The sequence below is a fragment of the Tsukamurella sp. M9C genome, from assembly GCF_020169415.1.
GTDB lineage: Bacteria > Actinomycetota > Actinomycetes > Mycobacteriales > Mycobacteriaceae > Tsukamurella.
The window spans coordinates 1-56161 of record NZ_JAIULG010000023.1 but is presented as its reverse complement, the minus strand read 5'-3'; the positions used below and the strand labels follow the sequence as shown (position 1 = coordinate 56161).

Annotated in this window: 53 protein-coding genes, 1 tRNA gene, 1 other RNA gene and 1 pseudogene (1 of these 56 cut by a window edge); 30 read left to right on the top strand and 26 right to left on the bottom strand. The window is 71.4% G+C overall.

Going from position 1 to position 56161, the window contains the following annotated elements; genetic code table 11:
- Positions 1–1637, bottom strand: partial view of a hypothetical protein gene (locus LB823_RS12995; RefSeq protein ID WP_224647657.1) — the 5' portion only. Its footprint begins 373 nt before the window's first position; the window shows 1637 of its 2010 coding nt (coding positions 1–1637); the start codon lies at positions 1635–1637; the stop codon falls past the left edge of the window.
- A gap of 208 nt (positions 1638–1845) precedes the next feature.
- On the opposite strand from LB823_RS12995, the gene LB823_RS12990 reads away from it, so the two are divergent.
- From LB823_RS12990 to LB823_RS24060, 3 genes and pseudogenes are all read left to right on the top strand, one after another.
- Complete coding sequence (locus LB823_RS12990) at positions 1846–2667, top strand: serine hydrolase (RefSeq protein ID WP_224647656.1); 822 nt, start codon at positions 1846–1848, stop codon at positions 2665–2667.
- Positions 2668–2802: 135 nt separating this feature from the next.
- A complete protein-coding gene (locus LB823_RS12985; RefSeq protein WP_068521214.1) occupies positions 2803–3318 on the top strand; it encodes a DUF3145 domain-containing protein in 516 nt (171 codons plus the stop codon).
- Between the two features lie 140 nt (positions 3319–3458).
- Positions 3459–3701: pseudogene (locus LB823_RS24060) on the top strand (pyridoxamine 5'-phosphate oxidase family protein); the annotation flags it as partial.
- A gap of 216 nt (positions 3702–3917) precedes the next feature.
- On the opposite strand, the gene LB823_RS12975 reads toward LB823_RS24060, so the two are convergent.
- The 6 genes from LB823_RS12975 to aceE all read right to left on the bottom strand — a co-directional run bounded on the left by LB823_RS12975 (position 3918) and on the right by aceE (position 11353).
- Positions 3918–4280 carry a hypothetical protein gene (locus tag LB823_RS12975; RefSeq protein WP_224647671.1) on the bottom strand — a complete coding sequence of 121 codons (363 nt, stop codon included), beginning with the start codon at positions 4278–4280 and terminating at the stop codon, positions 3918–3920.
- Positions 4281–4468: 188 nt separating this feature from the next.
- Complete coding sequence (locus LB823_RS12970; RefSeq protein ID WP_374201317.1) at positions 4469–5776, bottom strand: KasA/KasB family beta-ketoacyl-ACP synthase; 1308 nt, start codon at positions 5774–5776, stop codon at positions 4469–4471.
- A gap of 4 nt (positions 5777–5780) precedes the next feature.
- A complete protein-coding gene (gene acpM, locus LB823_RS12965) occupies positions 5781–6086 on the bottom strand; it encodes a meromycolate extension acyl carrier protein AcpM (protein ID WP_068530048.1) in 306 nt (101 codons plus the stop codon).
- 120 nt (positions 6087–6206) lie between these two features.
- Positions 6207–7109 (bottom strand): ACP S-malonyltransferase, encoded by a 903-nt coding sequence (locus LB823_RS12960; protein ID WP_224647655.1) that lies wholly within the window; start codon positions 7107–7109, stop codon positions 6207–6209.
- Positions 7110–7246: 137 nt separating this feature from the next.
- Positions 7247–8536: a CdaR family transcriptional regulator gene (locus LB823_RS12955; RefSeq protein ID WP_224647654.1), complete on the bottom strand. Its 1290-nt coding sequence runs from the start codon at positions 8534–8536 to the stop codon at positions 7247–7249.
- Between the two features lie 6 nt (positions 8537–8542).
- A complete protein-coding gene (gene aceE / locus LB823_RS12950; protein WP_224647653.1) occupies positions 8543–11353 on the bottom strand; it encodes a pyruvate dehydrogenase (acetyl-transferring), homodimeric type in 2811 nt (936 codons plus the stop codon).
- A gap of 268 nt (positions 11354–11621) precedes the next feature.
- Here aceE and LB823_RS12945 point away from each other — a divergent pair, with 268 nt between their 5' ends.
- From LB823_RS12945 to LB823_RS12935, 3 genes are all read left to right on the top strand, one after another.
- A complete protein-coding gene (locus tag LB823_RS12945) occupies positions 11622–12008 on the top strand; it encodes a DUF3052 domain-containing protein (RefSeq protein WP_224647669.1) in 387 nt (128 codons plus the stop codon).
- Entirely contained in the window at positions 12005–12505 is a 501-nt protein-coding gene (locus tag LB823_RS12940; protein ID WP_224647652.1) for a peroxiredoxin, read from the top strand. The genes LB823_RS12945 and LB823_RS12940 overlap by 4 nt, the downstream gene beginning before the upstream one ends.
- Positions 12496–12572, top strand: a tRNA-Val gene (locus LB823_RS12935). Before LB823_RS12940 ends, LB823_RS12935 begins: the two co-directional genes overlap by 10 nt.
- Positions 12573–12577: 5 nt before the next feature.
- On the opposite strand, the gene LB823_RS12930 is transcribed toward LB823_RS12935, so the two are convergent.
- On the bottom strand, positions 12578–13987 hold the full coding sequence (locus LB823_RS12930) for an NAD(P)/FAD-dependent oxidoreductase (RefSeq protein ID WP_224647651.1): 1410 nt from the start codon (positions 13985–13987) through the stop codon (positions 12578–12580).
- A 223-nt stretch (positions 13988–14210) separates the two neighbouring features.
- Here LB823_RS12930 and LB823_RS12925 point away from each other — a divergent pair, with 223 nt between their 5' ends.
- The 4 genes from LB823_RS12925 to LB823_RS12910 all read left to right on the top strand — a co-directional run bounded on the left by LB823_RS12925 (position 14211) and on the right by LB823_RS12910 (position 16543).
- Complete coding sequence (locus tag LB823_RS12925) at positions 14211–14669, top strand: hypothetical protein (protein WP_224647650.1); 459 nt, start codon at positions 14211–14213, stop codon at positions 14667–14669.
- Positions 14666–14890: a translation initiation factor IF-1 gene (gene infA / locus LB823_RS12920; protein ID WP_224647649.1), complete on the top strand. Its 225-nt coding sequence runs from the start codon at positions 14666–14668 to the stop codon at positions 14888–14890. The genes LB823_RS12925 and infA overlap by 4 nt, the downstream gene beginning before the upstream one ends.
- A 65-nt stretch (positions 14891–14955) precedes the next feature.
- Complete coding sequence (locus LB823_RS12915) at positions 14956–15573, top strand: glyoxalase (RefSeq protein ID WP_224647648.1); 618 nt, start codon at positions 14956–14958, stop codon at positions 15571–15573.
- 37 nt (positions 15574–15610) lie between these two features.
- Positions 15611–16543, top strand: a complete 933-nt coding sequence (locus tag LB823_RS12910; protein WP_224647647.1) for a cobalamin biosynthesis protein — start codon at positions 15611–15613, stop codon at positions 16541–16543.
- On the opposite strand, the gene LB823_RS12905 is transcribed toward LB823_RS12910, so the two are convergent.
- Positions 16482–17351 (bottom strand): SURF1 family protein, encoded by an 870-nt coding sequence (locus tag LB823_RS12905; protein WP_224647646.1) that lies wholly within the window; start codon positions 17349–17351, stop codon positions 16482–16484. The genes LB823_RS12910 and LB823_RS12905 overlap by 62 nt on opposite strands.
- Entirely contained in the window at positions 17344–17814 is a 471-nt protein-coding gene (locus LB823_RS12900; RefSeq protein ID WP_224647645.1) for a low molecular weight protein-tyrosine-phosphatase, read from the bottom strand. Before LB823_RS12900 ends, LB823_RS12905 begins: the two co-directional genes overlap by 8 nt.
- Positions 17815–17984: 170 nt before the next feature.
- Between LB823_RS12900 and LB823_RS12895 the strand changes: the two genes are divergently transcribed.
- The 11 genes from LB823_RS12895 (at position 17985) to LB823_RS12845 (ending at position 27021) form a co-directional block, all read left to right on the top strand.
- Entirely contained in the window at positions 17985–19100 is a 1116-nt protein-coding gene (locus LB823_RS12895) for a Nif3-like dinuclear metal center hexameric protein (protein ID WP_224647644.1), read from the top strand.
- 10 nt (positions 19101–19110) lie between these two features.
- On the top strand, positions 19111–19869 hold the full coding sequence (locus tag LB823_RS12890; protein ID WP_224647643.1) for a zinc ribbon domain-containing protein: 759 nt from the start codon (positions 19111–19113) through the stop codon (positions 19867–19869).
- Entirely contained in the window at positions 19866–20513 is a 648-nt protein-coding gene (locus LB823_RS12885; protein WP_374201316.1) for a histidine phosphatase family protein, read from the top strand. Before LB823_RS12890 ends, LB823_RS12885 begins: the two co-directional genes overlap by 4 nt.
- Before the next feature lie 26 nt (positions 20514–20539).
- An RNA gene (gene rnpB, locus LB823_RS12880) (RNase P RNA component class A) lies at positions 20540–20952 on the top strand.
- A 38-nt stretch (positions 20953–20990) separates the two neighbouring features.
- On the top strand, positions 20991–21728 hold the full coding sequence (locus LB823_RS12875) for a DUF2127 domain-containing protein (RefSeq protein WP_224647642.1): 738 nt from the start codon (positions 20991–20993) through the stop codon (positions 21726–21728).
- A 9-nt stretch (positions 21729–21737) separates the two neighbouring features.
- Complete coding sequence (locus LB823_RS12870; RefSeq protein WP_224647641.1) at positions 21738–22211, top strand: DUF6194 family protein; 474 nt, start codon at positions 21738–21740, stop codon at positions 22209–22211.
- A 34-nt stretch (positions 22212–22245) separates the two neighbouring features.
- On the top strand, positions 22246–23232 hold the full coding sequence (locus LB823_RS12865; RefSeq protein ID WP_224647640.1) for an ATP-binding cassette domain-containing protein: 987 nt from the start codon (positions 22246–22248) through the stop codon (positions 23230–23232).
- The gene (locus tag LB823_RS12860; protein ID WP_224647639.1) at positions 23229–24068 is read left to right on the top strand and encodes an ABC transporter permease; all 840 of its coding nucleotides are present in this window, start codon (positions 23229–23231) and stop codon (positions 24066–24068) included. The genes LB823_RS12865 and LB823_RS12860 overlap by 4 nt, the downstream gene beginning before the upstream one ends.
- Before the next feature lie 10 nt (positions 24069–24078).
- Entirely contained in the window at positions 24079–24861 is a 783-nt protein-coding gene (locus LB823_RS12855; protein ID WP_224647638.1) for an acyl-[acyl-carrier-protein] thioesterase, read from the top strand.
- 17 nt (positions 24862–24878) lie between these two features.
- The gene (locus LB823_RS12850; protein WP_224647668.1) at positions 24879–26285 is read left to right on the top strand and encodes an RNB domain-containing ribonuclease; all 1407 of its coding nucleotides are present in this window, start codon (positions 24879–24881) and stop codon (positions 26283–26285) included.
- A gap of 4 nt (positions 26286–26289) precedes the next feature.
- Positions 26290–27021 carry a cutinase family protein gene (locus tag LB823_RS12845; protein ID WP_224647637.1) on the top strand — a complete coding sequence of 244 codons (732 nt, stop codon included), beginning with the start codon at positions 26290–26292 and terminating at the stop codon, positions 27019–27021.
- Positions 27022–27042: 21 nt separating this feature from the next.
- Here the strand turns inward: LB823_RS12845 and LB823_RS12840 are convergent, their stop codons facing one another.
- Genes LB823_RS12840 through LB823_RS12825 form a run of 4 tightly spaced genes read right to left on the bottom strand, consistent with a single transcriptional unit; the run spans position 27043 to position 32198 of the window.
- Positions 27043–28539, bottom strand: coding sequence for a CYTH and CHAD domain-containing protein (locus LB823_RS12840; protein ID WP_224647636.1), 1497 nt, complete (start codon positions 28537–28539; stop codon positions 27043–27045).
- Between the two features lie 2 nt (positions 28540–28541).
- Complete coding sequence (pip, locus tag LB823_RS12835; RefSeq protein WP_224647635.1) at positions 28542–29534, bottom strand: prolyl aminopeptidase; 993 nt, start codon at positions 29532–29534, stop codon at positions 28542–28544.
- Positions 29534–30397 (bottom strand): 3-methyl-2-oxobutanoate hydroxymethyltransferase, encoded by an 864-nt coding sequence (gene panB, locus LB823_RS12830; protein WP_224647634.1) that lies wholly within the window; start codon positions 30395–30397, stop codon positions 29534–29536. Before panB ends, pip begins: the two co-directional genes overlap by 1 nt.
- Positions 30398–30449: 52 nt before the next feature.
- Positions 30450–32198, bottom strand: coding sequence for an NAD+ synthase (locus tag LB823_RS12825; RefSeq protein WP_224647633.1), 1749 nt, complete (start codon positions 32196–32198; stop codon positions 30450–30452).
- A 54-nt stretch (positions 32199–32252) separates the two neighbouring features.
- Here LB823_RS12825 and LB823_RS12820 point away from each other — a divergent pair, with 54 nt between their 5' ends.
- Complete coding sequence (locus LB823_RS12820) at positions 32253–33860, top strand: alpha/beta hydrolase (RefSeq protein ID WP_224647632.1); 1608 nt, start codon at positions 32253–32255, stop codon at positions 33858–33860.
- Here LB823_RS12820 and LB823_RS12815 read toward each other — a convergent pair whose 3' ends face one another.
- A complete protein-coding gene (locus tag LB823_RS12815) occupies positions 33861–34433 on the bottom strand; it encodes an FKBP-type peptidyl-prolyl cis-trans isomerase (RefSeq protein ID WP_224647631.1) in 573 nt (190 codons plus the stop codon).
- 128 nt (positions 34434–34561) lie between these two features.
- Between LB823_RS12815 and glnA (LB823_RS12810) the strand changes: the two genes are divergently transcribed.
- Genes glnA (LB823_RS12810) through LB823_RS12800 form a run of 3 tightly spaced genes read left to right on the top strand, consistent with a single transcriptional unit; the run spans position 34562 to position 39908 of the window.
- Complete coding sequence (gene glnA / locus LB823_RS12810) at positions 34562–35902, top strand: type I glutamate--ammonia ligase (protein ID WP_224647630.1); 1341 nt, start codon at positions 34562–34564, stop codon at positions 35900–35902.
- 13 nt (positions 35903–35915) lie between these two features.
- Positions 35916–38945: a bifunctional [glutamine synthetase] adenylyltransferase/[glutamine synthetase]-adenylyl-L-tyrosine phosphorylase gene (locus LB823_RS12805; RefSeq protein WP_224647629.1), complete on the top strand. Its 3030-nt coding sequence runs from the start codon at positions 35916–35918 to the stop codon at positions 38943–38945.
- Between the two features lie 24 nt (positions 38946–38969).
- Positions 38970–39908 (top strand): endonuclease/exonuclease/phosphatase family protein, encoded by a 939-nt coding sequence (locus tag LB823_RS12800; RefSeq protein WP_224647628.1) that lies wholly within the window; start codon positions 38970–38972, stop codon positions 39906–39908.
- A gap of 15 nt (positions 39909–39923) precedes the next feature.
- Here LB823_RS12800 and LB823_RS12795 read toward each other — a convergent pair whose 3' ends face one another.
- From LB823_RS12795 to LB823_RS12785, 3 genes are all read right to left on the bottom strand, one after another.
- Positions 39924–40400 carry a nitroreductase family deazaflavin-dependent oxidoreductase gene (locus LB823_RS12795; RefSeq protein ID WP_224647627.1) on the bottom strand — a complete coding sequence of 159 codons (477 nt, stop codon included), beginning with the start codon at positions 40398–40400 and terminating at the stop codon, positions 39924–39926.
- 77 nt (positions 40401–40477) lie between these two features.
- On the bottom strand, positions 40478–41131 hold the full coding sequence (locus LB823_RS12790; RefSeq protein ID WP_224647626.1) for a bifunctional 2-polyprenyl-6-hydroxyphenol methylase/3-demethylubiquinol 3-O-methyltransferase UbiG: 654 nt from the start codon (positions 41129–41131) through the stop codon (positions 40478–40480).
- Between the two features lie 3 nt (positions 41132–41134).
- Positions 41135–41683 (bottom strand): FKBP-type peptidyl-prolyl cis-trans isomerase, encoded by a 549-nt coding sequence (locus tag LB823_RS12785; protein ID WP_224647625.1) that lies wholly within the window; start codon positions 41681–41683, stop codon positions 41135–41137.
- Positions 41684–41773: 90 nt separating this feature from the next.
- Between LB823_RS12785 and LB823_RS12780 the strand changes: the two genes are divergently transcribed.
- Together LB823_RS12780 and LB823_RS12775 are read left to right on the top strand one after the other, a co-directional pair.
- On the top strand, positions 41774–43078 hold the full coding sequence (locus LB823_RS12780) for a polysaccharide pyruvyl transferase family protein (protein WP_224647624.1): 1305 nt from the start codon (positions 41774–41776) through the stop codon (positions 43076–43078).
- 39 nt (positions 43079–43117) lie between these two features.
- Positions 43118–43636 carry an AAA family ATPase gene (locus LB823_RS12775; protein WP_224647623.1) on the top strand — a complete coding sequence of 173 codons (519 nt, stop codon included), beginning with the start codon at positions 43118–43120 and terminating at the stop codon, positions 43634–43636.
- 270 nt (positions 43637–43906) lie between these two features.
- On the opposite strand, the gene LB823_RS12770 is transcribed toward LB823_RS12775, so the two are convergent.
- Entirely contained in the window at positions 43907–44197 is a 291-nt protein-coding gene (locus LB823_RS12770; RefSeq protein WP_224647622.1) for a putative quinol monooxygenase, read from the bottom strand.
- Between the two features lie 92 nt (positions 44198–44289).
- Complete coding sequence (glnA, locus tag LB823_RS12765; RefSeq protein WP_224647621.1) at positions 44290–45723, bottom strand: type I glutamate--ammonia ligase; 1434 nt, start codon at positions 45721–45723, stop codon at positions 44290–44292.
- 187 nt (positions 45724–45910) lie between these two features.
- Here glnA (LB823_RS12765) and LB823_RS12760 point away from each other — a divergent pair, with 187 nt between their 5' ends.
- Positions 45911–46393, top strand: coding sequence for an RDD family protein (locus tag LB823_RS12760; RefSeq protein WP_224647620.1), 483 nt, complete (start codon positions 45911–45913; stop codon positions 46391–46393).
- 55 nt (positions 46394–46448) lie between these two features.
- On the opposite strand, the gene LB823_RS12755 is transcribed toward LB823_RS12760, so the two are convergent.
- Both LB823_RS12755 and lipA read right to left on the bottom strand, forming a co-directional pair.
- Positions 46449–47213: a DUF4191 domain-containing protein gene (locus LB823_RS12755; protein ID WP_224647619.1), complete on the bottom strand. Its 765-nt coding sequence runs from the start codon at positions 47211–47213 to the stop codon at positions 46449–46451.
- 18 nt (positions 47214–47231) lie between these two features.
- The gene (gene lipA, locus LB823_RS12750; protein ID WP_224647618.1) at positions 47232–48260 is read right to left on the bottom strand and encodes a lipoyl synthase; all 1029 of its coding nucleotides are present in this window, start codon (positions 48258–48260) and stop codon (positions 47232–47234) included.
- 97 nt (positions 48261–48357) lie between these two features.
- Between lipA and LB823_RS12745 the strand changes: the two genes are divergently transcribed.
- Positions 48358–49539, top strand: coding sequence for an MFS transporter (locus LB823_RS12745; protein WP_224647617.1), 1182 nt, complete (start codon positions 48358–48360; stop codon positions 49537–49539).
- Between the two features lie 19 nt (positions 49540–49558).
- Here the strand turns inward: LB823_RS12745 and LB823_RS12740 are convergent, their stop codons facing one another.
- The gene (locus LB823_RS12740) at positions 49559–52609 is read right to left on the bottom strand and encodes an MMPL family transporter (protein ID WP_224647616.1); all 3051 of its coding nucleotides are present in this window, start codon (positions 52607–52609) and stop codon (positions 49559–49561) included.
- Positions 52610–52747: 138 nt separating this feature from the next.
- Here LB823_RS12740 and LB823_RS12735 point away from each other — a divergent pair, with 138 nt between their 5' ends.
- Positions 52748–53131, top strand: a complete 384-nt coding sequence (locus tag LB823_RS12735; RefSeq protein ID WP_224647615.1) for a helix-turn-helix domain-containing protein — start codon at positions 52748–52750, stop codon at positions 53129–53131.
- Here LB823_RS12735 and lipB read toward each other — a convergent pair.
- The 3 genes from lipB to sucB all read right to left on the bottom strand — a co-directional run.
- On the bottom strand, positions 53122–53823 hold the full coding sequence (lipB, locus tag LB823_RS12730) for a lipoyl(octanoyl) transferase LipB (RefSeq protein ID WP_224647614.1): 702 nt from the start codon (positions 53821–53823) through the stop codon (positions 53122–53124). The genes LB823_RS12735 and lipB overlap by 10 nt on opposite strands.
- 10 nt (positions 53824–53833) lie before the next feature.
- Positions 53834–54742 (bottom strand): TIGR01777 family oxidoreductase, encoded by a 909-nt coding sequence (locus LB823_RS12725; protein WP_224647613.1) that lies wholly within the window; start codon positions 54740–54742, stop codon positions 53834–53836.
- A 17-nt stretch (positions 54743–54759) separates the two neighbouring features.
- Positions 54760–56161 (bottom strand): 2-oxoglutarate dehydrogenase, E2 component, dihydrolipoamide succinyltransferase (sucB, locus tag LB823_RS12720; protein ID WP_224647612.1); only part of this gene is annotated, 1402 nt, incomplete at its 5' end.

Genomic DNA, 56161 nt, shown 5'->3' with positions numbered 1-56161 from the left:
GCCTCTTGCCCGGTCGCGGTCAAGGTCGTCGACCGTGCGCTCGCATTCGAATCCGCGGCGGACTGTGCCGGGGCGCCGGGCAGGCCCGCCGTCTGCTCGGACAAGGTCTTCGACAGGTCCAGCAGCTGCGAGGCCGAGCCGTTGATGAACGGGCCGTACTGGCTGGTGGCGAAGTCCGACAGCGGCTTGAGCGTGACGGCGGAGATCGCCTGGTAGACGGGGCCGAACGCCGTCATCACGGGCTTGATGAACGCGTCGATCCCGAGGAGCTGGGTCAACGAGCTGACGCCGAGCGGCGATGTCACACCCGTGATGATCTGGCTCAGCGGATCCGTCGGCAGGAGGCCGTCAGGAATCAGGCCCGCGCTGGAGTTGGGGCCGGTCTGGCTCCCGACCTGGAGCAGGTTGTCCGAGAACAGCTTGACGCCGAAGAGCGACGGCGACGTGAGTCCGGCACCCTCGACGCCGAAGTTGAATCCGCCCAGGCCGTAGAGGATCGGCAGAGGCACGCCCAGCGGGTTCTGCAGCAACAGCAGGTTCTGGCCGTTGTTGACGTTGATCCCGTTGGTGCCGACGTAGTTGCCCGTCGTCACGTTGATGTTGGTGAAACCGACCGGCAGGATCGTGTTGACGTTCGTCATCGTGAGGCCGATGGGGGAGTAGACGCCGTTCTGCGTGGGCAGCAGCACGTTCGCGCCGAGCACGCCGGCCTTCGCGAGACCGAGCGGCAGCTCCACGCCGGCCGCGCCGATCGGCACCGACACCACAGTCTCGGAGCCGCCGAGCCACCCGGGGATCTTCAGCGCCGCGGTGGGAGCAGCACCCCAGAAGCCCGCCTTCGCGCCCAGCGGGAAGGTGTAGGTGCCGTCGGCCTGCGGCAGCCAGACGGTCCCCGAGGGGAGGCTGCCCTCGGGGAGGATCTCCAGCGGCCCTAGCGGAATATCGGGCAGGCCGGGAATAGGGTTGGGGAGGATGAACTTCTTGATCGCCAGCCCACTCGGGGTCTGGACGAAGGTGTTGAGGACGTTGGTCGTCCCGCTCAGCTGCAGGAGCTTCCACGCGTACGAGCTGGTGTACTTGCTTTGCGTGGCGGTGAGGCCGTCGACGATCTCGCTGAGCGCGGGGAGATCGCTGATGTACTGGCCGATGACCGGGAGGCCGAGCGCACCGTCGAGCACCGTCGCGGCGCCGTTCAGGAGCGCGCCGCCCGGCATCGACGTGGGCAGGATCTTCGACAGGTCGAGCTGCGTGCCACCGGGGAGCACGACGTTGGGCACCACGCCGGGGACTCCGGTGGGCAGGTTCAGGCCTGCGATGTTGCGGAGGACGGCCGGGAGGCTCGAGATCTTGGTGACATCGACCTTGTTGTACGACGAGCCGAAGGTCGGCAGGATGCCGCCGGTCTGGCCCGCGATCGGGTTCCACACGGAGCCGGCGCTGTTGGTGACGTTGTTCGAGGCGTTGAGGAAGTTGTCCAGCGCGTGCGAGTAGTCGCTGATCGCCTTGCTGTAGTCGGGCGCGGCCGCCTGCGCCGGGGCGCTCATCAGGCCGACGGCCGCAGTGGCGCCGATGGCAGTCGCGGCGACGGCGGTGCGCTTGGCGGCCAGCTTCGAGGCCTTGCGATGCTTCGCACTCATGGTGGGAGGTTCCTCTCGGACGAAATGCAGATGCCGCAATCGCGCATCCACGGTGAGAATAAGAGTGTTGAAGCCTGAAAGAACTTCCTTTGCGCTACAGCAAATATCCGGAGTTCTACGTCACCGATTCGACGCTCTGCTATTGACCGAATCTAAGGTCCTCGACGGCGTCGCGATAGGGTCTGGGGGAACGATCGAAGGGATTCGGATGAGCCTCGCGGAACTGTCGGAATGGCCGGTCGGCACGGCCGCCGGTGCGCTCCTGCGCACGGATGGGGCGGGCACCGTCGAGACCCATGGGGGCCTGGATCGGCAATACGAATTGGCTTCCGTCACCAAACTTCTCGTGGCCTACGGCGTCCTTGTCGCGATCGAGGAGGAGGCGATCGACCTCCGGCAGCCGGCCGGACCGGAGGGCAGCACCGTCGAGCATCTCCTGGCGCACGCGTCGGGCGTCGCGTTCGATTCCCCCGACGTCGTGGCTCCGCCGGCAACGCAGCGCATCTACAGCTCGTACGGGTACGAGCTCCTGGCCGATCTGATCGAAAAGGAAGCCGGAATCGCATTTCCCGAGTACCTCGGCGAGGCCGTCTTCGAGCCCCTGGGGATGGGGAACTCGGAGCTCGTGGGGCCGGCCGGGCACGGCGCCCGGTCGACGGTGTCCGATCTGGCGCGGTTCGCCGCGGAGGTCGCCGCGCCCACGCTGCTCGACCCGGGCACCGTCGACCGTGCGCGCGGCGTCCACTTCCCGGGCCTGCCGGGCTTCGTGCCCGGCTACGGGAAGTTCGCGAACAACACCTGGGGGCTCGGCTTCGAGGTGAAGGGCGACAAGCGGGCGCACTGGACGGGTACGCGGAACTCGCCGCGGACCGTCGGGCACTTCGGACAGGCGGGAACCTTCCTGTGGATCGACCCCGATCTGCAGCTCGCCGCGGTCGTCCTCACCGACCGGCCCTTCGGCGCCTGGGCCAAGGCGCTGTGGTCCGAGTTCAACGATCGGCTGATTTCTCAGGAACTTCAAGGCGAGTAACTGGCGCAACACGCGCATCATGGTGCACAATGGCTTCATAACTACATCGATGTGATAAAGCGCAGCTGGTAGCCGGCACGTTTCGACAGGTGGCTTGGGGAAGACGTCCTCGTCGAAACGAAGAAGGTGGCAACCATGCAGCAGCTGAGTCAGTTTGCAGAGGTGACGACGGGAGTCGTGTGGATCCACGCCGCACCTGCTGCCCTGTGCCCGCACGTGGAGTGGGCACTGTCGAGGACCCTCGACGCCCGGGCCACCCTCAAGTGGTCCGCGCAGGAGGCCGTCCCCGGCATGCAGCGTGCCGTCGTCGACTGGGTGGGCCCGGTCGGCAGCGGTGCGCGGATGGCGAACACCCTGAGGGAGTGGAACTCCCTCAGGTTCGAGGTCACCGAGGACCCCTCCGAGGGGGTCGACGGTGAGCGGTTCTGCTACGCCCCGGGTCTGGGGCTGTGGCGCGGCACCATGAGCGCGTCCGGCGACACCCTGCTGGGCGAGGCGCAGCTGCGCTCGATGATGCTCGACCAGGGTCCCGAGGGCCTGCAGACGTCCCTCGACTCGCTCCTGGGCACCGCCTGGGACGAGGCCCTCGAGCCCTTCCGCATGGGCGGCCAGGGCGCTGAGGTCACCTGGCTGTCCCAGGCCGTCGGCTGAGACCTGCCTGAAACCCGGCCCTGGCGGGCGAGCGCGGCGCTGTGGCGACGGCGCCCCGCCGGGACCGGGACACGGGTGAGGATTCCCGTGCGATTCCTCGAGCGCGAAAAGTTGTCGGCCCGATCTGCCACCATCGGGACATGGCACTCTCCACGTCTGAGAAGCAGGAATTCCTCGCACAACCCCACGTCGCGGCGTTCTCCGTCGCCGAACCCGGTCGCGGGCCGCTCACAGTGCCCGTCTGGTACGCCTACGAGCCGGGCGGAAAGCCCTGGATCACCATCGGTCCCGGGTCCCGCAAGGCGACGGCGCTCGCTGCGGCCGGCCGGTTCTCGCTGATGGTCGACACGGTCGAGCCCCGCACGATGTACGTGAGCGTCGAGGGAGCGGTCGCCGAATCGCGGCCGTCGACCGACGAGGAGGTCCGCGCGATGGCGGCCCGCTACCTCTCCGGCGCCGCGCTCGACGGCTACCTCGAGTTCGCCTTCGGCCAGCTGGGGGAGCACCTCACCGTGGTCCTCGAGCCCGAGCACTGGCTCGGCGCCGACCTCACGATGGATCGCCCGACGGTGCCGGGGCCGCCGGCACCGTCGGTGCGTTCAGTACTTGACCCAGCGCGCCGTCGTGGGCGCGCTGCTGCAGGTGACCCGCACCCAGTACCACTTCCCGGTGGGCTGGGCGCCGGGCACGATCACCTCGCGAACCGCCTTGCCCGGCAGGGGGAACGGGATGTTGACGGTGTCGAAGTTCCAGCCGGACGGACGCGAGTGGTAGGTGCACCACCCGGCGTCGCCGTACGTCTGATTCCGGACGATCACCCGGGCGCCGGCCCACGTGGCGACCGGATTGCTGAACGTCACGGTCGTCCAGGCGTTGGCGACGCCGGAGCCGACGACGCCGGCGGCGGGAACGAGTGCGAGGGCGGCGGCCGTGGCGGCCAGACGCTTGGCGGAGGTGTTCATGGGCTTGTCCTTCTGATTCGGGGAGTGCTTGCCGGATCAGAATGGCGGTGCCCCAGGCGCGTTGACACGCGTAGCGGACTACTCGACCTGCAGGGACGGTGCCCTGCGGACTACTCGATCGGCACCGTCGGGACATGCGAAACCGGCCGCCGAGGAGATCCTCGACGACCGGCTTCTGGAGAGAAGTTTCAGTACTTGCCGAACGCCAGCGCCACGTTGTGGCCGCCGAATCCGAAGGAGTTGTTCAGCGCGTAGGAGATGTCGCCCGTGCGGGCGGAACCGTGGACCACGTCCAGCTCGATCTCCGGATCCTGGTTCTCCAGGTTCAGGGTGGGCGGGATGATCCCGTCGCGGATCGAGAGTACGGTCAGTGCGGCTTCGAGAGCACCCACGGCGCCGATGGAGTGGCCCAGCGCGCCCTTGGGCGCGTAGATCGCGGCGTCCGTGCCGACGACGGCGTTGATGGCCTTCGCCTCCGCGGCGTCGCCGATCGGCGTGGCCGTGGCATGCGCGTTGATGAAGTCGATGTCGGAGCGGGACAGGCCCGCGGTCTCCATCGCCCTCTTCATCGCGCGGGCGGCGCCGCCGCCCTCCACGTCGGGGGAGACCATGTGATAGCCGTCGGAGGTGATGCCGGCGCCGAGCAGCCGCGCGATCGGCTTCGCGCCGCGCGCCAGGGCGTGCTCCTCGGTCTCGATGATCATGAGGGCCTGTGCCTCGCCGAAGACGAAGCCGTCGCGGTCCTTGTCGAACGGACGCGAAGCGGCCTGCGGGTCGTCGTTGCGGGTCGACAGTGCGCGCATCATCGCGAAGGAGGCGATGGGCGGCGAGTCGATCCGGCCCTCCACGCCACCGCAGACCGCGATGTCGGCATCGCCGAGCACGATCTGGCGCCAGGCGTGCGCGATGGCCTCGTTGCCCGTCGAACAGGCCGAGACCGGCGCGATGGCACCCGCGCGGGCACCGATCTCCAATGCCGAGACGGCGCACGCGCCGTTCGGCATGGACATCTGCACGGCGAACGGCGAGACCTTGCGGACACCGTGATCGCGCAGCGCGTCCACGGCCTCCACCATCGTCTCGCCGCCGCCGAGCCCGGTGCCGACAACCGCCGCGAGGCGCGTCGGGTCGACATCCGGGCGTCCGGCGCCGTCCCACAGCCGCTTGGTCATCACGTGGGAGACCTGCTCGACGTAGGACATGCGCCGCTTCGACACATGCTGCTTGCTGATGTCCCCGGCGTACTGGCGGTCGGGCCGCTCGGGTACGTCGTCCGACGGGTCCGACAGCAGCTGGCCGCCGAACCGCACCGGCAGATCGGGGATCTGCACGCCGATGAAATCTCCCTCGAGCGGACGGATGCCGCTCTTACCCTCGAGCAGACCCTGCCAAGTGGAGTCGGTATCGACGCCGATCGACGTGGTCAGCTCGATGGCGGTGACGACGACACTCGGGAAGTCGCCACCGCGCGTCGAGAAATTCCTCAGCGAAGGCAAGGGCTTACTTGCCCTTCTCGGCCTCGTACTTGCCCTTGAGCTCGGCAGCGAGATCAGCGTTCTCGGCCTCGAGCTTCTGGATGTACGCGACGGCGTCGCCGACGGTCTTCAGGCCCGCGAGGTCCTCGTCCGGCACCTTGACGCCGTACTTGTCCTCGAGCTGCACGGCGATCTCGACCATCGACAGCGAGTCGATGTCCAGGTCGTCGATGAACGCCTTGTCCAGGGTGACCTCGGAGGGCTCGATGCCGGTGACCTCTTCGATGATCTCGGCGATGGCGGCGACGATTTCGTCCTGGCTGGTGGCCACAGTGGGTCCCTTTCCTTGTGTGACCCGACCCGCGATTTCGCGGAGACGGGAGTCTATCCGTGCGACGACGGGCGTCGCGGGGTTCGACGGTGCCGGGCGGCCCGTCGGGTGGTCTTCTCGCTACTGCGCGGGGGCGAGCAGCTCGGTGAGGTCGGCCGGGGTCTTGACGGCGACCTGCGGCACACCCTTGAGCTCGCGCTTGGCGATGCCCACGAGGGCGCCGGCCGGGGGCAGCTCCACGACCATCGAGACCTCGGCCTCGCGCATGGTGGCGGTGCACAGGTCCCAGCGGACCGGGCGGGTGACCTGCGCGACGATCTGCGCCAGGGCGGCCTCGCCGGAGACGACGGGCTTGCCGTCGCGGTTCGAGAGCAGCGTCAACTGCGGGTCGCGCGGGGTGATGGCCTGCGCGGCGGCCGCAACGGCCTCCTGTGCGGGGGCCATGAACTCGGTGTGGAAGGCGCCGGCCACGGCGAGCGGGCGCAGGCGCGCCTTCTCGGGGGCGTTGTCGGCGAGCTTCTGCAGGTTCTCGACGGTGCCCGCGGCCACGATCTGCCCGGAGGCGTTCATGTTGGCGGGGATCAGGTCGAAGGACTCGAGCGTGGCGAGCACGTCCGCCTCGTCGCCGCCGAGGACGGCGGTCATCGAGGTGGGGACCAGGGCGCACGCGGCGGCCATGGCGCGGCCGCGGATGGCGGCCAGGCGCACGGCGTCGTCGGCCGTGATGACACCGGCGACGGCGGCGGCGGCGAGCTCACCGACGGAGTGGCCGGCGACGACCGTGTCCGAGGGCTGCGTGCCCATCTGCTCGAAGGCGAGCAGTGCGGCGGCGACCACGAGGGGCTGAGTCACGGCGGTGTCCGTGATCTCGTCGGCCTCGGCGATGGTGCCGAGGCGGACCAGGTCGAGATCGGCGATCTCGGACCAAGCGCGCAGGCGCTCCACGGCAGAAGGCTGATCGAGCCATGCGGTCAGCATGCCGGGCTTCTGGGAACCCTGTCCGGGTGCGAGCAGTGCAATCACGTGTACCAGGAAACACCCCGGGAACCTGAAAAGAAGGTGTTGGAGCCTGAGAACCTGGCTCATCGAATTTGTGGGGTTTCCACAAAAGTGCTGCTCAGCGAGTCCTGCCTGTTACCAGAGTGTTATGTGTGACTGGATTAGCTCAGCGAGATGTCTGTGATCCGCGTCATAGCGGCGGGGGTGAAGCGGTCAGGATTCGCTGCCGCGAGACGCCCGATCGTCGCTGCCACACGCAACACGAAGGCGTCGCGCGGGTCCTGCGGGTCCCGCCCGGTGATCTCGGCGATCTTCTTCAGGCGGTACCGCACCGTGTTGGGGTGAACGAACAGCTCGCGGGCGCACGATTCGACCGCGCCGCCGGAGTCCAGATAGGCGTCCAGCGTGTCCGACAGGGCGGATCCGGCCTCTTCGAGGGGTTTCACCAGGAGCTCGTAGAGGGTGCGGCCGGCGTGCGTGTCGCCGATCAGCGCGCGCTCGGGCAGGAGCTCCCAGCTGTGCACCGGACGCGGCGCGCCTGGCCAGCCGGCGACGGCGTTGACGCCCGCGATGGCCTCGACCGCCGAGGCGTGGGCGTCCTCCAGCGTCGGCGTGGTGTGCCCGATCACGACGGGGCCGTCGGCGAAGTGGCGCATGAGGGCGTCCGCGAAGGGGTCCCCTGTCGTGACGGCACCGCTGACGATGACCACCAATTTGGTGCCTTGTACAACGGCGAGCGCCGACCGGCCGTGCGATCGAGCGGTGTCGTGCACCGATCCCGCGACGGAGACGTTCTGGTCCGGCGGGGGATTGCCGACGATGACGGTGGCCGACGCCACCGGATCCCAGTTCAGCGCCGCGGCGCGGGAGAGCAGGTTGGCGCCGGTGTCGCCGCGGACCACCGCGTCGACCACCAGCGCCTCCATCCGCGAGTCCCACGCGCCCCGGGCCTCGGCGGCCGAGGCGTAGATCGACGCGGCGCCGAAGCCGATCTCCCGGCCGTACCGCAGGACGGCCTCGGTGAGCGCGATGAGCTGGTCCTCGTTGCGGGCCAGCAGCGGCAGCCAGCGCTCGAAGAACTCCATCGCCACGCGGACCATCTCCACGGTCTGCAGGAGCGAGACCTTGCGGGCCAGGTCCTGCGGCACCGTCTGGAAGGAGGCGACCGTGTACTCGACGTTGCTCGGGTTCTCGATCCACTCGGCGAAGTTGACCACCGCCGTCTGCACGACCAGCTGGATCGACGCCCGCTGACTGGCCTCCAGGTCCGCAAAGTACGGGAGCTGCTCCTCCATGGAGCGCACCGCCTCCGTCGCGACGCGGCCCGAGTACTGGCGAATCCTGGCGAGGATCGCTTCGGGCAGCACGTCGCGAGGCTCGGGACGCTTCCGGTTGAAGCTCCCCTTCCCCGGCTTCCCGGGGAGGGGGAACGAGCCCGTATCAGCGGTCATGGAGTCCTAGGCTACGCCGGGGTCCGACGTCTGCTTCGGGGCGGCGAGCACGTCGTCGATCCGGTACCGCTTCGCGGCGTCCGCGGCGACCGAGAAATCGAGTGCTCCGTCCCGGGCGAGCCCCAGGAGAACGCCCACGACGATCGACTCGGCGTCCACGTTGAAGTACCGCCGGGCCGCCGGGCGCGTGTCCGAGAAGCCGAAGCCGTCGGTGCCCAGGGTGACGTAGGTGCCGGGCACCCACTGCCGGATGAGGTCCTGCGTGCCGCGCATGAAGTCGGACGCCGCGATCGTCGGGCCCTCGGTGCCGCCGAGGATCTTGGTGACGTGCGGGGTGCGGAATTCGGCGCCCGGGTCGCGCAGCGCCGCCTTCTCGGACTCGATGCCGTCGCGCGACAGTTCGACCCAGCTGGTCACCGAGAACACCGACGCGGAGACGCCCCACTCCTCGGCCAGCATCTGCTGGGCCTTGAGCGCGTCGGGCATCGTGACGCCGGAGGCGAGGATGTTCGCCTTCTTCTCGTGCGCGGTGTCGGCGGGCTTGAACAGGTACAGGCCCTTGAGCAGACCGTCGACGTCCAGGTTCTCCGGCTCCGCCGGCTGGTGGATCGGCTCGTTGTAGACGGTGATGTAGTAGTAGATGTTCTCCGGGTTCTCCCCGTACATCCGCCGCAGGCCGTCGATCACGATGTGCGCCAGCTCGTAGGCGAACGCGGGGTCGTAGGCGACGACCGCCGGGTTGGTCGACGCGAGCACGTGGCTGTGGCCGTCGGCGTGCTGCAGGCCCTCGCCGGTCAGTGTGGTGCGGCCGGCGGTGGCGCCGAGCACGAAGCCGCGGGCCATCTGGTCGGCGGCCGCCCACAGGCCGTCGCCCGTGCGCTGGAAGCCGAACATCGAGTAGAAGATGTACAGCGGGATCATCGGCACGTCGTGCGTGGCATATGAGGTACCCACCGCGGTGAACGACGCGGTCGAGCCGGCCTCGTTGATGCCCTCGTGCAGGATCACGCCCTGCGGGTTCTCCTTGTACGCGAGCATCAGCTGTGCGTCGACGGCCGTGTACGTCTGGCCGAGGCGGTTGTAGATCTTCAGCGTGGGGAACCAGCTGTCCATGCCGAAGGTGCGCGCCTCGTCGGGGATGATCGGGACGATCCGCGGGCCCACCTCCTTATCGCGCAGCAGCTCCTTGAAGATGCGCACCACGGCCTGCGTGGTCGCGACCTCCTGCTTGCCCGAGCCCTTGAGCATCACCTTCACCGCGTCGATGCCGGGGGTCTGGAGAACCTGGGCCTGCGTGCGGCGGGTCGGCAGGAAGCCGCCGAGCTGCTTGCGGCGATCCAGCATGTACTGGATCTCCTTCGACTCCGGTCCCGGGTTGTAGTACGGCGGGAGGTAGGGGTCCTTCTCGAGCTCGGCGTCCGAGATCGGGATCCGCAGGTGATCGCGGAAGCCCTTGAGGTCGTCGAGGGTGAGCTTCTTCATCTGGTGCGTGGCGTTGCGGCCCTCGAAGTTGTGGCCCAGGCCGAAGCCCTTGACGGTGTGCGCCAGGATCACCGTCGGCTGGCCCTTGTGCTCCATCGCCGACTTGTAGGCCGCGTACAGCTTGCGGTAGTCGTGGCCGCCGCGGCGCAGGCCCCAGATCTGCTCGTCGGTCATGTCCTGGACCAGTTCCTTGGTCCGCGGGTCGCGGCCGAAGAAGTGCTCACGCACGAACGCGCCGTCGTTCGCCTTGAACGTCTGGTAGTCGCCGTCGGGCGTGTTGTTCATGATGTTGACGAGGGCGCCGTCGCGGTCCTTGTGCAGCAACTCGTCCCACTCGCGGCCCCAGATCACCTTGATCACGTTCCAGCCGGCGCCGCGGAAGAAGGACTCCAGCTCCTGGATGATCTTGCCGTTGCCGCGGACGGGCCCGTCGAGGCGCTGCAGGTTGCAGTTCACGACGAAGGTGAGGTTGTCGAGCCCCTCGGTCGCGGCGATCTGGATCTGGCCGCGCGATTCGGGCTCGTCCATCTCGCCGTCGCCGAGGAACGCCCAGACGTGCTGGTCGGACGTGTCCTTGATGCCGCGGTCGTGCAGGTAGTGGTTGAACCGCGCCTGCTGGATGGCGTTCATCGGGCCGAGGCCCATCGACACCGTCGGGAACTCCCAGAAGTTCGACAGCAGCCGGGGGTGCGGGTAGGAGGGGAGGCCCTTGCCTTTGTCCTCGTGCGACTTCTCCTGGCGGAAGCCGTCGAGGCGCTCCGCGGGGATGCGGCCCTCGAGGAAGGCGCGGGCGTAGATGCCGGGGGAGGCGTGGCCCTGGATGAAGACCTGGTCGCCGCCGCCGGGGTGCTCCTTGCCGCGGAAGAAGTGGTTGAAGCCCACCTCGTACAGCGACGCCGCGCCGGCGTACGTCGAGATGTGGCCGCCGACGCCGACGCCGGGCCGCTGCGCGCGGTGCACCATGATCGCGGCGTTCCACCGGATGTAGGCGCGGTAGCGGCGCTCGATCTCCTCGTCGCCCGGGAACCAGGGCTCGAGATCGGTGGGGATGGTGTTGACGTAGTCGGTCGACGTGAGCGACGGGATGGAGACGCGCTGCTCGCTCGCGCGCTCAAGCAGGCGCAGCATCAGGTAGCGGGCGCGGGCGGGGCCGTGGGTCGCGATCAGATCGTCGAAGGACTCGATCCACTCGCCGGTCTCGTCCGGATCGATGTCCGGGAGATACGACGCCACCCCCTCGCGAATCACGCGGACGCGGTCCGGGCGACCGTCGTTCGACGGTGCGGGACCCTCTCCTGAGGCGGGTGCCGGGGTGGTGGCGATCGAGTCTGTCACTGGTGCTCCTCACGGGTCGCGAAGGCGGTGCGTAGGTCTGCGGTGTGTCGCAGATCCCATCCTGCCGCATTCGAAAGTTACTCGACAGTCGTATTCCGCGTGGTGGAATTCGCCAGGTCTGCAGCGCGAGTTCGGCGTACCCCGCTTGCGCGCACGCGCAGGTGCCGTAAGTTGACACCGAACAGCTGTATGCGGGTGGCAACGGGCCGCCCGCGCTGACGCGAGGAGGCTCCCACCGGTGTCCACGAATGGGTCATTCGCCCAGAAGATGGGCCTGCAGCCCGGCAACATCGTGCAGGAGATCGGTTGGGACGACGACACCGACGACGACCTGCGCCTTGCCATCGAGGAGCTCACCGGCGCGGAGATGCTCGACGAGGACACCGATGAGGTGATCGACGTGGTCGTGCTGTGGTGGCGCGACGACGACGGGGACCTCGTCGACACCCTCATGGACGTGATCACCCCGCTCTCCGACGACGGCTACGTCTGGGTGCTCAGCCCCAAGACCGGTCAGCCGGGGCACGTGCAGCCCAGCGAGATCGCCGAGGCCGCGCCGACGGCTGGCCTCACGCAGACCTCGTCGACCAATCTCGGCTCCTGGATCGGCTCGCGGCTCGTGCAGCCGAAGTCCGGCCGCGTGGCCAAGAGGTGACATCTCCCCGGCTCGACGGTCCGCTGGAGGTCGGTGCCGAGGCGCCGTCGTTCACGCTGCGTGATCAGAACAACCGGCCGGTCTCGCTGGAGTCCTACCGCGGCCGCAAGAACGTGCTGCTCGTGTTCTTCCCGCTGGCCTTCACGGGCACCTGCGAGAGCGAGCTGGGCGGGATCCGCGATTCCCTCCCGTCGTTCGAGAACGACGATGCCGCCGTTCTCGCCGTCTCCGTGGGCCCGCCGCCCACGCACAAGGTGTGGTCCGGCTCGCAGGGCTACCTGTTCCCGATCCTCTCGGACTTCTGGCCGCACGGCGACGTCGCGAACGCGTACGGCGTGCTCAACGGCAAGAACGGCTACCCGAACCGCGGCACCTTCGTCATCGACCGCGAGGGCGTGATCCGGTTCTCCGAGATGAACGAGCCCGGCGTGCCCCGCGATCAGTCGCTTTGGGAAGACGCCCTCGCTGCGCTATCTTCGACCGGCAAGCGCACATAGCTCAGTTGGTTAGAGTCCCGGTCTTACACACCGGTTGTCGGGGGTTCGAGTCCCTCTGTGCGCACCACGGCCTCACCGGTCCCGGTACGCCTCCAGGAGTCGCAGCCACACCTCGCTGATCGTGGGGTAGGCGGGCACCGCGTGCCACAGCCGCGCGATCGGCACCTCTCCCACCACGGCGATCGTGGCCGCGTGCAGCAGTTCCGCGACCGCGGGACCCACCAGCGTCATGCCGATCACCACACCGCGGGCCTCGTCGACGACCATCCGCGCGCGGCCCGCGTAGCCGTCGGCGTACAGGGTTGCGCCGGCCACCCAGCCGAGGTCGTAGTCGACTACGGCCACGTCCGTGCCGGCCTTCCGCGCCTGCGCCTCCGTGACGCCGATGGCCGCGACCTCCGGCTCGGTGAAGATCACCTGCGGCACCGCGGTGTGGTCCGCCGTCGCGACGTGCGCGCCCCAGGGCGCGTCGTCCACGGCGGCTCCGCGCGCCCGGGCGGCGATCGCGTCGCCGACCGCCCGCGCCTGGTACTTGCCCTGGTGCGTGAGCAGCGCCCGGTGGTTCACATCGCCCGCCGCGTACAGCCAGTCGAAGCCCTCGACCCGCAGCGTGTCGTCCACGGCGAGCCACGACCCGGGCTCCAGCCCGACGGTCTCCAGCCCCAGGTCGACGGTCCGCGGCGTACGCCCGGTGGCCGCGAGCACCTCGTCGGCGACGACGGTCCGCCCGGCCGAGGTCTCGATCGTCACCTCGCCGTCCGCGCGGGTGACCCGGGTCGGGGACTCGCCGGTCACCACCTCCACGCCGAGCGCGCGGAGGCCGTCGCCGACCGCCTCGCCCGCGAAGGGCTCCAGGCCGGTGAGCAACCCGCTGCGCGCGAGCAGCGTCACCTCCGAGCCGAGAGACGCGTACGCCGTGGCCATTTCGGCAGCGACCACGCCACCGCCGATCACCGCGAGACGCCGCGGCGCCGCCTTCGCGCTGGTGGCCTCGCGGCTGGTCCACGGGCGCGCGGCCCGCAGGCCCGGGATGTCGGGAACGGCCGCATCGGTGCCCGTCGCGAGGACGACGGCGTGCTTCGCGGACAGGGCGGTCTCGGCACCGTCGGGCCCGACGACGGTGACCCGGCGCGGCCCGGAGAGTCGCCCCTGGCCGCGGATCGCGGTGATCCCGGCGTTCGTCGCCCACCGCACCTGCCCGGCGTCGTCCCAGTTCCCGACCACGGCGTCCCGTCGGGCGAAGACCTCCGACGGGTCGAGCGAGGCCTCGCCGGCGAGCGCGCCGCGGACGTGCTGCGCCTCGCGCAGCGCCTGTCCCGGCCGAAGCAGCGCCTTCGACGGCATGCACGCCCAGTAGGAGCACTCACCGCCGAACTTCTCGCTCTCCACCAGCGCGGCGGTGAGCCCGCCCCGCACCGCGCGGTCGGCCACGTTCTCGCCCACCGGCCCACCGCCGATCACGACCACGTCGAATTCGTCCATGGCGCACCTCCTTCGACCACCGTACGTCCGCCGGCGGCGGGCCCGCGAAAAAGGGGATGCGGACGGTCCGGGCCGGGGGATACGCTGGGCGCAACCGTGACAGGACCTGAGGAGGTGAGACCCGTGAACGTTTCACGCATGTGGGTGCTCCCTCCGTTCTCACGGTCGACCTAGGTGTCGCCACCAGGAGCGCCGCACGCAGGCATTCCTGGAAGGCATCACCATGAACGACTCCCCTCTCACTCTCGTGCGCGCCGAGGACGGCGACTGGCTCGCGATCGACGCCGAGGACCGCGTCATCGGCCGCGCCGGACCGTCACGACGGGCCGGATTCATCAGCGTCGACGCCTGGACCGCAGCGGCTTTCGACCTGCTCGCCGCAGCGCTCCTCGCCGAGCTGCCGCCACCGCTGTTCACCCTCGTGGCGGACGGCGACCATGAGTTGCTCGCCGCCTGGCGCCGGCACGGCTTCGCCCCGCACCGGCGGGAGGCGCTGTACCGGATCCCGCTCGACCCGCCGCCCGCCGTCACCCCGCCCGGGGCGTGGCGGGTCCGATCCGCGCCCGGGGTCGCGCCCTTCCTGGCGGCGCAGGCCGATCCCGCCGACGGTGCCGCCGTCGCCGTGATCGAGCAGGCCGGCGGCATCGCGGTCGAGACCACCGTCGAGCTGGTGCGGTCATGACCAAGACCTCGCGCGGCATCGAGGCCGCCGGCACCGTCATCGAAGGGCTCCGCGCGGCCACGTTCCGGGTGGAGCTCGACAACGGGCACGTCGTCCTGGCGCACATCAGCGGGAAGATCCGGAAGAACTACATCAAGATCGTCCCGCTCGACCGCGTGCTCGTGGAGATCAGTCCCTACGACCTCAGTCGAGGCCGGATCGTCTTCCGCTACCGGAACTGACGGCGGGGCCGGATCGGTCAGGAATCGAGAAGCGTCCCGAAAGCGCAGCTCATAGCGTTGTCGGCATGACAACCTCGCTCAGCACCCCGGTCCGGTCCCTCACCCTGGAGGCGGCCGACCCGGCCTCCGCCCAGGCCTTCTACGACGCCGCGTTCGGCCCCGACCCGCGGCTCCGGTCCGCGCCCGCCGGCGGCCCGTCCGAGGGCTTCCGCGGCTTCGTGGTCTCCCTCGTCGTGGCGGAACCCGCTGTCGTCGACTCCTTCGTCGCGCCCGCCCTCGCGGCGGGCGCGACGGAGATCAAGCCCGCCCGGAAGTCCTTCTGGGGCTACGGCGCCGTCTTCCGCGCGCCCGACGGCACCGTCTGGAAGATCGCCTCCTCGTCGAAGAAGAACACCGGAGCGCCGCTGCGCACCATCGACGACATCGTGCTGCTCCTCGGCGTCGACGACGTCGCGGTCACCAAGGCCTTCTACACCGAGCGCGGGCTCACCGTCGCGAAGAGCTTCGGCCGCAAGTACGTCGAGTTCGACGCCGCGCCCGGCGCGGTGAAGCTCGCGCTCTACGGCCGCAAGGCCGCGGCCAAGGACGCAGGGGTCCCGGCGGAGGGGAGCGGCTCCCACCGCCTCCGCATCGACGGTGCGCTCGGATCCCTCACCGACCCCGACGGCTTCGTCTGGCAGTGACGACCGGCCGGGACGACGACCGGTAGCGTCGAGCCCCGTGAACCGTTCCACCGAGCTCGCACTCGGCGTCCTCGCCGACGAGGTCTTCGGCGACCCGCGCCGGTACCACCCGGTCGCGGGCTTCGGCACCGTCGCGCAGGCGCTGGAGGCGCGGATGTACGCGCCGTCGAAGCTGCGGGGCGCCGCCTACACCGCGATCCTCGTCGGGGGCGCCGCCGCGCTCGGATACACGCTGCGGAACGTGCCGGGCGCCACCGCCGTCGGCACCTGGGCGGTGGTCGGGGGAGCGGGCCTGCGGAAGGTCGGCTCCACGCTGGGCGCCGACCTCGAGCGCGGCGACCTCGACGGCGCGCGCACCCTGCTGCCCAGCCTGTGCGGGCGCGATCCGTCGGTGCTCGACACCGCGGGGCTCGCCCGCGCGGCCACGGAGTCGGTCGCCGAGAACACCTCCGACGCGGCGGTCGCGCCGCTGTTCTGGGGCGCCGTCGCGGGCCTGCCCGGCCTGCTCGCGTACCGCGCGGCCAACACCCTCGACGCGATGGTCGGCTACCGCAACGACCGCTACGCCGACTTCGGCTGGGCGTCCGCGCGCCTCGACGACGTGCTCAACTACGTCCCCGCCCGGCTCGCCGGAGCGGTCACCGTCGGGCTCGCGCCGGCCGTCGCCGGGGCACCGTCGGACGCGGCGCGGGCGTGGTGGCGGGACGCGGCGAAGCACCCCAGCCCCAACGCCGGGGTGGCGGAGGCGACCGCCGCGGGCGCGCTGGGCCTGCAACTGGGCGGGCGGACGCAGTACGCGCACGGCGTGGAACTGCGCCCCACCCTGGGCGACGGTCGCGCGCCCGAGCCGCGCGACCTGGCGCGGGCGGCCCGCCTGTCGCTGACCGTCGAACTGGGCGCGCTGGCCGCTACTGTCCTTTGCGTCCGTACCGGTCGGCGAGCCGTGCGGCGCGCGCGGCCTCGGGCGTGATCTCCGGCGACGGCTCGTCCTCCGGCGTCTCCCCGGCGTCCGCCGTACCCGCGTCGAACACCGCCTTGTCCTCGCGCCGGCGGCGCACCTCCGACCACACGAAGTAGCCGATCGCGAGCGGCGCCATGATGCCGAACGCCAGCCACTGCAGGCCGTACGAGAGGTACGGGCCCGCGTCGAGCATCGGGAGCGGGATCGGGTCGAGGCCGCCGGGCTGGCCCTCGTCGAGATTGAGGTAGCCGGGCGCGAAGGCGACGCCCTGCGCGGGCCCGATCGCCCCCGGGTCGATCGCGAAGACCTGCAGGTAACCGCCCTCCGTGCGCGGCCCGCGGGCCGGGTCGGTCTTCTCCGGCGCGCGGACGCGCGCCTGGACCGTCACCGTGCCCGACGGTGGCGGCGCGAACTCCGGCACGACGCCGCCGGTCGGGGTCTGCACGAAACCGCGGTCCACGAGGTAGGTCGCGCCGTCGTTCGCGGCGAAGGGCACCAGCACCTCGTACGCGGGCTTGCCGTTCTGGTTCCGCAGGCGGGCGAGCGACTGCTTGTCGGCGAGGTACTGCCCGGTGAGCACGACGCGTCGCCATTCGGCGTCCTTCGGCACCTCGGTGCGACCGCCGAGGACCTGCGCCGCCGGCACGGGCTCGGCGTTAACGGAGTCGGCGATCTGCTGGTTGCGGTGGCTGGTGGAGGAGTTCTTGCCCAGCTGCCACGGCGCGAGCACCGACCAGCACAGCGCGGTGAAGGCGATGGCTGCGACGGCGAGGGCGATCCACCGCGGCTGGAAGATCACCTTGATCCAGCTAGGCAAGATTCGCTCGCGTCCACTCGAGGAGCCCGGGCATCGCGCCCTCGACCTGCGCGAGCGTCGCGCGGAAGTCGTCGTGGTCGCCGTAGTAGGGATCGGGCACGCTCTCGTGAGCGGCCTCGGGGTCGAAGCTGCGGAGCAGGCGGATCCGCTCCGCGGGGACGCCGCGCTGCCGCAGCGGCCCGACGTGGGAGCGATGCAGCGCCACGACCAGGTCCGCGGCGAGGTGGTCGTCCGTCAGCTCCGCGGCGGTGTGTTCGGTGGGGTAGCCGGCCTCCGCGAGGACGTCCCGTGCGCGCCGGTCCGCCAGTCCTCCCTCGTGCCAGCCGTCGGTGCCGGCGCTGGTGACCCGCACCGCCTCGGCCAGTCCGGCGTCAGCGACCGACTGCTCGTAGACGATCTTGGCGATCGGCGAACGGCAGATGTTGCCGGTGCACACGAAGGTGACATGCAGCGGAGTAATCACGCCTCCATCTTGCCCGAAACGGTGCGGGCCAGGCCGCCGCACCCGACGGTGACGGAGCGCATGCCGTTCGCGTCCGGCTATGAAATCGTGTCACTGGCGGTCACGATTTCATAGCGGGTGAGCGGGCGGCCTCGGCTCCAGACGGTCCCGACGGATCTACGCTGACAGCCATGAAGCTGGCAGAGGTCATCGAGGTGCTCGATCAGGCGTATCCGCCCCGGCTCGCGGAGGGGTGGGACAGCGTCGGGCTCGTGTGCGGCGACCCGGAATCCGAGGTCACGCACGTCCTGGTCTGCGTGGACGTGACCGCGGACGTGGTGGACGCCGCGCTCGCCCGCGGCGCGCAGCTGGTGATCGCCCACCACCCGCTGCTGCTGCGCGGCGTGGACACCGTCGCGGCGAGCACGCCGAAGGGCGCGCTCATCCACCGCCTGATCCGTGGCGGCTGCGCGCTGTTCACGGCGCACACCAACGCCGACCGCGCGCGGGGCGGTGTCAACGACGCCCTCGCAGCCGCGCTCGGCCTCGAGGTGACCGGCCCCGTCGAACACCTCGACGCGCCGCTCGCGCTCGACAGATGGGGCGTGATGGTCCCGCCCGCCCATGCCGACGAAGTGCTCTCCGCGATGTTCGAGGCCGGGGCCGGCGAGGTCGGGGAGTACTCCGAGTGCGCCTGGCGGGTCGACGGTGTCGGCCAGTTCCGGCCCGGCGCGTCGGCGAACCCGGCGATCGGGGAGAACGGCGAGCTGACGACGGTCGCCGAGACGCGGGCCGAGCTGGTGGCCGCCCGCGGCCGTCGCGCCGACGTCCTCGCCGCGCTGCGCAGCGCCCACCCGTACGAGGAGCCCGCCCACGACATCGTCGAGCTCGTCGGCGGCGAGCGGGAATGGGGCCTCGGCCGCGTCGGCGCACTGCCCGAGCCGATGACCCTGGAGGCGTTCACCGCCCACGTCGCGTCGGCGCTCGGCGCGCCGGCCCGGGCCGCGGGCGACCCCGCCGCCCTGATCCGCACCGTCGCGGTCTGCGGGGGAGCGGGGGATTCGCTGCTGGGCACCGTCGCGCGCCTCGGCGTGGACGCCTACGTGACCGGCGACCTGCGACACCACCCCGTCGACGAGCACCTGCGCGCCGGCGGGCCCGCACTCGTGGATGGCGGGCACTGGGGCACCGAGTTCCCCTGGTGCGCTACCGTCGCCGAGCTGCTGTGGCCCTACCTCGACGTCGCCGTGCACGACGCCCCGACGGATCCGTTCACGGTGCGGGCCGCGCCCGCACCGGATGCGTAGAGTGGCGCAGATGAACGCTGATCCGGCCGCCCAACGCATCCTGCTGGACCTCGCCGAGGTCGACGCGGAGATCTCCCGTCTGGCCCACCGCGCCACCCACCTGCCCGAGGACGCCGAGCTCGCCGAGCTCGAGAAGCGCGCGACCACCGAGCGCGACGAATCGGTGCGCGTGTCGATCCTGGTCGAGGACCTGGACCGCGACATCAGCAAGCTCGAGAAGGAGGTCGAGCAGACCCGCCTCCGGGAGCAGAAGGACCGCGAGCTGCTCGCCGCCGGCGCCGTCCCGGCGAAGCAGCTCACGGAGATCGAGCACGAGCTGCGCGGCCTCGAGCGGCGCCAGTCGGTGCTGGAGGACGAGGAGCTCGAGCTCATGGAGAAGCGTGAGGCGGTCGAGCTCGATCAGCAGCGCGCCGAGGCCGTGGTGACCGCGACGAGCGACGAGATCGCCGCGGTGCAGCGCCGCCGCGAGGAGACCGTCAAGGACATCGACGTCGCGCGCAACCGCACGACCGCCACCCGCGAGGACGTCGTCGGGAAGCTGCCGGAGGACCTGTACGCCGAGTACGAGCGGTGCCGCAAGAACTCCGGTGCCGGCGCGGGGCTCCTGCAGGCCCGACGGTGCGGCGCCTGCCGCCTGGAGCTCGACCGGGGCTTCCTCGACGGTGTGAACCGCAAGCCCGCCGATCTCGTGGTGCACTGCGACGAGTGCGGCGCGATCCTGGTGCGGACCAACGAGTCCGGGCTGCCCCAGCCCAAGCCCGAGGAGTGACGGGAGCGCAGCGCGGGGGCTGGACCGCCTCCGCGCACGAGCCCACCCGCGTGATCCTGTTGCGGCACGGGCAGACTCCGGCATCGGTGCGGCGGCTGTACTCGGGCCGCGGCAATCCGTCGCTCACCGACCTCGGGCGCGAGCAGGCCGCCGAGGCCGCGGAACTGCTGCGGCTCACGCCGATCGACGCCGTCCTCTCGTCGCCGCTCGACCGCGCGCGGCAGACCGCCGACGCCGTGGCCGCCGGCCGGGCGCTCACCGTCGAGATCGAGGACGCGCTGATCGAGACGGACTTCGGTGCGTGGGAGGGTCTCTCGTTCGGCGAGGCCCGGGACCGCGACCCGGAGCTGCACGCCCGATGGCTCGGCGACACCGCGGTGGCGGCGCCCGGCGGCGAGAGCTTCGACGAGGTGCACAGCCGCGTCGCGGCGCTGCTGGAGCGGGTCACCGCCGAGCACGCCGGCCGCACCGTGCTGCTGGTCTCGCACGTCACGCCGATCAAGACGGCGCTGCGGATCGCCCTCGACGTCGGCCCGCAGCTGCTCTACCGGCTGCACCTCGACCTGGCCTCGATCTCGATCGCCGACTTCTACCCCGACGGCGGCGCCTCCGTGCGGCAGGTCAACCGGACCGCGGGGCTCTGAGGCTCGGGTACTCTGTACCGCGCGGACGAGCTGACCGGGCGGCCGCGGCGTCGGGAACGGCTGGGTGACCAGTACGCCCGCGTCGAGGAAAGTCCGGACTCCACAGGGCAGGGTGGTTGCTAACGGCAACCCGGGGTGACCCGCGGGACAGTGCCACAGAGAACAGACCGCCCGGGCTCCGGCCCGGGTAAGGGTGAAACGGTGCGGTAAGAGCGCACCAGCGCGGCGGGTGACCGTCGCGGCTCGGTAAACCCCACCCGGAGCAAGGTCGAAGGCGCCACCTCATGGTGGCGCTGCGCGCGTGATCGAGGGCTGCTCGCCCGAGCGCGCGGGTGGACCGCTCGAGGCACCCGGCGACGGTGTGTCCAGATGGATGGTCGCCACCCCGGCGCAGCGATGCGGCGGGGGACAGGATCCGGCTTACACGTCAGCTCGTCCGCCCCGACGTCCCGCCGCTGCCGGGCTTAACCTGGTCCGATGGACCTCTCCGTGCTGTCCTGCGGCCTCCGCGGTCACGTCACCTACGACCCCGACGAGGCGGATCTCCGCGCCCGGGTCCGGACGGACACCCCCGAGGGCGAGGCGTGGCGCTGCCTGCGCTGCGACGACTTCGTCGTCGGCCCGCCGCACGGTTCGGGACCGGCCGCGCACGCACCGTCGGTTCCCCGGGGCCGGGCGCTGCGCGACGAGCTGATCATGCGCTTCCTCGCGGTCGAGCGGTTGCTGCGCGGGATCGTCTTCGCGGCCGCCGGCGTCGTCGTGTGGCAGTTCCGCGGCACCCACGAGCACCTGCGCGAAGTGTTCCAGTCCAAGCTGCCGGTGCTGAGTCAGCTCGGCTTCAACGTGGGCGACTCGAGGATCGTGCAGACCGTGGACACGGCGCTGGGCCTGTCGAGTACGACGCTCGCCTGGATCGCCGCCGGCCTCGTCGCCTACGCCGTGATCGAGGTCGTCGAGGCGGTGGGGCTCTGGCTCGGCAAGCGCTGGGGCGAGTACTTCGCGGTGATCGCGACCTCCGCGTTCCTCCCGCTGGAGATCTACGAGATCACGGAGAAGGTGACCGCACTGCGCGCCGGCGCGCTGCTGATCAACGTCGCCGCCGTCGCGTGGCTCGTGTGGAGCAAGCGGCTGTTCGGGGTCAACGGCGGCGCGGCGGCGTACCGCGCCGAGCGGGAGTCCGACAGTGTCCTGACGGTCCGTCGCGCCGGCGAGTAGCGTGCAGAGGTGACCGATTCGAGCGCCCGCGACGCCGTCATCGCCCTCCTGCAGAGCCTCCCCGAATCCACTGTCGACACCATCGCGCCCGGCGCGATCGCCGCCGACGGGAAGACGCCCGTGCCCGAGATCGCCTGGGGTGACACCTTCGTCTACTCCACGCCGAACGGCGAGCCCGGCGTCATGCCGTACCTCACGATCATCACCAAGAACTACCCCGACGACGAGCAGTCCGGCCTGGACCGGCCCGGCGCCTTCCGGCTCAACGCCAACGTCGGGCGCGAGGCCTTCACCGAGCTGATCGGCTATCCGCCCGCGGAGCACGCCGACCGCGCGGGCGAGTGGGACTACGCCGCCGACGGCGTCGTGATCCCGCACCCGCTGTACGCCAAGCTGGGCTGGGTGTCCGTGGTGAACCCCGGGGCCGGGCCCGACGTCGTCGACCTCCTGGAGCGCGCCCGCGCCCACGTGCAAAAGCAATAGAAACTTGTCGGCGGTCCCCACTACCGTGTGAGCCATGACACAGGGTGAGAGCGGTGACTGGGCGATCGAAGCCATCGGCCTGGTGAAACGGTTCGGTGACTTCACGGCGGTGGACGGGGTCAGTTTCCAGGTGCCGCGGGGCTCGGTGCTCGGCCTGCTGGGCCCCAACGGCGCGGGCAAGACGACCACGGTCCGCATGATGACCACCCTGTCGCCGCCCACCGAGGGCACGGCCCGCATCGCGGGGTACGACGTGCGGGAACACCCCATCGAGGTACGGCGCAACATGGGCCTCACCGGGCAGGCCGCCACGGTGGACGAGATCCTGACGGGGCGCGAGAACCTGGCGATGATCGGCGGCCTCTACGGCATCCCGCGGGCCGCGCTCAAGCGGCGCAGCGCGGAGCTGCTCGAACAGTTCTCGCTGACCGCGGCGGCGGACAAGCAGGTCAAGGCCTATTCGGGCGGCATGCGCCGCCGGCTCGACCTGGCCGTCAGCCTGCTCACCGCGCCGCCGGTGCTCTTCCTCGACGAGCCGACCACCGGCCTCGACCCGCGCGCCCGCTCCGAGCTGTGGGACGTGCTGCGCACGCTGGTGGCGAACGGCACCACGCTGCTGCTCACCACGCAGTACCTCGAGGAGGCCGATCAGCTGGCCGACGAGATCATCGTCATCGACAAGGGCCGGATCATCGCGCAGGGCACTCCGCTGCAGCTCAAGGAGCGCGCGGGCGCCGCCAGCCTGGTGCTGACGGTGTCCGACGCGGCCGACCTGCCTCGCGCCCGCGACATCCTGGCGCAGCTCGGCAGCGAGGTCTTCGTCGACGAGGGCGCGCGCCAGGTGAGCAGCCCGGCCAACGGGCTGGACGACCTCAACCGGGCCGGCGCGTTGCTGGGGGAGAGCGGGATCAAGGTCGACGACCTCGGCCTCTCCCGCCCCAGCCTCGACGACGTCTTCCTCTCCCTCACCGGGCACCGCACCGAAGCCGACGACAGCGCCGCCGAGGAGGCCTCCGCATGACCGCCACCACCGAGGCCGCCGGAGTGGGCGGCGTCGAGACGCATCAGACCAGCCTGTGGCAGCAGTCCTGGATCATGGTTCGCCGCAGCATGATCCACACCAAGCGCATGCCGGAGATGCTTTCCGACGTGACGATCCAGCCGATCATGTTCACGGTGCTGTTCGCGTTCGTCTTCGGCTCCGCGATCCCCACCGAAGGCGTCTCCTACCGCGAGTACCTGCTGCCCGGCATCCTGGGGCAGACGATGGTCTTCACCTGCTTCGTCGTGGCGGGCGGCCTGACGACCGACCTGGACAAGGGCGTCATCGACCGATTCCGGTCGCTGCCGATCAGCCGCGCCTCCGTGTTGATCGGGCGCAGCATCGCGAGCCTGCTGCACTCGTCGATCGGCATCGTCGTCATGTGCCTGACGGGCCTCGCCATCGGGTGGCGGATCCGCACGAACCCGGTGGACGCGGTCCTCGGCTTTCTCGTGCTCCTGGTCTTCGGCTTCGCCATGATCTGGTTCGGCATCCTCGTCGGCTGCATGATGCAGTCGATCGAGGCCGTGAACGGCTTCATGTTCGCGACGATGTTCCCGATCACCTTCCTCTCGAACGCCTTCGTCCCCACGGCGGGGATGGCGCCGTGGCTGCGGGCGATCGCGGAGTGGAACCCGGTTTCGTCGCTGGTCCAGTCCATGCGGGAGCTGTGGGGCAATGACCTGCCGCTGCGCGACGGCGCGCCGTGGTCCCTGCAGCACCCCGTGCTCGCGACCGTGATCTGGTCGATCGCACTCACCGCCGTATTCGCGCCGCTGGCCGTGCGCGCCTTCAACAAGCGCACCGTCGACTAGGCTCGGGCGGGTGATCGGAGACCCCCTGCCCCCGCGCATCACCGAGCCCGAGCGACGCCGCGAGCTGCTGGACAGCGGCGCCATCTACACGGCGCAGCGATCCGTGCGCGGCGACGCCGTCAGCCCCGACCGCCGCCTCAAGTTCGACGGGGTGGCCCGCTACCTGCAGGACACGGGGCAGGACCACCTGCGCCACGTCGACTACGAGGACATCCACCCGTACTGGGTGGTGCGGCGCACTGTGATCGAGATTCTCGAGGGCGGCGAGCAGCCCGACATCCTCACGGTCGAGCGCTGGGGCTCCAAGATGGGTTCGCGGTGGTGCAACGTGCGCATCGGCATCGACGGGCAGAAGGGCACCCGGATCGAGACCGAGGCCTTCTGGATCAACTTCAACATCGACACCCTCACCCCGTCGGCGCTGAGCGAGACCTTCCTTAGCACCTTCGGTGCGGCCGCCGAGCCGGGCGTGCTGCGCTGGAAGCAGTGGCTCGATCCCACACCGCACCCCGACGCGGTCGAGGTGCCCTTCCTGCTGCGCGCCGCCGACCTCGACATCATCCAGCACGTCAACAACGCGGTGTACTGGACGGCGCTCGAGGAGGTGCTCGCCACCTACCCGGACCTGCGAGAGCGACTGCCGCTGCGCGGCGTCGTCGAGCACAACTCGGCGCTGCAGCTCGAGGACGAGCCGCGGTTGCTGGCGCACCGCGAGGGCGACGTCGTGCACGCCTGGCTCGTCGCGGGGGACCGCACCGCCGCGGCCATGAGCGTCGAGGCGCTGGCGGAGTAGACGTGACCGGTATCCCGATGCGCGGCCCCGTCCCGTCCAGCGCGGTCGACTTCGGGGCCGTCCGCACCGAGTTCGAGCTCGTCGAGGACTTCCCGGCCGACGTGCTGGCCGAGGCGCAGGCGAGCACCGACCGGTTCCCGGAGGGGCGCGAGGACCGCCGCGACATCGAGTTCGTCACCATCGACCCGCCCGGAGCGAAGGACCTCGACCAGGCGGTGCACATCGCCGCCGAGGGCGACGGCTACCTCGTGCGCTACGCGATCGCCGACGTCGGCGCGCTCGTCGCGCCCGGCGGCCCGCTCGAGGCGGAGACCCGCCGCCGCGGCCAGACGATGTACCTGCCCGACGGTTCCGTGCCGCTGCATCCCCGGCCGCTCTCCGAGGGCGCCGGGTCCCTGTTGCCCGGCGAGGATCGCGCGGCCGCCCTGTGGGAGATCCACCTCGACGCCGCGGGCGAGGTCACGTCGGCGACCGTGCGCCGCGCCCTGGTCCGCTCCCGCGCGCAGCTCGACTACGCGGGCGTGCAGGCCGACTTCGACGCCGGCCGCGTGCACCCGAGCATCGCGCTGCTGCCCGAAGTGGGGAAGCTCCGCGCCGCGTGGGGTCGCGCCCACGGCGCCATCGACCTGCGGCTGCCTGCGCAGGAGGCGGTGGAGGCTCCCGGCGGCTGGACCGTGCGGATCGAGCCGCGCACCGATTTCGACGCCCACAACGCGCAGATCTCCCTGCTCACCGGAGTCTGCGCCGCCGACATCATGCTCCGCGCGGGGGTGGGGCTGCTCCGCACTCTGCCGGCCGCGCCCGAGGACGCGGTCGCCGACCTGCGCCGCACCGCCGGGGCGCTCGGGCAGGACTGGCCGCGCGAGGTCACCGTCGGCGACTTCCTCGCCGGTCTCGACGTCGCCACTCCGCAGGGCCTCGCGGTGATGACCGACGCCGCGCGGCTCCTGCGCGGCTCGGGCTACGCCGCCTTCGGCACCGCCGCCGCGCCGGAACCGCCCGCCGACCGCGGGCACGCCGGCGTGGGCGCGCCCTACGCCCACGTCACCGCGCCGCTGCGCCGCCTGGCCGATCGCTACGCCACCGAGGTGTGCCTCGCCGCGTGCGCGGGCAGCCCGATTCCGGACTGGGCCCGCGGCGCGCTCGACGACGTCGCCGAGACGATGCGCCGCACCAACACGCTGGCGAACAAGGTGGACCGGGCGTGCATCGACGTCACCGAGGCCGTGATCCTCGCGGGCCGGGTGGGTGAGGAGTTCGCCGCCGTCACGATGCGCGCCGATCAGGTGCTCCTCGACGAGCCCGCGGTCATCGCGCCCTGCACGGGCGGCCCGCCGGAGGGCAGCAGGGTCACCGTGCGGCTCGAGACGGCCGACGTTGCGTCCCGAAAGGTGTCCTTCGCGTACGAGAAGGCGCTAGCGTGAGGCCATGAGCCGTCGCCTCGTCCTCATCCCCGCGTTGGCAGCCCTGCTCGCGCCCCTGATCCCCGCCCTCGCGGCACCCGCAACGGCGGCTCCGGAGTGCGCCGACTACACCTTCATCGGCGCCGCGGGCTCCGGCGAGGGGCACTCCGCCGGCGGCCTCGGGGCCACCGTGAACTCCGCAGCCCAGGCCTTCGCCGGCCGGGCCCGCGCCGCGGGGAAGACGGTGGCGATCCGCCCGATCTACTACCCGGCCGCGGCCGTCCCCACCCGGGTGGACCAGTTCGGCGGCTTCCTCGCCAGCATGAACACCGGCGCCGCGAACACCCAGGGGGACGTCGACATCGTCCTCAAGGCCTGCCCATCGACGAAGATCGTGCTCGCCGGCTACTCCCAAGGCGCGTCCGCGGTGCACCGGGCGCTGCAGCGGCTCGGCGACCGGAAGCAGATCACGGCGGCGGCACTCATCGCCGACCCGGACCGGATCCCGAACGACACCACCCGCTACCTCGGCTCGGCGCCGCGCTCGCAGGGGATGGCGCAGGCCTCGGCGATGATCAGCGGCGCTAACCCCGCGCCGCTGGCCCCGCGCATCGGCGGCCGCACCCTGAGCATCTGCACCTCCGGCGACCCGGTGTGCCACTGGACCGGTGACCTCGCGAAGACGGTCCCGAACTCGCACGACTCCTACTCGGGAGCCGACATCGGCGGCCGGCTGGCCGGCATCGCCGGCCTCTGACGGGCCCGGGGAGGCCCCGGGTCAGCGCAGCCCGCGCAGCATGCCCGCCAGGCTCGCGCGCGCCTGCGCGGCACGGAACTCCTCGACGGCGTCGAGGCGGCCGAGGCGGAAGGCGATGGCGGGATCGGTGGTCTCCGCCGCCAGCTCGGCCACCGCATCCCGCGCGATCGTCGCGTCCTGGAACTCGCCGAGCCGGTTCTGCACCTTCGCGAGCGCCTTGACCTCGGCGCGCAGGTCGCCGCGCACCACGGGATCGACCACGGCGGAGGCGTAGCGCAGGCGCTTCGCGTGCTTGCGGATCGCGTGCACGTCGTGATCGGTGCACGCCGGGTCGGCGAGCAGCACCATAGACTGCCGGGCGAAGGAGCGGATCCGCTTGTCCAGCAGCGGCGCCAGGCTCTTCACCGCGGGCCGGTCGGCCCGCTCCCGCAGTGGCGGGTCGGCGAGGAAGGCGTCGATCGCGTCCAGCAGCACGAAGTACCGGTCCGAGTTCAGCGCGATGTCCACGCGCGTCCAGCCGCGGGCCTCCGCGGCGTGCTGCCGCTGTGCGAGGGCGGCGCCGGCGCCGCCGAGCTCGCCGTCGGCGTCGAACTGCGCGAACCGCTGCGCGAGCACCTCGGCGTCGCGCACGGCACCCAGGATCGACGCGAGCAGCTTGAGCTCCGAGCTCAGCGCGGCGCGGGCCGGACCTTCGAAGAAGCCGGAGAATTCGGTGAGCACGCTGCGCAGTTGCCGGGTCGCGATGCGCATCTGGTGCACGGAGTCGTCGCCGTGGGACCGCACCCGCGGATCTTCGCGGAGCAGCTTGTCGCGGTACGCCGCCAGCGCCGCGGTCAGCAGCTGCCCGGCCGTCGCGTGCGCGATCTTCTTCGGCAGGTCGACGGGCTCCCGCGCCGCGTCGGCGTCGATCGCGCGCGCCAGCTTCGACGCCGCGTCCGGCTCGACGCCGCCCGCAGCCCGCAACGCCTTGTCGACGGCCACCGCCGTCTTCCGGCCCAGCGAGGTGTCCGGCACCTCGAACTCCCACTCGCGCCACTGCTTCTCGGGCCCGTCGGGCAGCAGCGACACCGAGTGCACGTGGTCGTCGACGAACTCGCCGAGGAGCTCGCCGTCGACCGCGTGGCAGTAGGTGGTGTGCCGCTCGTTCTCGACGATGGCGATGGGGGCGAGAGCGCGCCCGCGCACGACGGCGCGGACGCGCTCCACCAGCTCCTCGGGCACCTCGGAGGCGGCGCCCTCCGGCGCGTCCTCCTCGTCGCCCAGCGGCACCGTCACCTCGCGGCGGTCGGCACCGTCGGGCAGCTTGAGGTGCCACCCGTCGTCCTTGCCGCCGGTGCGGCGGCGCAGCGTGATCCGGTTGGCGGCGAGGTCCAGGGCGTCGGTGTCGTAGTACACCGCCACCAGGTGGAAGACCTCGTCGGTCGAGACGTGGTCGACGCCGGGGACGGCGGCCAGCGAGGGCGCCGCGGTCTCGGGGCCGACCTCGTACTTCGTCTCGATCTCACGCTGCTCGGCCATGCTCAGCCCTTCGCGAAGCGGTCGGTGGCCTCGATGAGGGCCGAACGGATCCCCGGCTCGAAGGCCGAGTGGCCGGCGTCGGGCACCATCACCAGGTCGGCGGTGGGCCAGGCGCGGTGCAGGTCCCAGGCGCTGCGGGCGGGGCACACGACGTCGTAGCGGCCCTGCACGATGACGCCCGGAATGCCGGCGATGCGGCCGATGTCCCGCAGCAGCTGCCCCTCGTCGAGGAAGCCGCCGTTCACGAAGTAGTGGTTCTCGATCTGCGCGAAGGGGATCGCGAACCGCGGGTCGTCGGCGTCGGCCGAGCTCTCGGGCGTGTTGATGAGGTGGCTCGTGCTGCGCTCCCACTTCGACCACGCCTTGGCGGCGGCCAGCGCGACCTCCTGGTCGTCCGCGTGCAGGAGCCGGTGGTAGGCCGCGATCTTATCGGCCGACGGTGCCCGGTCCGCCTCGTCGAGCGGCGCCAGGTAGTCCTCCCAGTTGTCGGGGTAGACGTGCGAGGCGCCCTCGTTGTAGTACCAGTCCAGCTCGCTGCGGCGCAGCAGGAAGATGCCGCGCAGCACCAGCTCGGTCACCCGCTCCGGATGGGTCTGCGCGTAGGCCAGTCCCAGCGTGGAGCCCCAGGAACCGCCGAAGACCTGCCAGCGGTCGATGCCGAGGTGCTCCCGGATCCGCTCGATGTCGGCGATGAGGTGCGCGGTGGTGTTCACCGCGAGCCGGTCGGCGAGCGAATCACCCTCGCCCGTCGAGGGATCGGCGATGTGCGGCTTGGACTGCCCGCAGCCGCGCTGGTCGAAGACGACGATGCGGTACGCCGCCGGGTCGAAGAACCGCCGGCAGTCGGGGGAGGTGCCGCCACCGGGGCCGCCGTGGATGAACACCACGGGCTTGCCCTCGGGGTTGCCGCTCTGCTCGACGTACAGCAGCTGTCCGTCGCCGACGTCCAGCAGCTCGGTGCTGTAGGCCTCGATCTCGGGATAGAACTCTCGCATCAGAATCCGTGCTCCGGTCCGGGGAACTCGCCGGAGGCGACCTCCGCCACGTACTCCTGGGCGCCGCGCAGCAGCTCGTCGCCGATGTTCGCGTACTTCTTGACGAATCGCGCAGTGCGGCCGCGGTTGAGGCCGGAGAAGTCCTGCCACACCAGGACCTGGCCGTCGCACTGGTTGCCGGCGCCGATCCCGATCGTCGGGATCGCGATCTCCTTCGTGACCTGCGCGGCCACGTCGGAGGGCACCATCTCCAGCACGACCGAGAAGGCACCGGCGGCGTCGACCGCCTTCGCGTCGAGGCGGATCTTGTGGGCCGCGTCGTCGCCGCGGCCCTGAACCCGGTTGCCGCCCAGCGAGTTCACCGACTGCGGGGTGAAGCCGATGTGCGCCATCACCGGGATGCCGCGGCGCTGCAGGAACTCGATGGTGGGCGCCATGTGCTCGCCGCCCTCGAGCTTGACCGCCTCGGCGCCGGCCTTCATCAGCGTCGCGGCGCTGCGGTAGGCCTGCTCGGGGGACGCCTCGTAGCTGGCGAAGGGCATGTCCGCCACCACCAGTGCGTACTTCGTGCCGCGACGCACCGCCGCGACCATCGCCGCCATCACGTCCAGCTCCATCGGCAGCGTGGAGTCGAACCCGTACACGGTGTTCGCTGCGCTGTCGCCGATCAGTAGGGCGGTGACGCCGGCCTCGTCGAAGATCGACGCGGTCATGAAGTCGTAGCTGGTGAGCATCGCCCACTTCTCGCCGCGCTCCTTGAGCTCGGCCAGGTGGTGGATGCGCACCTTCTTGCGCGGGGGCTTCGCGGCGGTCTCGCCGCCCTCCCCAGTGGATCCGCCTCCGTACAACGGGGTCTCGCTCATCTCGTCACTCCATTTCAACAGTCCCAGCCGGAATCTCCGGTCCGGGCAGTCTCTAGGCCGGGTCGTGCCAGCGGTTCGTGATCGGCATCCTGCGGTCGCGGCCGAACGCCTTGGGCGTGATCTTCGGGCCGAGCGGGTACTGGCGCCGCTTGTACTCGGCGCGGTCGACGAGGCGCGCGACCTTGCGGATGAGGTCCGGGTCGTAGCCGGCGCCGTTGTTCCCCTCCGCGGCGATCTCGGCGACGCCCTGGTCCTGCTCCACATAGCGACGCAGGATGTCGTCGAGGATCTCGTAATCGGGCAGCGAATCGCTGTCCTTCTGGCCGGGGCGCAGCTCCGCCGAGGGCTCCTTGGTGATGGAGTTCTCCGGGATCGGCGGCGTCTCGCCGCGCTCGACGGCGACCTTGTTGCGCCACCGCGCCAGCTCCCAGACGAGCGACTTCTCCACGTCGCGGATGGGGGCGTAGGCGCCCACAGCGTCGCCGTAGATCGTCGAATAGCCCACGGCCAGTTCGCTCTTGTTGCCGGTGGCCAGCACCAGGTGGCCGTCGAGGTTCGACAGCGACATCAGCGTCATCCCGCGGCAACGGGCCTGGATGTTCTCCTCGGCCAGGCCGGACAGGTGCAACTGGCCGACGAACGCCTCCACCATGTGCTCGATCGGCTCGAACCGGAAGTCGATCCCCATGCGCTGCGCCTGATCCGCGGCGTCGTCCTTCGAGTGGTCCGAGCTGTACTTCGAGGGCATGCCCACGCCGTACACGTTGTCAGCGCCCACCGCGTCGGCGGCGATGACCGCGACCAGCGCCGAGTCGATGCCGCCGGACATGCCCAGGCCGACGGTGCGCCCGCCCACCTTGTGGACGTAGTCCCGCGTGCCGGTGACCAGGGCCGCCCAGATCTGCGCGAGCTCGTCGAGCTCCGTCCAACCGGTGACGATCGGCACCAGGTCGGTCGGCCGCGCGGGGAGGGCGACCTCCTCGACCTGCCACCCATCGACGGCGCGGGCCCGTTCGCGGCCCAGCGGCGCGATGTCGGCGAACTGTGTGAACTCGATGAACTGCGGCCCCGGCGTCAGCGCCCCGGCGTCGGGCCGGAAGACGAAGGAGTCACCGTCGAAGACGAGCTCGTCCTGCCCGCCGACGAGGTTGACGTAGACCACCGGGGCGCCGCCCTCGGCGACGCGGGCCGCGACCACCTCGCGGCGCTGCGCGGGCTTGCCGGCCTCGAAGGGGCTGGCGTTGAGGCACAGCACCGCGTCGACGCCGAGCTCCGCCAGTCCGGCGACGGGACCGTCGGGCCACCAGACGTCCTCGCAGATCGCGAGGCCGAGCCGCACCCCGTCGACGTCGAGGACGACCAGCCGGTCGCCGGGGGTGAACCAGCGCTTCTCGTCGAAGACGCCGTAGTTCGGCAGGAAGTGCTTGTCGTACCGCGCGACGAGCTCGCCGCCGTGCAGCACACCTGCGGCGTTGCGGGCGCCGCCGGTGGGGTTGGTGCTGGTCTCCGGCGCGTCCGGGTCGCGGTCGAGGAAGCCGACCACCACGATCAGATCCCCGCAGCCGGCCGCGTCCAGCGATCGGGCCAGCTCGTGCACGGCCTCGCGCGAGTCGACGGCGAAGGACCGGCGCAGGAGCAGGTCCTCCACCGGGTAGCCCGTGAGGGCCATCTCGCCGAAGACGGCGACCTGCGCGCCGCGCTGCGCGGCGTCCCGGGCTGCGGCGGTGATCCGAGTGACATTCGCGTCCAGGTCACCCACGACGGGGTTGATCTGGCACGCCGCGACACGAAGGGGCGTCATGGCTCAACCCTAGCGTCCCGGGAACCGGGAGCGCCGCGTGGCAGGATCGGAAGGATGAAGGCAGGCAAGCCCCTCCTGACCGCGACCGCGGTCCTCGCCGCGGCGGTACTCGCGGGATGCTCGGTCCAGATCGGGGGGACCGCGGAACCGGCGGGCGGATCGTCCGCGCCGGGCAGCGCCACCCCCACTCGGACGTCGGTCGCGGGCGTGCCCGCGAGCCTCGGGAAGTACTACGGGCAGAAGGTCGAGTGGGGCTCCTGCGCCGCGATCGCCAAGGCCGACGACATCGCCGAGTACGACAAGACGAAACTCGAGTGCGGCCGCGTGACGGTGCCGATCGACTACGACGATCCGTCGGCGGGCGAGACGAAGCTCGCCGTCGCCCGGGTCAAGGCGACCGGGCAGCGGCGGGGCTCGCTGCTGATGAACCCCGGCGGCCCCGGCGGCTCCGGCGTGCAGCAGGTGGCGGGCAAGTCGATGGAGGCCGACAAGTTCGAGATCGCGCAGAGCTTCGACCTGGTCGGCTGGGACCCGCGCGGCGTGGGTGCCAGCTCGCCCGCCGTGAAGTGCTTCAGCGACAAGCAGCGCGATGAGAACCGCCTCTCCACCCTCGCCTTCGACAACTCCCCGGCGGGCATCGCGAAGCAGGAGGCGTTCAACAAGTCCCAGGCGGACCTGTGCGCCGAGAAGATGGGGAAGGCCTTCCTGGCCAACGTCGGCACCGCGCAGACGGTGCGGGACCTGGACGTGCTGCGCGCCGTGCTCGGCGACGAGAAGCTCACCTACCTCGGCTACAGCTACGGCACCTTCATCGGCGCCATCTACGCGGAGACCTTCCCCGAGCGGGTCCGGGCCATGGTGCTCGACGGTGCCGTCGACCCCGCCCTCGACCAGATCACCGCGAACGTGCAGCAGATGGCCGGCTTCCAGACGGTCTTCGACGACTGGGCGAAGGACTGCGCCAAGTACCCCACGTGCCCGGTCGGGGCCGACCCGGCGCAGGCGACGGCGCGGTACCAGCAGTTGGTGCGCCCGCTCATCGACAAGACGGTGCGCGGCCAGGGCGGCCGGCAGCTCAGCTACAGCGACGCGACCACCGCCACCATCCAGGCCATGTACGCGCAGCAGCTGTGGGAGCCCCTGCGGCGGGCGCTCACGGGCCTGCAGCGCGGCGACGGCTCGCTGCTGCAGCGGATCGCCGACCTCTATCTGAACCGCGACGAGATCGGCCGCTATTCGCCGATGATGGACGCCAACACCGCGATCAACTGCGTCGACGGCCCCGCTGTCACCGCGCCCGCGGACCTGGCCCGGCTCGACACCGAGATCCGCAAGGCCGCGCCCTTCCTCGACGACGGCCGCGGCACCGGCCGCGGCGCGAAGGGCACCTGCGCGTTCTGGGCGGCGGCTCCCACCCTCAAGCCGCACGAGGTGAACGCCGTCGGCGCGCCGAAGCTGGTCGTGGTCTCGACCACGCACGACCCGGCGACGCCGTACGAGAACGGGGTGAGCCTGGCCAAGCAGCTCGGCGCCTCCCTGATCAGCTTCGAGGGCAGCCAGCACACCGTCTCGCTCGAGGGCAACGCCTGCGTCGACGACGCCGTGACCGCCTATCTGCGCGACCTGAAGACCCCGGCGGCGGACCTGCGCTGCACCGCCTGATCAGTTCGCGGCGAGCACGCGGATCGCGAAGATCAGGGTGTCGCCCGGCTCGACGCCGGCCTGCGGCTCGCCCTTCGGGTAGCCGTCGGCCGCGGTGACCGCGGTGATGACCGTCGTGCCGGACCGCTGCCCGACGAGCGCCGCCCGGAAGCCGGGGACCACGTCGGGGAGGGCGATCTCGGCCGAGGTCGCACGGCCGAACGCGTCGTCGAAGACCGCCCCCGTACGGCCGTTCACGCCCTGGTAGCAGACGGTGACCACCGACCGCTCGGTGAGCTCGGCACCGAACCCGGCCGCCGCGACGACGGCCTGCGACCGGTCGACCCGGTACGGCGCGTCGACCGTGATGCGCGGCGCTGTGTGCTCGGTCGGCGGGACGACGACCGCCCGGCCGGTGACCCCGGTCAGGGCGACCGCCTTGGCATCCGCGGCCGGCGCTGCGGCGGGGCAGGTGTCGATCGTGCCGGTCGCCCTGGACGGGGCGGGGGGCTCCGTCGCCGCACCGCACCCGGCGAGGGCGAGGGCGCAGGCCGCCGCGGCGGCGACGGTGAGGCGAGCGAACGGTGCATCCACGCCGGGGACGCTACTCGGTATCCCCTTCGCAGGTGCGAATCGGCCGGAACCCGGGGGAGGCGTTCGGTGGCCTGCAACCTTCTCGGGTTGTAACACGCAGTTAACACCTCCTCGCTTAGGGTTGAGACATGGACCGGCAGCAGGAGTTCGTGCTTCGCACCATCGAGGAACGGGACATCCGCTTCGTGCGGCTGTGGTTCACCGACGTCCTCGGTTTCCTCAAGTCCGTGGCGATCGCGCCCGCGGAGCTGGAGGGCGCGTTCACGGAGGGGATCGGCTTCGACGGCAGCTCGATCGAGGGCTTCTCCCGGGTCTCGGAGGCGGACACCGTCGCCAAGCCCGACCCGTCGACCTTCCAGGTGCTGCCCTGGACCAGCGGCGACGGGGAGATGCACTCCGTCCGCATGTTCTGCGACATCGCGATGCCCGACGGGACGCCCTCGTGGGGCGACAGCCGGCACGTGCTGCGACGCCAGCTCAACCGCGCCGCCGATCTGGGCTTCTCCTGCTACGTGCACCCGGAGATCGAGTTCTACCTCCTGAAGAAGGAGTCCGGCCCGCACGGCATGCCGATCCCCGCCGACAACGGCGGCTACTTCGACCAGGCGGTGCACGAGTCGGCGCCGAACTTCCGGCGCAAGGCGATCGAGGCGCTCGAGGCGATGGGGATCTCCGTCGAGTTCAGCCACCACGAGGCGGGGCCCGGCCAGCAGGAGATCGACCTGCGCTACGCGGACGCGCTCTCGATGGCCGACAACGTGATGACCTTCCGCTACCTGGTCAAGGAGGTGGCGATGACCGAGGGCGTGAAGGCCTCCTTCATGCCGAAGCCCTTCTCGATCCACCCGGGCTCGGGCATGCACACCCACATGAGCCTCTTCGAGGGCGACTCCAACGCCTTCCACGACCCCGACGACGAGCTGCAGCTCTCCACCACCGGCAAGGCGTTCATCGCGGGCATCCTGCACCACGCGCCCGAGATCTCCGCCGTCACCAACCAATGGGTCAACTCCTACAAGCGCCTGGTGACGGGCGACGAGGCGCCGACCGCGGCCACCTGGGGCGCCGCCAACCGCTCCGCGATGGTCCGGGTGCCCCTGTACACGCCGAACAAGGCGAGCAGCCGCCGCATCGAGGTGCGCTCGCCCGATTCGGCCTGCAACCCGTACCTGGCCTTCGCGGTCCTGTGCGCCGCCGGCCTCGAGGGCATCAAGGGCGGCTACGAGCTGCCCGAGGCCGCCGAGGACGACGTGCGGCAGATGACGGCGCGCGAGCGCCGCTCCATGGGCTTCAAGGACCTGCCCGCCAGCCTCGACGATGCGCTCGTGCTCATGGAGAAGAGCGAGCTGGTCGCGGAGACGCTGGGGGAGCACGTCTTCGAGTACTTCCTGCGCAACAAGTGGTCGGAGTGGAACGACTACCGCGCGGTGGTCACGCCGTTCGAGCTCGACCGCTTCCTCTCGCTGTAGGGCGGGGCCGACGGTGCCGCCCACGAATCGCGAGGTCCGCCGCCCGAGTGCGGGCCGGCTGGGGCTCCTGGACTCCAACGCCGAGCCGAACCTCGAATCCCTGGGGTGGGCGAACATCGAGAGTGCCGACGTCCTGTGGGCGCTCTCCCGTGCCGCCGACCCGGATTGGACGCTGCGCGCCCTGGTGCGGCTGCGGGAATCCGCGGCCGCTGACTGGGCGGAGATCGACGGCCTGATCCGCGGCGACACCACCTTTCGCGGCAGGCTCTTCGGGCTGCTCGGCGCGTCCGACGCCCTCGGTGACCACCTCATCAGCCACCCCGCGTCGTGGCGCCTGCTGCGGGACACCGCCCCGCTCAAGTCGCGCGACGACCTGATCGCCGCGATGCTCGCCACCGTCGACGCGGTGAAGGTCCCGGGTCGCCGCGACGACGACCTGATCTACCGCGCCGCGGTCACCGGCGGCGCCGCGATCGCCGCGCTGCGGGACGGCTACCGCGACCTGGTGATGGTGCTCGCCGCGCGGGACCTGGCCGAGCTCGTGGAGAACGAGCCCACCCTGCCCTTCGCGATCGTGGGCGCGCATCTCGCGGACCTCGCGGACGCCGCGCTCACCGCGGCGCTGTCCGTCGCCGTCGCCTCGGTCTTCCCGGACTCCGACCCGCAGGGCCGCCTCGCCGTGGTCGCGATGGGCAAGTGCGGTGCGCGGGAACTGAACTACGTCTCCGACGTGGACGTGATCTTCGTCGCCGAGCCCGCCGACGGGGCCTCGGCGCGGCTCGCCGGCGAGATGATGCGGATCGGCTCCGCGGCCTTCTTCGACGTGGATGCCGCGCTCCGCCCGGAGGGCAAGGCCGGCAGCCTCACTCGCACGCTGGAATCCCATGTGGCGTACTACAAGCGGTGGGCGAAGACGTGGGAGTTCCAGGCGCTCCTCAAGGCCCGCCCGCAGACCGGCGACATGGAGCTGGGCCACGACTACCTGGGCGCGCTCAGCCCCATGGTGTGGGAGGCCGCCGAGCGCGAGGACTTCGTGCAGGACGTGCAGGAGATGCGCCGCCGCGTCGAGGAGAACATCGCTCCCGACCTCCGCGAGCGCGAGCTGAAGCTGGGCCGAGGCGGCCTCCGCGACGTCGAGTTCGCTGTCCAGCTCCTGCAATTGGTGCACGGTCGCACCGACGAGACGCTGCGGGAGCGGAGCACCGTCGACGCCCTGGAGGCGCTCACCGTCGGCGGCTACGTGGGTCGCGACGACGGCGCGAACTTCACCGCCTCCTACGAGTTCCTGCGCACCCTGGAGCACCGGCTGCAGCTGCGTCGCATGGAGCGCACGCATCTGCTCCCGCCGACCGACCACGAGGAGGCGTGGCGCTGGCTGGCCCGCGCCGCGCACATCCGGCCCGACGGGGACCGCGACGCGGCCGGGGTGCTGCGGGCGGAGCTCAAGCGGCAGTCGGCGCGGGTGCGCCGACTGCACACCAAACTCTTCTACCGCCCGCTGCTGGACTCGATCGCGAACCTCGACGCGGACGCGGTGAGCCTGAGCGACGACGCGATCGTCGCGCGACTGGCCGCGCTCGGCTTCCTCCAGCCGCAGCACGCCCTGGCGCACCTGAAGGCGATGGCCGACTCCTCGCGGCGCGGCCGGATCCAGACCATCCTGCTGCCCACCCTGCTCGAATGGCTCAGCGAGACCCCGAATCCCGATGCCGGCCTGCTGAACTACCGCAAGCTCTCCGAGGACCTGCGCGACGTCGAGTGGTACCTGCGCGTGCTGCGCGACGAGTCGGTGGTCGCGCAGCGGCTCATGACGGTGCTGGGCTCGTCGACTTTCGTCGCGGAGCTGCTGGGCCGCTCGCCCGACGTGATCCGCCTCTACGCCGACGGCGCTGCGGGACCGAAGCTCACGGAGCCCTCGCCGAAGTCGGTCTACGACGGCATGCTCGCGGCGGTCAGTCGTGCGCCGCACCGCGACCGGGCGATCGCGGTGGCGCGGGCCATGCGGCGCAGCGAGATCGCCCGCGTCGCCTCCGCGGACATCCTCGGCATGATGACGGTGCCCGAGGTCTGCGCGGCGCTCTCGTCGGTCTGGGGTGCCGCCCTCGACGCCGCACTCGTCTCCGAGGTCGCGACGTCCGTGGTCGAGCGCGAGTCCAGCCGCAGCGCCTACGCGCCCGGCGCGCCGGCGCGGATCGCAGTCATCGGGATGGGGCGGCTCGGCGGGCACGAGATCGGCTACGGCTCCGATGCGGACGTGCTGTTCGTCTGCGTGCCCAACGAGGGCTACGAGGATTCCGACGCGGTGCGGTGGGCGAACCACGTGGCCGATGCAGTGCGGACCCGGCTCGGCGCACCGTCGGTGGACCCGGGCCTGGAGGTCGACACGGGCCTGCGCCCCGAGGGCCGCAACGGGCCGGTCGTGCGGACCCTGGCCGCGTACCGGGCGTACTACCAGCAGTGGGCGCAGCCCTGGGAGGTGCAGGCGCTCCTGCGCGCCACCCACGTCGCCGGCGACGAGGGCATCGCCCGTGAATTCCTGCACATGGTGGACGAGACCCGGTACCCCGAGGGCGGCGTCTCGCCCGCGACGGTCAACGAGCTGCGGCGCATCAAGGCCCGCGTCGACTCCGAGCGGCTGCCCCGCGGCGCGGACCCCGCGACGCACACCAAGCTGGGTCGCGGCGGGCTCTCCGACGTCGAGTGGACGGTCCAGCTGGAGCAACTGCGGCACGCCAGTGCCGTTCCCGCGCTGCGCAACACCTCGACGCTCGAATCGCTCGACGCGATCGACGCCAACGAGCTGCTCCCGGCGAGCGACGTCGAGCTGCTGCGGGCGGCGTGGCTCACAGCCACCCGCGCTCGCAACGCCCTGTTCCTGGTGCGCGGCAAGCCCGTCGACCAGCTGCCGGGCCCCGGCGCAGTGCTCTCCAACGTGGCCTACGTGGCCGGGTGGCGGGGCAGCTCGCTGGACTACCTCGACGACTACCTGCGCACCACGCGGCGCGGGCGCGCCGTGGTCGACCGGGTCTTCTGGGGCGAATAGCGCCGCAGCGGGCAGGATGTCCGCATGAGGATCTTCTTCCGGATGGCGGCGAGCATCGTCGGCACCGCGGCCCTGCTCGGCGCGCTCCTGGCGCTCGTGCTGCACTTCTGGCCCGGCACCGACAAGATCACGGTGGCCGCCGCCGCGGTCTCGCCGGTGCTCTGGGTCGCCTGCGTCGCGATCGCCCTGGTGTGTCTGCTGTACGTCCGCGCGCTGCTGCGCCTCGTGCTGGCGGTGGCCGTGGTGGCGGCCGGGATCTGGGTGCAGGCGCCGCTGTGGCGGGGTGAGCCGGCGCCCGCCGGCCCGACGCTCACCGTGCTCAGCGCGAACATCCAGGTGGGTGCGGGCGACGTGGACGCGCTCGCGACACTGGTCCGCGAGAACCGCGTCGACGTGCTCGCCGTGCTCGAGGTGACGGACGACGCTGCCCGGCGGATCGCCGCGTCGAGCATCGCCACGGACCTGCCGCACTCGATCGTCCGGCCCGCCGCTCTGGCCGACGGGACCGCGCTCTACAGCCGTCACCCCCTCAAGAGCACCGGCACCGTCCCCGGCTTCGTCATGAACGCGCTGACCGCCGTCGCCACCGTCCCCGGACGCGGCGACGTGCAGTTGTTCGCGCTGCACCCGATGCCGCCCCTGGACCCCGAGACCTGGGACTCCGAGCTGCGCCGGATCGGTGCCCTGCTGCAGGGCGTGCCCGAGGGCCGTCCCGTCGTGGCCCTCGGCGACTACAACGCCACCTACGACCACGTGCGCTTCCGCAGCCTGCTCACCGGCGGCTACCGCGACGCGGGGCAACTCGCGGGCGCCGGCTGGCTGCCGACGTACCCGACGGACAAGGTCTACCCGCCCGTGGTGGGGATCGATCACGTGCTGCTGCGCGGGCTCGGGGCGGCCGAGGTCACCGGTCACGAGGTGCCCGGGGCGGATCACCGGGCGCTGCTCGCCCGGGTGGGCTGAGCCGCCGGCCGGCGATCAGGCCACGGTCAGTTCCAGGCAGTTCTCCACGCCGAACAGCCGCAGGGTGCGGCGCGCGCCCGCCGGGATCTCGTCGATGACATCCGTCGTCGCGACGACGCGGGGCTCCGTCGCGCTCAGCGTCGCGCCCTGCCGCAGGAGGTCGACGGTGCCGGCCGCGCGGATGTTGCGCACCCAGTCGGTGTCCGGACCGTAGGGCAGCGCGATGACGAGCGTGCCGCGATCGGTCGCGAACGCGTCGACCGGCGTCTCGTAGGCGGTGCCGCTGCGCCGCCCCACGTGCCGCACCACGGTGCGGGTCGAGTCGGGCGATTCGGCGTCGTGGACCGCGCGCGGGTTCGTGAAGTCCCGGTTGAACCGGCGCACGACGTCGAGGACCGGGCGTATCCGGAACCGGATGCCCGCGAGGATCACGGCCAGCGCCGCGAGGGGGAGGAGCACCACGGCTCCGACGACGATGGACAGCTTCCGCATGACGCCTCCAGGGATCGGTGTGCTCCCAGTCTTGCCGCGACGCGCGGACAGCACCTCCGGTGAATCCCTGAGATCCGTCAGGGGGCTCGCCAGGCGAGCGTGAACCGGAAAGGCACCCGCCGGTGCAGGACCGCGCCCGGCAGTATCGCGGACGCCGCGGCCGCGACCTCGTCGAAGGACTCCTGGGGGTCGCGGGTCGGGAACGCCGGGCGCGGGGAAGGTTCGGCGACGGGGATGGGGTGCCGGAGGAAGCCCATGACGGGATTGGCCAGCGCGGACCGGCTGACCCACAGTGCGTCCGCGATCGTCTCGGGCCGAGCCAGTCCCACGACCGACAGTCGACCGCCCGGAGCGAGCAGGTCCGCGAACCGGGCCAGCGTCGACTCCAGGTCCAGGTGGTGCAGGGTGGCGATCATGGTCACCAGGTCGTACGGTCCCTCCGCTGCGTCGAACCCGTCGAGGACCCGGACGTTCTCGACGCCCCGCTCGGCGGTGGTCGCGCGCATCCCGGCATCGGCGTCCGCGGCGTCGACGGCGCGGAATCGCCTCGCCAAGCGCTCCGCGAGGAGTCCCTCGCCACAACCGACGTCGAGGGCCCGCCCGCGGTGCGTGGGCAGGTTGCGCAGGATCCATCCGTGGAAATGGTCGTTGTGGCTGAAAGGATGCCGGGCGTTGAACCAGTTGAGCGCACGTATGGGCGGCCCGAGAGCGGGGCTGGTGCGGATGTCCACCGCTCAGTTCGCGGAGAGGATCTTGATCGCGAAGATCAGCGTGTCGCCCGCCTGGATGCCGGCGGAGGGCTGTCCCGTCACGTAGCCGTCGGCGGGCGCGATCGCCACGCCCACCGAGGTGCCGACCTTCTGGCCCGCGATGGCCTTCTTGAAGCCGGGGATCACGCCGTCCAGCGAGAACGAGGCGGGCTTGCCGCGGTCGTAGGTGCTGTCGAAGCGCTCGCCGGTGCGGCCGTTCACACCGAGGTAGCAGACCGAGACCGTCGCGGTGTCGCCGACGACGGCGCCGTCGCCGGGCGGGTTGAAGGCCTGGACGTGCGTCTGCTCGACGGAGAAGGGCTTCTCGACGGTGATCTGTGGGGACGCGGTGTCCGAGGGCCCGGTGACCACGATGGAGCCGGTCTGTCCCTGGTAGGTCCAGTCGGGGGAGTTCGCCGTGCTCGGGGCGCCCGTGGGGCAGGCCGCGGAGGCCTCCGGCGTGCTGCAGGCGGTCAGGGACGCCGCCGCGAGGACGACGGAGGCGACGGCGAGGGTCGAACGGGAGGCACGCATGGTCTCGAACCTACCGCCTCGCCGGAGGTTCTCAGCAGCGTCCCAGGCGGACCGACCGGATCCGGGACTCCCCTTGGGTAGCGTGTGGCCGTGGGTACGCGCGGGACGGTGGCGGAGCTGGTGCGGATCGCGCGTCTGGACGGCGCCGCGCGGCGGGCCGTGGGCGCCGCGGAGCGGCTCCTCGGCGGCGTCGGGCGCGGCGAGATCATCTACCTCATCGGAGTCGCCGGGCATCCCAACCTGGGCGACGAACTGGTGCTGCGGATCTGGCTGCGCTACCTGGCCAGGGTCAGGCCCACGGCCACGGTCGTGGTGGACGTCGCCCACGTGGGCGAGGCCGCGTTGCTGTTCGCCGGCGACCATCCCCGCGCCGTCTTCGTGGACACGCTGTGGCGGCTCGCCCGCGCCGCCGACGAGAACCCGGACCTGCAGGAGGGCACCGCCGCGCAGGACTGGGTCGCGAGCGCCGCCACCGACCTGCGGATCGCCCCCGGCCTGGCCGAGGGCGTCGACCATCTGCTGCGCGCCTCCAGCATCCACGTCATCGGCGGTGGATACGTGAACCGGCAGTGGCCCCAGTGGTTCCCGGTGATCTCGGCGGTCGCCGCCGTCACGGCGCGCACCGGCGCGGCGGCCTACGCATCGGGGCTCGGTCTGCTCCCGCTGCCCGACGGTGCCGACCTCGACCGGTTCCTCGCGGACGCCGCGGCGTTCGCGGTGTTCGACGTGCGGGACCGCCCGTCCTATGCGGCGCTGCGCGACGTGCCGGGCGCGTCGCTGACCGGCGACGACATCTGGCTCGGGCTGGGCACCGCCGCGGGACGATCCGGCGCCGCATCGGGATTCGGTCGAGCGCCAGCGATTCCGGCGCGGCCCGGTGGGGTGGTGCTGTGCATGCAGGAGGACCTGTCCGAGGGCTTCGTCCGGGGCGGCCTGGTCGGTGCGCCGGCGCTGGCGGCCCTCGCTCGCGAGGTGCTCGACGCGTGGGACGTGCCGGGCGACCGGGTCACCGTCGTCGAGGGCATCCCCGGCCACGACTACACCGTCCCGAAGCTGTTGGGGGACAGGATCGACGGTGCGCGGATCATCCCGTTCCTCGACGTCTGGCGCGCGGGGCTGCCCGTCGGCGAGGGGCGCACCTGGATCAGCTCCCGGTTCCACCCACACCTCCTCGCCGCGGCGGCGGGCGACAGCGGCGTCGCGGTGGTGCCCAAGCGGGAGTACTACGACATCAAGCACGGATCACTGGTCGATGCCGGGTCGCGGTGGACCGTCGTGCACGACGACTCTCCCGTGCCCGCACGGCCCGATGCCGGTGGTTTCCCGGAAGCGGACCGTCGGGCCAATGTCGCGCGGAAGACGGCGCTGGCGGCGCGGTTGTACCCGAGTGTCTGAGGAACGGGTTCGCGGCGCGCCTCCCGCTAGCGTGGAGTCGTGATCATCTGGCTCAACGGCGGTTTCGGTGCCGGCAAGACGACCCTGGCGGGCGAGTTGCACCGTCGGCTGCCGGCGGCAGTCGTCTTCGACCCGGAGGAACTGGGCATCACGCTGTGGCGGTGGGTGCCGCGGAACGAGGACTTCCAAGACCTGGACAGCTGGCGCGAACTGGTTGTGCACACCGCGCTGGCTCTGCGCCGGCACCACGCGGAGGTCCTGATCGTCCCGATGGCGCTCGTGCGCGACGCCTACCGCGAGGAGATCCTGGGCGGGCTGGCCGCCGCGGGGGAGGAGATCCTGCACGTCTTCCTGGATCTGGACCTCGCGGTACAGCGGGACCGGTTGCTGAGTCGCGCTCCCGAGGGCGAGGTGCCGCCCGGGGCGGAGGAGTGGGCCTTCAGCCGCCTCGATCCCGACGCCGCGGCCCGGCAGCCCGAGGGAACCCTGATCCTGCGCTCCGATCGGCTCGGTCCGGGTGAACTCGCGGACGAGGTCCTGGCGGCCCTGCCCGGTTGAAGGCTGCGACGGCTTCGGGCGTGCGGAGCTTCGGCCGAGTTCCTCGGCGTCGTGCTGCCGGCTCATGTCCGCGGTGGGGATGACGAGCACCTCGCCGTCGGGCAGCGTCGTGCTGATCTGCGGGCGCGCCGGGCCGGAACCGGCGCCCGACCGGTCGACCACGTCGTTCCCCTTGAGCTTCGTCTCGAACATCGTCGCCTCCTGTTCTCCACCGACGATACGCGCGTCGTGGCGGATTCGACGGGGCCGTTTCCGAGCCGGCGTCGAGCGTCAGGCGAGCCGGTCCATGAGGAGGGCGGTGCCGTCCTGCCGGCGGTGGGCGTCGATCTGCGGGACGAGCCTGCGGAAGTGCTCGGAGGCGCAGTGCGCGTCGAGGGCGTCCTGGTCGGGCCAGGTCTCGATGTAGACGAAGTGACCGGCGTCCTGGCGGTCGACGAACAGGTCGTAGCTGATGCAGAGCGGTTCCCGCCGGGTGAGGCGGACCAGCTCGTCGATCAGGGGCCGCACCTCGTCGACGGCGTCGACTCGGATGAAGTCCTGCGCGATCACCTGCAACGTCACCCGTTCAGCGTAGCCGCGCCGCGCGGCCCCGGAACGGGCTCGGCCCCGCACCTGGAGCAGGTGCGGGGCCGAACCGGGTGGAGCTCAGTCGATCACACGTCGTAGTAGAGCTGGAACTCGTACGGGTGCGGGCGCAGGTTCACCGGCGCGATCTCGTTCTCGCGCTTGTAGGAGATCCACTCCTCGATGAGGTCCTCGGTGAAGACGCCACCGGCGGTGAGGTACTCGTGGTCCTCCTCGAGACGGTCGATCACGTCCGCGAGCTGCGTCGGGGCCTGCGGGATGCCCTTGGCCTCCTCGGGCGGCAGCTCGTAGAGGTCCTTGTCGACGGGGGCGTGCGGCTCGATCTTGTTCTTGATGCCGTCGAGGCCCGCCATCATCATGGCGGCGAAGGCCAGGTACGGGTTGCCCGAGGAATCGGGGCAACGGAACTCGATGCGCTTGGCCTTGGGGTTGTTGCCCGTGATCGGGATACGGACGCACGCCGAGCGGTTGCGCTGGCTGTACACCAGGTTGATCGGGGCCTCGTAACCCGGGACCAGGCGCTTGTACGAGTTGATCGTCGGGTTGGTGAACGCGAGCAGCGACGGGGCGTGGTGCAGGATGCCGCCGATGTACCAGCGCGCCAGGTCCGACAGACCGCCGTAGCCGGCCTCGTCGTAGAACAGCGGCTTGCCGTCCTTCCAGAGCGACTGGTGGGCGTGCATGCCCGAGCCGTTGTCGCCGAACAGCGGCTTCGGCATGAACGTGACGGTCTTGCCCTCCTGCCACGCGGTGTTCTTCACGATGTACTTGAAGAGCTGGACGTCGTCGGCCGCGTGCAGCAGCGTGTCGAACTTGTAGTTGATCTCGGCCTGGCCGCCGGTGCCCACCTCGTGGTGGCCGCGCTCGAGCGTGAAGCCGGCGTTCTGCAGGTTGGTCGAGATCTTGTCGCGCAGGTCCACGTAGTGGTCGTACGGCGCGACGGGGAAGTAGCCGCCCTTGGTCTTGACCTTGTAGCCGAGGTTCGGGGAGCCGTCCTCCTCGACCGCGCGGCCGGTGTTCCACGAGCCCGAGATCGAGTCGACCTCGTAGAACGAGCCGTTGATCGTCGAGTCGAAGGAGACCGAGTCGAAGATGTAGAACTCGGCCTCGGCACCGAAGAAGCAGGTGTCGGCGATGCCGGTGCTCTGGAGGTACTCCTCCGCCTTACGCGCGATGTTGCGCGGGTCGCGGCTGTAGGCCTCGCGGGTGAACGGGTCGTGCACGAAGAACGAGATGTTCAGGGTCTTCGCCGCACGGAAGGGGTCGATGCGCGCCGTGGTGACGTCCGGCAGCAGCATCATGTCCGACTCGTCGATCGACTGGAAGCCGCGGATCGACGAACCGTCGAAGGCCAGGCCGTCCTCGAAGACGCTCTCGTCGAACGCCGAGGCGGGGATGCTGAAGTGCTGCATCGTGCCGGGCAGATCGCAGAAGCGGATGTCGACGTACTCGACGTCTTCCTTCTTCAGGTAGTCGAGAAGTTCCTCTTTGGTAGTGAACACCTGTTACTGGCTCCTTCGTCGTCCGGCGGTGACGGTCGCGGTCGTACCGTTCGCACCACCACCGAGGTTACGAGAATGAACGGTATGGACGAGGTGTTGCCCGAGAACTAACGCAATGTTTCATCGGTGTTACACATCGAGGGCCGTCCGGAAGGCCGCCGAATCGGACCCCACGTACCCTGAGTGCATGCGTCGAGAAACGGGATCATGGCTGTCCGGAGCCTCCGCGGCCCTGCCGGAGGGTTCCCACGGGGACTACCGCGGGCAGGCCCTGGGCCTGCCGCGCGACGGTGTCGGGTCCGCGGCCGGATCGGGCCGCCGCGTGCTGGGTCTGTTCCTCGACTGGGTGCCGTCCGCGCTGATCGCGGTGGCGATCGTGGGGCCGAGCCGCGTCTTCGCGGGGGAGCCCACGGCCTTCGACACGCTCGCGCTGGGCATCTGGTTCGCCGTCGGCGTGCTGTCGGTGACGCTCTTCGGCTTCACGCCCGGCCAGTACTTCGTCGGGCTCCGCGTCGCGCGGATCGAGAACCCGCAGATGAGGGTGGGCTTCGTCCGCGCGCTGGCGCGCAACCTGCTCATCGTCTTCATCGTGCCGCCGCTGATCCAGGACGTGGACGGCCGCGGCATGCACGACCGCGCCACCGGCACGATCCTCGTCAAGGCCCGCTGAGTCCCGGGCCCCGCTGACGACTCAGGGCCCGCCGTGGCGGGCCCTGAGGGGCGGATCAGTTCGAGCCGGTCTTGCGCCGGACGGTGCGCTGCACGCTGCGCATCTTGGCGCCCTGCGGCAGCGGGCCGCGCGGCATCTGCGCGCCACCCGTGCGGGTGGAGAGCGCCGCGAGGCGGCCCTCGAGCTCGTCGATCTTCTTGCCGTTGATGTTCGACGGGAGCTTGTTCAGGGAGCGCTGCAGCTTCCGCAGCGGGACCTGTCCCTCCTCGTTGCCCACGGTGAACTCGTAGATCGGGGTCTGGCCCACGACGCGGGCCGTCTTCTTCTTCTCCTGCGCGAGCAGGCCCTTGATCCGGCCCTCGTTGCCCTCGGCCACGAGGATCACGCCGGGCTTGCCGATCACGCGGTGCACAGCGTCGGCGTGGGTGGTGCGCGCGACGGCCTGCGTCACGCGCCACGAGCCGCGCATGTTGTCGAGCGCCCAGCCGGCGGCGCCGACCTGGCCCTCGTTCTTGCTGTACACGCTGCGCTCGAGGCGGCGGGTGAAGACGATGAACGCGCCGAGCGCACCGAGTAGCACGCCGAGGATGAGGAACATCCACCACGGCTGGCCGATCAGGAGGCCGAGGCCGATCGACAGCACGATCGCGCCGACGAACACGCCGATCATGATCGGCAGCAGCGCCTTGTCCTCCTTGCGCTGCATCTGGAACGCCTGCCACATCTGCTTGCGGCTCTGGCGGGACTTCTCCCGTCGCTGCTGCTTCGCCGCGGCCTTCTGCGCCTTGAGCTTGTCGGCGGCTGCCTTGTCCTGTGCCATGTCTCCCAGCTTAATGTTCTACTTCGCGGCGGCGGCCATGCGGCTCAGCACCGAGGTGGCCTCCTGTGCCGCGTCACCCTCGGCCGTGAGGTGCGCCATGTTCTCCGGGATGGGGCGGCCGTGGTGCGCCATCGCCTTCGCGTAGAGCTTGCCCGCGCGGTACGACGAGCGCACCAGCGGTCCGGCCATGACGCCGGCGAAGCCCATCTCCTCGGCGGCGGCGGTGTGCTCGACGAACTCCTCGGGCTTGACCCACCGCTCGACGGGGTGGTGCCGCGGCGACGGGCGCAGGTACTGCGTGATGGTGATGATGTCGCAGCCCGCGTCGTGCAGGTCGCGCATCGCCTCCGTGACCTCCTCGGGGGTCTCGCCCATGCCGAGGATGAGGTTCGACTTGGTGACCAGGCCGAAGTCGCGGGCCTGGCGGATCACGTCGAGCGAGCGGTCGTACCGGAACGCCGGGCGGATGCGCTTGAAGATGCGCGGCACCGTCTCCAGGTTGTGGGCCAGCACCTCGGGGCGCGACTCGAAGACCTCCGCCAGCAGCTCCGGCTTGGCGTGGAAGTCGGGGATCAGGTTCTCGACGCCCGTGTTGGGGTTCAGCTTGTGGATCTGGCGCACCGTCTCGGCGTACAGCCAGACGCCCTCGTCGGGCAGGTCGTCGCGGGCGACGCCCGTGATGGTGGAGTAGCGCAGGCCCATCGCCTGCACCGACTCGGCGACGCGGCGCGGCTCGTCCCGGTCCAGCTCCGCGGGCTTGCCCGTGTCGATCTGGCAGAAGTCGCACCGGCGGGTGCACTGCTCACCGCCGATGAGGAAGGTGGCCTCGCGGTCCTCCCAGCACTCGTAGATGTTGGGGCAGCCCGCCTCCTCGCACACCGTGTGGAGGCCCTCACGCTTGACGAGGCCCTTGAGCTCGGTGAATTCAGGGCCCATCTTCGCGCGCGTGCGGATCCAGTTCGGCTTGCGCTCGATCGGGGTCTGTGCGTTACGGACCTCGAGGCGGAGTAGCTTGCGGGGGTTCTCCGGGGTACTCACTCGGTCCATGCTACGCCCGGCCCCGCCGCCCGACGGTGGCGCGGGTCACGCCCCGTCGACCTCGATTGTTCGATCATCTAATCTGACTCGGGCAGGAGGTGCGGCGATGGCGCAGGGGCGGACCCCGTGGGGCACGTTCGTCGTGCTCTACCTGGTGTTCTTCCTCATGGGCGCCGAGATGAACCTCGTCGCGCCGCTGCTGCCCGACATCGCGCGCGCCTTCGACGCGTCGACCGGCGCTGCGGGCAACGTCGTCACCGCCTACGTCCTCTGCTACGCCGTCACCGGGCCCCTCTTCGGCCGGCTCTCGGACCGGCTCGCGCGGCGGCACGCGATCGCCGCCGGGATGGCGGTCTTCGCCGTGGCGGACGTCCTCAGCTATCTCGCGCCCTCGCTGGAGCTGCTCGTCGCGGCCCGCGCCCTCTCCGGCCTCGGCGCGGCCCTCGGCGCACCGTCGATCTGGGCGTACCTCGCCGAGTACGCCGCGCCCGCGCAGCGCGGCCGCGCGGTCTCGCTGGGCGCCGCCGCGTACGCCGGCGGCCAGGTGCTGGGCGTCCCGCTGGGCGCACTCCTGGCGACGGGGCTCGGGTGGCGCGCGCCGTACCTGCTGATCGGTGTGCCGATGCTGGCGGTGGCCGCGGTGACGGCCCTGCGCCTGCCGTCCGCGGGCCCGTCCGCTCCCGGGCCCGACCGGGGCGGCCTGTTCGCCCCCTGGCGCGATCGGCGGATCGCGCTGGCCTTCTCGTCGTCGCTGCTGCTCCAGGCCGGGCGGCTCGGCGCCTACACCTACGTCGGCGTCCTCCTCTCCCAGCGGTTCGGCTACGGCCTCACCGCCCTCGGCCTGGTGGGCCTCGTGGTCGGGATCGGCTCGATGGCCGGGTCCGTCACCACCGGCGTGCTCGTCGACCGGCTGGCCCGGCGCGGCGTGCACCCGGCGTGGGTGCCCGCCGGCGCGGCGCTGGTCGTCGCCGCGGGGGTCGCGACGGCCACCACGGCGACCGTCCCGGCGGTGGTGATCGCGGCCGTGGCGGTCTGGTGTGCGGGCGGCGGCGCCTTCTTCTCCGCGCAGCAGACCTACCTGTCGTCCGCCGACCCCGACAACCGCGCCGCAGTGCTCGGCTGGAACAACGCGTGCACGAACGCCGGGGTCGCGACCGGCACGTCGGTGCTGGGCGCGCTCGCGGTGGGCGGCCCGTGGTTCGCCGCCACGGCGACCGCGTTCGCCGTGGCGGCCGCGCTCCTGTGCTTCGCGTCCGTCCGTCTCGGCACCGCCCCGGCCCGCGGGTAGCGGGCGCGGGCAGGGCCGGTCAGGGCTTCGACGGCCACCACACCCGGTCGCCGAGCGCGGTGATCGCCGCGGGCACGAAGACGGTGCGCACCACCACGATGTCGATCAGGAGGCCGATGCCGATCGTCGAGCCGATCTGCAGCAGGTTGATCACGCTGCCGCTCATCAGCGCGAACATCGTGATCGCGAAGACCAGCCCGGCGGTGGTGATCACGCTGCCCGTGGTGCCGAACGCGCGGAGCACGCCGCGCACCGTCGAATCCCCGGCGGCCTCCTCGCGGATGCGGTCCGCGAACAGCATGCTGTAGTCGGCGCCCACCGCGACCAGCGCCATGAAGGCGATCGGCAGTACCGACCAGTCGACGGGGATGCCCAGCCCGTGCTGCCAGAGGAGCACCGATGCGCCCGCCGCGGCGGCGAAGGACAGCACCACGGTGGCGACCATGAGCGCCGCCGCGATCACCGCGCGGAGCAGCACCAGCAGCACGAGGAAGACGCCGATCACGGCGACCAGGCCGAAGAGCAGGAAGTCGCGCAGCACCTGCTCGCGCATCTGCGCCGATATCGACGCCAGGCCGAAGCCGTCCATCGTGGCGGGTTCGAGCACCGTGCCCTTCGCCGCGGCGCGCGCGGCGTCGGGGATCGACGCGGAGGTGTTCAACGCCTCGTCCGAGTACGGGTTGATGCCCCACACCACGAGCATGCGGGCGGACCGGCCGTCCGGCGACATGAGCACTCGCGAGCCGTCGACGAAGCGGTCCGACTGCAGCCCCTGCGCGGGCAGGTAGAAGCCGCGGCCCGGGCCGTCGGTGGTGCCGGCGCTGAGCCCGGTGAGGTAGTCGGTGGCGGTGCCGAGGCCGGCCTGCAGGCGGCCCGTCATCTCCACCACCTGATCGGTGCCGGTCTTGACCTGCCCGAGGCCCGTGCTGAGCTGCGTGAGGCCGGTGGAGAGCTGGGTGACGCCCGCATTGAGCTCGGCGAGCTTTCCCTTCACCTGTTCCGGGCTGAGCCCGCCGAGACCGGTGAGCAGCCCCTGCAGTCGGGCCAGCGCGTCGTCGGCCTGCGCGAGCGCGGTCGCGGCGCGATCAGTGGTGCCCGCGGGCAGCACGACGGTGGCCGCGCGCACCGCCGTCGATGCCCGCCCGGACGTGGCGCGGTCGAGCTCGGCGAAGGCCCGGCGCGCGGCGGTGCAGTTCGCGTCGGCGGCGCAGGCGGGGGAGGCCGGGCCCACGAGCGGGCCGAACACCTCGCCGATCCCGGCGTTCTGCCGTTGCGCGGTCCGGACGGCGTCGGCGGCCGTGGTCAGGGTTGAGACGGCGCTGCGGAGTAGGGCGGTCGCGGCGTTCACGTCGACGGTGCCGCCGCTCGCGGTCGCCAGCGCCTGCTGGGCGGAGGTCAGCGCGTCGAGCACGCCCGACGCCAGTCCGGTCACGCGCTGCGTGCCGGCGACGAGCTCGGGGACCCGACGGGACGCCTCGCTCGCGCCGGCGTTGAGCTGATCGACACCGGAGGCGAGCGCCTTGAGCTGCGGCGAGGCCTGAATGAGCTGCCGGTTGGCGTCGCCGAGGCCGTTCGCCACCTGCTGCGTCTGATAGCCGACCGCGGACTCGGGGATCGGCTTCCCGTCGGGCCGGGTGATCGACCGGACGTAGGCCACCTGCGGCAGGTTCGACACCCCGATCGCGATGGCCTCGAGCGCCGCCAGGTCGTGGGTGTTGCGCATGTCGTGATCGGCGCGGATGAGCAGGAACTCCGGCACCGCTTCGTTGACGCCCCAGTGTTCCTGCACCGTCTCGTAGCCGTTGCGGGAGTCCGTGGCCCGCAGCTGCATCCGGTTCTCGTCGAAGCCGATCACCATGCTGGGGAGCACCGCCGCGGCGGCGAGCAGCACCACGAGCGCTGCGGCCGAGAGCGGCACGGCGCGGCGCATCACCCGCGCGCCGGTGCGACGCCAGCGCTTCTCGGTGCCGGGCCGCGGCTCCACCCAGCCGCGCGCGCCGAGGTAGCGCAGCAGCGCGGGCGGCAGGGTCAGGGCGATGAGGCAGGTGACGATGATGGAGATCGTCGTGGGCAGGCCGGCGGTGACGAAGATGCCGACCTTGCAGAAGATCATGGCGCCGCTCGCCACGGCGATGGTGAGCGCGGAGGCGACGATGATGCGTCCCACCCGCGTCGACGCGGCGACCGCGGCCTCGTCGGACGGGATTCCGGCGCGGCGCGCCTCGTGGTACCCCGCGACGGCGAAGATCGCGTAGTCGGTGGCGGCGCCGAGCACCATGGCCGTCATGATCGCGATGGAGAAGTTGGACACGGGGATCACCTCGTGCTCGCCCAGCAGCGAGACGATGGGCCGCGAGACGGCGAGCGAGAGCCCGATGGTCAACAGCGGCACCATCGCCGCGCCGATCGAGCGGTAGGTGATGAGCAGGAGCGCCATGATCAGCACCACCGAGACCGCGGTGATCACCAGCAGCGACGCGTCGATCGCGGTGAACAGGTCCGAGAGGGTCGGCGCGGTGCCCGTGAACTCCACGGTGGTACCCGCCGGCGCGGGGATCGAGCGGATCGTGGCGCGGATCGCCTCGGTGCTCGATTGCGCTCGGGTGGAGCCGATGTCGCCCACCTCGGCGACGAGCAGGTTGATCGCCTTGCCGTCGGGGCTCAGACCCACCTCGCGGGCCGCGGGCTTGCCGAAGGTGTCGATGACGTAGGCGACGTGCTCCTTGTCGGCCTCGAGCGCGGCGGTGAGGGCGCGGTAGTACTGCTCCTGCTCGGGGCCGATCTTCCCCTCGGCGGCGACGATGACGTTGCCCTGCGCCGTCGACGACGGGGTGCCGAACTCCTCGGCCATGGCGCGCAGCCCGTCGACGCCGGGCAGGTCGCCCGGGATGAACGGCGCGGAGTGCTTGTGGACGGTGACCTCGAGCTGCGGCACCGCGACGTTGAGGACGCCGGCGACGGCGACCCAGAACAGCAGGATCCAGGCCGCGTACCGCACGCAGAGCCGGCCGAGCCGCGCGAAGAAGGGCTGCTTCGCTGCGGAATTACTATGGGCGTCGATCACGGTCACCTTCCGGTCCGCCGGAGGGGATCCGGCCCTGGTCCAAAAATCGAACTAGACTGATAGGTGTGAACCGTATCTCTATCGACGAGGCTCGCCTAGAGCGTCTCGATGTGGGTTCCGACGCAGAGCGGCAGGGGGAGTGACATGAGTCACAACGACGGGGACGTCGATCGCCCGCTACCCGGGCGGCCGGTCCGCGGGTCGGACACCGGGCGGCCGATGATGGCCGCACTCGACCTGTTCGGGCGACGGTGGGCCCTGCGGATCGTGTGGGAGCTGCGCTTCGGGAAGTCGCGGTTCTCCGACCTGCGCACCGAGATCGAGGGCATCTCGTCGAGCACGCTCTCGCAGCGCCTCTCGGAACTCACGGCGGCGCACATCGTGACGCAGACGTCCGACGGTGCCTACCGCCTCAGCTATCAGGGCAAGGCCCTGCTCATCGCCCTGGGGCCGCTCGAACTGTGGGCCAAGACGTGGGCGAAGGGCGTCCGGGACGGCGTGGAGGAGGACCCGGCCGATCAGGCGTGATCGGCGGCGTGCAGGGCCTCGTCGGTGACGGGGAGGTCGCCGTCGAGCGCGCGCTGGACCGCGTCGACGACGGCGTCGCGCACCTCGCCGACGGTGACGTCGCGGCCGAGCTCGGAGCTCAGCGTGGTCACGCCCGCGTCGGGGATGCCGCAGGGGATGATCGCGTCGAAGCCGCCGAGCGTGTTGTCGCAGTTGAGTGCGAAGCCGTGCAGGGTGACGCCGCGCGCCACCCGGATGCCGATGGCGGCCACCTTGCGCTCGGGCCGCGCACCGTCGGCGGGGAACCAGACGCCCGAGCGACCCTCGACCCGGCCGACGGTGAGCCCGAGGCCGCGGCAGACCTCGATGAGGGCCTGCTCGATCCGGCGCACGTAGTCGACCACGTCCATCGCGGAGCCGAGCTTGATGATCGGGTAGCCGACGAGCTGCCCCGGGCCGTGCCAGGTGATCTTGCCGCCGCGGTCGACGTCGATGACGGTGCTGCCGTCCGTCGGCAGGTCCTGCGGCTCGGTGCGCTTGCCCGCGGTGAAGGTGGGCGGGTGCTCGAGGAGGAGCAACCGGTCGCCGATGGCGCCGTCGGCGCGCTGGTTCGCGAGGTCGTGCTGGAGGTCGAAGGCCTCCTGGTAACCGATGGTGCCGAGGTCCTCGACCACGATCGGGGCGGAATCGGCGCGGGCGGAGCGTGCGGGCATGCCCTCGACGCTACGCCTCGTCCGCCATGGCCGCGGCGAGTGCGGCGGGAAGTGTGGTGTGCGCGAACCGGAATCCGCTCTCGTGGAGCACGCGCGGGACGGCGCGCTGCGACGTGAGCAGGCCCTCGTCGGCGATCTCTCCGACGGCGGCGCGCAGGGCGATCCGCGGTACCACCCAGCGGGCCGGGCGGTGCACCTCGCGGCCCAGGGCCTCGCTGAAGGCCTGCTGCCGCACGGGTGCCGGCGCGACGACGTTGACGGGCCCGGAGACCGTGCCGGCGAGGGCACCGTCGAGCACGTGCAGGACCGCGCGGGCGGCGTCGTCGCGCGAGACCCACGACATCCACTGATGCCCGCTGCCGAGGCGGCCGCCCAGCCCGAGCCGGTAGACGCGGCGCAGTACCGGCAGGAGGCCGCCCGCTGCGGAGAGGACGTGCCCGAAGCGCAGGTGCGCCACCGTGACCCCGGCGGCGCGGGCGGGAGCCGCGGCCGCCTCCCATTCGACGCACAGGCTCGCGAGGAAGCCCGAACCCGGCGGGGTGCCGGAGGGACCGTCGACGCACTCCGTCTCGCCCGCGTCGCCGTAGACACCGATCGCGCTCGCGCCCAGGAACACCGGGACGCCTCCGCGGGCGGCGGCGTCGGCGAGCGCGGCGGACGCCTCGATCCGGGAGTCGCGCAGCTGCTGCTTGACCGCGCCGGTCCACCGGCGCCCCGCGAGGGGAGAGCCGTTGAGCACGACCACCGCGTCGAAGCCGGCGAGATCGGGGACCTCGCCGCGCGCCGGATCCCAGGGGAGTCCGCGCGCGGACTCCCCCCGAACGAGCGGAACGACGGTGTCGCCCCGCCGCGCCAGCGCTCGCGACACCGCAGTGCCGATGAGCCCCGACGATCCGGCGAGGGCGACCCGTCGTTCCATGAGTCCGGGGTGTGGGGTCAGAGGCCCAGGTCGGCCTCGAACGCGCCCTCCTCGAGACGGTGCTTGACCGTGGTGAGGAAGCGGCCCGCGTCGGCACCGTCGATGAGGCGGTGGTCGTAGGTCAGCGGGAGGAACGCCATCGGGTGGATGCCGATGGACTCGGTGCCCGCGGCGTCCTTGACCACCACCGGGCGCTTGACGATCGCGCCGGTGCCCAGCATCGCCGCCTGCGGCGGAACCAGGATCGGGGTGTCGAAGAGCGCGCCCTCGCTGCCGATGTTGGTGATGGTGAACGTGCCGCCGGACAGCTCGTCGGGCTTGAGGCCGCTGTTGCGGGTGCGCTCGGCGAGGTCGACGATCGCGCGGGCCAGGCCGGCCAGCGACAGGTCGTCGGCGTTCTTGATCACCGGCGAGAGCAGGCCCTGCGGGGTGTCGACGGCGATGCCCAGGTTCACCACACCGTGGTAGGTGATCTCCTTGAAATCGTCGCTGATCGACGCGTTGACGTTCGGGTGCACCTTGAGCGCCTCGATGACCGCCTTGGCGATGAAGGGCAGGTAGGTGAGGTTGACGCCCTCGTTCGCCTTGAACGCGGCCTTGGCCTGCGCGCGCAGCGCCACGATCTTGGAGAAGTCGACCTCGAAGACCTGGGTGAGCTGCGCGGAACCCTGCAGCGACTCCCGGGTGACCTTCGCCGTGATCTGGCGGATGCGGTTGGTCTTCTGCGAGGTGCCGCGGAGCGCCGCCAGCTCGGGGCGGGCGCCCTTCGGGGCCGACGGTGCCGGAGCCGCGGCGGCCGCGGGGGCGGCAGCCGCCGCCGGAGCGGGGGCCTTGGCGGCCTCGGCCGCGGCGAGCACGTCCTGCTTGCGGATGCGGCCACCGACGCCGGTGCCCTTGACCGCGTTCAGGTCCACGTTGTTCTCCGCGGCCAGCTTGCGCACCAGCGGGGTGACGTACGGCGTCGAATCCGACGACGACGCGGCCGGCGCGGCGGGCGCCGCGGGCGCGGCCGGAGCAGCCGGGGCCGCGGGAGCGGCCGCAGCAGGAGTAGGGGTCGGCGCGGCCGGTGCCGCGGGGGCGCCGGAACCCACGACGGCGAGCACGCCACCCACGGCGATGACGTCGTCCTCGTTCGCCTTGATCTCCAGCAGCGTGCCGGCGACGGGCGAGGGGATCTCGGTGTCGACCTTGTCCGTGGAGACCTCGAGCAGCGGCTCGTCGACGGCGATCTCGTCGCCGACGTTCTTGAGCCAGCGGGTGACGGTGCCCTCGGTGACGGACTCGCCCAGCTCGGGCATCGTCACCTCGGTGCCCGACGCGGGCGCGGCCGGAGCCGCCGGCGCCGCGGGGGCGGCCGGAGCCGCAGGAGCGGCGGGCTCGGCCGGAGCGGCGGCCGCGGGGGCCGGCTCGGGCTCGGCG

Coding starts and splice junctions, on each gene's coding strand:
- LB823_RS12845 (WP_224647637.1), top strand. CDS start 26,290: ATGAGCCGTCGCCTCGTCCTCATCCCCGCGTTGGCAGCCCTGCTCGCG.
- infA (WP_224647649.1), top strand. CDS start 14,666: ATGACCAAGACCTCGCGCGGCATCGAGGCCGCCGGCACCGTCATCGAA.
- glnA (WP_224647630.1), top strand. CDS start 34,562: ATGGACCGGCAGCAGGAGTTCGTGCTTCGCACCATCGAGGAACGGGAC.
- LB823_RS12930 (WP_224647651.1), bottom strand. CDS start 13,987: ATGGACGAATTCGACGTGGTCGTGATCGGCGGTGGGCCGGTGGGCGAG.
- LB823_RS12725 (WP_224647613.1), bottom strand. CDS start 54,742: ATGGAACGACGGGTCGCCCTCGCCGGATCGTCGGGGCTCATCGGCACT.
- LB823_RS12755 (WP_224647619.1), bottom strand. CDS start 47,213: ATGGCACAGGACAAGGCAGCCGCCGACAAGCTCAAGGCGCAGAAGGCC.
- LB823_RS12820 (WP_224647632.1), top strand. CDS start 32,253: ATGAAGGCAGGCAAGCCCCTCCTGACCGCGACCGCGGTCCTCGCCGCG.
- lipB (WP_224647614.1), bottom strand. CDS start 53,823: ATGCCCGCACGCTCCGCCCGCGCCGATTCCGCCCCGATCGTGGTCGAG.
- LB823_RS12860 (WP_224647639.1), top strand. CDS start 23,229: ATGACCGCCACCACCGAGGCCGCCGGAGTGGGCGGCGTCGAGACGCAT.
- LB823_RS12785 (WP_224647625.1), bottom strand. CDS start 41,683: ATGCGTGCCTCCCGTTCGACCCTCGCCGTCGCCTCCGTCGTCCTCGCG.
- LB823_RS12985 (WP_068521214.1), top strand. CDS start 2,803: ATGCAGCAGCTGAGTCAGTTTGCAGAGGTGACGACGGGAGTCGTGTGG.
- LB823_RS12800 (WP_224647628.1), top strand. CDS start 38,970: ATGAGGATCTTCTTCCGGATGGCGGCGAGCATCGTCGGCACCGCGGCC.
- LB823_RS12875 (WP_224647642.1), top strand. CDS start 20,991: ATGGACCTCTCCGTGCTGTCCTGCGGCCTCCGCGGTCACGTCACCTAC.
- LB823_RS12840 (WP_224647636.1), bottom strand. CDS start 28,539: ATGGCCGAGCAGCGTGAGATCGAGACGAAGTACGAGGTCGGCCCCGAG.
- LB823_RS12760 (WP_224647620.1), top strand. CDS start 45,911: ATGCGTCGAGAAACGGGATCATGGCTGTCCGGAGCCTCCGCGGCCCTG.
- LB823_RS12915 (WP_224647648.1), top strand. CDS start 14,956: ATGACAACCTCGCTCAGCACCCCGGTCCGGTCCCTCACCCTGGAGGCG.
- panB (WP_224647634.1), bottom strand. CDS start 30,397: ATGAGCGAGACCCCGTTGTACGGAGGCGGATCCACTGGGGAGGGCGGC.
- LB823_RS12895 (WP_224647644.1), top strand. CDS start 17,985: ATGAAGCTGGCAGAGGTCATCGAGGTGCTCGATCAGGCGTATCCGCCC.
- LB823_RS12945 (WP_224647669.1), top strand. CDS start 11,622: ATGGGCCTGCAGCCCGGCAACATCGTGCAGGAGATCGGTTGGGACGAC.
- lipA (WP_224647618.1), bottom strand. CDS start 48,260: ATGGACCGAGTGAGTACCCCGGAGAACCCCCGCAAGCTACTCCGCCTC.
- LB823_RS12745 (WP_224647617.1), top strand. CDS start 48,358: ATGGCGCAGGGGCGGACCCCGTGGGGCACGTTCGTCGTGCTCTACCTG.
- LB823_RS12925 (WP_224647650.1), top strand. CDS start 14,211: ATGAACGACTCCCCTCTCACTCTCGTGCGCGCCGAGGACGGCGACTGG.
- LB823_RS12990 (WP_224647656.1), top strand. CDS start 1,846: ATGAGCCTCGCGGAACTGTCGGAATGGCCGGTCGGCACGGCCGCCGGT.
- LB823_RS12795 (WP_224647627.1), bottom strand. CDS start 40,400: ATGCGGAAGCTGTCCATCGTCGTCGGAGCCGTGGTGCTCCTCCCCCTC.
- LB823_RS12850 (WP_224647668.1), top strand. CDS start 24,879: ATGCGCGGCCCCGTCCCGTCCAGCGCGGTCGACTTCGGGGCCGTCCGC.
- LB823_RS12955 (WP_224647654.1), bottom strand. CDS start 8,536: ATGACCGCTGATACGGGCTCGTTCCCCCTCCCCGGGAAGCCGGGGAAG.
- LB823_RS12735 (WP_224647615.1), top strand. CDS start 52,748: ATGAGTCACAACGACGGGGACGTCGATCGCCCGCTACCCGGGCGGCCG.
- pip (WP_224647635.1), bottom strand. CDS start 29,534: ATGCGAGAGTTCTATCCCGAGATCGAGGCCTACAGCACCGAGCTGCTG.
- LB823_RS12865 (WP_224647640.1), top strand. CDS start 22,246: ATGACACAGGGTGAGAGCGGTGACTGGGCGATCGAAGCCATCGGCCTG.
- LB823_RS12975 (WP_224647671.1), bottom strand. CDS start 4,280: ATGAACACCTCCGCCAAGCGTCTGGCCGCCACGGCCGCCGCCCTCGCA.
- LB823_RS12825 (WP_224647633.1), bottom strand. CDS start 32,198: ATGACGCCCCTTCGTGTCGCGGCGTGCCAGATCAACCCCGTCGTGGGT.
- LB823_RS12890 (WP_224647643.1), top strand. CDS start 19,111: ATGAACGCTGATCCGGCCGCCCAACGCATCCTGCTGGACCTCGCCGAG.